At 68.7% G+C, this 54,568-nt stretch carries 48 protein-coding genes and 1 pseudogene; 20 read left to right on the forward strand and 29 right to left on the reverse strand.

Annotation, left to right across the window (positions count from 1 at the left end; genetic code table 11):
* Positions 1–169 precede the first annotated feature (169 nt).
* On the reverse strand, positions 170–607 hold the full coding sequence (locus ON43_RS33430; RefSeq protein WP_040814037.1) for a DUF3151 domain-containing protein: 438 nt from the start codon (positions 605–607) through the stop codon (positions 170–172).
* Between the two features lie 84 nt (positions 608–691).
* Between ON43_RS33430 and ON43_RS42920 the strand changes: the two genes are divergently transcribed.
* Both ON43_RS42920 and ON43_RS33440 read left to right on the forward strand, forming a co-directional pair.
* Complete coding sequence (locus ON43_RS42920; RefSeq protein WP_051179576.1) at positions 692–2,566, forward strand: Rv0361 family membrane protein; 1,875 nt, start codon at positions 692–694, stop codon at positions 2,564–2,566.
* Positions 2,567–2,804: 238 nt separating this feature from the next.
* The gene (locus ON43_RS33440) at positions 2,805–3,857 is read left to right on the forward strand and encodes a fused (3R)-hydroxyacyl-ACP dehydratase subunits HadA/HadB (protein ID WP_040813991.1); all 1,053 of its coding nucleotides are present in this window, start codon (positions 2,805–2,807) and stop codon (positions 3,855–3,857) included.
* Between the two features lie 95 nt (positions 3,858–3,952).
* Here the strand turns inward: ON43_RS33440 and ON43_RS33445 are convergent, their stop codons facing one another.
* From ON43_RS33445 to fbaA, 3 genes are all read right to left on the reverse strand, one after another.
* Positions 3,953–5,419: a glycoside hydrolase family 183 protein gene (locus ON43_RS33445; protein WP_040813993.1), complete on the reverse strand. Its 1,467-nt coding sequence runs from the start codon at positions 5,417–5,419 to the stop codon at positions 3,953–3,955.
* A gap of 117 nt (positions 5,420–5,536) precedes the next feature.
* Entirely contained in the window at positions 5,537–6,655 is a 1,119-nt protein-coding gene (locus tag ON43_RS33450) for a BTAD domain-containing putative transcriptional regulator (protein ID WP_040813995.1), read from the reverse strand.
* 89 nt (positions 6,656–6,744) lie between these two features.
* Positions 6,745–7,782 (reverse strand): class II fructose-bisphosphate aldolase, encoded by a 1,038-nt coding sequence (fbaA, locus tag ON43_RS33455; protein WP_040813996.1) that lies wholly within the window; start codon positions 7,780–7,782, stop codon positions 6,745–6,747.
* Positions 7,783–8,008: 226 nt separating this feature from the next.
* Here fbaA and ON43_RS33460 point away from each other — a divergent pair, with 226 nt between their 5' ends.
* Positions 8,009–8,662 carry a DedA family protein gene (locus ON43_RS33460; RefSeq protein ID WP_051179587.1) on the forward strand — a complete coding sequence of 218 codons (654 nt, stop codon included), beginning with the start codon at positions 8,009–8,011 and terminating at the stop codon, positions 8,660–8,662.
* Positions 8,663–8,669: 7 nt separating this feature from the next.
* Positions 8,670–9,383, forward strand: a complete 714-nt coding sequence (locus tag ON43_RS33465) for a DedA family protein (RefSeq protein ID WP_040813998.1) — start codon at positions 8,670–8,672, stop codon at positions 9,381–9,383.
* 12 nt (positions 9,384–9,395) lie between these two features.
* On the opposite strand, the gene ON43_RS33470 is transcribed toward ON43_RS33465, so the two are convergent.
* The 3 genes from ON43_RS33470 to ON43_RS45805 form a co-directional block, all read right to left on the reverse strand.
* Positions 9,396–10,538 carry a glycoside hydrolase family 76 protein gene (locus ON43_RS33470; RefSeq protein WP_051179577.1) on the reverse strand — a complete coding sequence of 381 codons (1,143 nt, stop codon included), beginning with the start codon at positions 10,536–10,538 and terminating at the stop codon, positions 9,396–9,398.
* A 62-nt stretch (positions 10,539–10,600) separates the two neighbouring features.
* Positions 10,601–11,284 carry a TrmH family RNA methyltransferase gene (locus ON43_RS33475; RefSeq protein WP_218003436.1) on the reverse strand — a complete coding sequence of 228 codons (684 nt, stop codon included), beginning with the start codon at positions 11,282–11,284 and terminating at the stop codon, positions 10,601–10,603.
* 44 nt (positions 11,285–11,328) lie between these two features.
* Positions 11,329–11,829, reverse strand: coding sequence for a DUF4190 domain-containing protein (locus ON43_RS45805; protein WP_174416515.1), 501 nt, complete (start codon positions 11,827–11,829; stop codon positions 11,329–11,331).
* Positions 11,830–11,942: 113 nt separating this feature from the next.
* Here ON43_RS45805 and ON43_RS33485 point away from each other — a divergent pair, with 113 nt between their 5' ends.
* The 7 genes from ON43_RS33485 (at position 11,943) to ON43_RS33515 (ending at position 18,469) form a co-directional block, all read left to right on the forward strand.
* The gene (locus tag ON43_RS33485) at positions 11,943–13,352 is read left to right on the forward strand and encodes a sensor histidine kinase (protein ID WP_040814000.1); all 1,410 of its coding nucleotides are present in this window, start codon (positions 11,943–11,945) and stop codon (positions 13,350–13,352) included.
* Between the two features lie 8 nt (positions 13,353–13,360).
* Positions 13,361–14,023 carry a response regulator transcription factor gene (locus ON43_RS33490; RefSeq protein WP_051179588.1) on the forward strand — a complete coding sequence of 221 codons (663 nt, stop codon included), beginning with the start codon at positions 13,361–13,363 and terminating at the stop codon, positions 14,021–14,023.
* 40 nt (positions 14,024–14,063) lie between these two features.
* Positions 14,064–14,675, forward strand: a complete 612-nt coding sequence (locus ON43_RS33495; protein WP_051179578.1) for a Uma2 family endonuclease — start codon at positions 14,064–14,066, stop codon at positions 14,673–14,675.
* Positions 14,676–14,863: 188 nt separating this feature from the next.
* Complete coding sequence (locus ON43_RS33500) at positions 14,864–15,283, forward strand: hypothetical protein (RefSeq protein WP_373283517.1); 420 nt, start codon at positions 14,864–14,866, stop codon at positions 15,281–15,283.
* Positions 15,284–15,370: 87 nt separating this feature from the next.
* A complete protein-coding gene (locus ON43_RS33505) occupies positions 15,371–16,693 on the forward strand; it encodes a purine-cytosine permease family protein (protein ID WP_040814002.1) in 1,323 nt (440 codons plus the stop codon).
* Positions 16,690–17,790 (forward strand): phosphotransferase enzyme family protein, encoded by a 1,101-nt coding sequence (locus tag ON43_RS33510; RefSeq protein WP_040814004.1) that lies wholly within the window; start codon positions 16,690–16,692, stop codon positions 17,788–17,790. Before ON43_RS33505 ends, ON43_RS33510 begins: the two co-directional genes overlap by 4 nt.
* A gap of 175 nt (positions 17,791–17,965) precedes the next feature.
* The gene (locus tag ON43_RS33515; RefSeq protein WP_040814006.1) at positions 17,966–18,469 is read left to right on the forward strand and encodes a hypothetical protein; all 504 of its coding nucleotides are present in this window, start codon (positions 17,966–17,968) and stop codon (positions 18,467–18,469) included.
* Positions 18,470–18,601: 132 nt separating this feature from the next.
* Here ON43_RS33515 and ON43_RS33520 read toward each other — a convergent pair whose 3' ends face one another.
* The 7 genes from ON43_RS33520 to clpB all read right to left on the reverse strand — a co-directional run bounded on the left by ON43_RS33520 (position 18,602) and on the right by clpB (position 26,791).
* On the reverse strand, positions 18,602–19,288 hold the full coding sequence (locus ON43_RS33520) for a lysoplasmalogenase (protein ID WP_040814008.1): 687 nt from the start codon (positions 19,286–19,288) through the stop codon (positions 18,602–18,604).
* Positions 19,288–20,346: a beta-ketoacyl-ACP synthase 3 gene (locus ON43_RS33525; RefSeq protein ID WP_040814010.1), complete on the reverse strand. Its 1,059-nt coding sequence runs from the start codon at positions 20,344–20,346 to the stop codon at positions 19,288–19,290. Before ON43_RS33525 ends, ON43_RS33520 begins: the two co-directional genes overlap by 1 nt.
* A 122-nt stretch (positions 20,347–20,468) precedes the next feature.
* Positions 20,469–21,014, reverse strand: a complete 546-nt coding sequence (gene pyrE, locus ON43_RS33530; RefSeq protein WP_040814012.1) for an orotate phosphoribosyltransferase — start codon at positions 21,012–21,014, stop codon at positions 20,469–20,471.
* Positions 21,015–21,022: 8 nt separating this feature from the next.
* A complete protein-coding gene (locus ON43_RS33535; RefSeq protein ID WP_051179579.1) occupies positions 21,023–21,835 on the reverse strand; it encodes an SDR family NAD(P)-dependent oxidoreductase in 813 nt (270 codons plus the stop codon).
* A gap of 133 nt (positions 21,836–21,968) precedes the next feature.
* Positions 21,969–23,063 (reverse strand): TtfA family protein, encoded by a 1,095-nt coding sequence (locus tag ON43_RS47085; RefSeq protein WP_051179580.1) that lies wholly within the window; start codon positions 23,061–23,063, stop codon positions 21,969–21,971.
* A 111-nt stretch (positions 23,064–23,174) separates the two neighbouring features.
* Entirely contained in the window at positions 23,175–24,059 is an 885-nt protein-coding gene (locus tag ON43_RS33545; protein ID WP_040814014.1) for a DUF5666 domain-containing protein, read from the reverse strand.
* A 176-nt stretch (positions 24,060–24,235) separates the two neighbouring features.
* The gene (clpB, locus tag ON43_RS33550) at positions 24,236–26,791 is read right to left on the reverse strand and encodes an ATP-dependent chaperone ClpB (RefSeq protein WP_040814015.1); all 2,556 of its coding nucleotides are present in this window, start codon (positions 26,789–26,791) and stop codon (positions 24,236–24,238) included.
* A 190-nt stretch (positions 26,792–26,981) separates the two neighbouring features.
* On the opposite strand from clpB, the gene ON43_RS33555 reads away from it, so the two are divergent.
* The 3 genes from ON43_RS33555 to ON43_RS33565 all read left to right on the forward strand — a co-directional run bounded on the left by ON43_RS33555 (position 26,982) and on the right by ON43_RS33565 (position 30,169).
* Positions 26,982–27,959 (forward strand): NADP-dependent oxidoreductase, encoded by a 978-nt coding sequence (locus tag ON43_RS33555; protein ID WP_051179581.1) that lies wholly within the window; start codon positions 26,982–26,984, stop codon positions 27,957–27,959.
* Positions 27,960–28,116: 157 nt separating this feature from the next.
* Positions 28,117–29,277, forward strand: coding sequence for an FAD-binding oxidoreductase (locus ON43_RS33560; protein WP_040814018.1), 1,161 nt, complete (start codon positions 28,117–28,119; stop codon positions 29,275–29,277).
* Positions 29,278–29,359: 82 nt separating this feature from the next.
* Positions 29,360–30,169 (forward strand): FAD-binding oxidoreductase, encoded by an 810-nt coding sequence (locus tag ON43_RS33565; protein WP_083913902.1) that lies wholly within the window; start codon positions 29,360–29,362, stop codon positions 30,167–30,169.
* A gap of 109 nt (positions 30,170–30,278) precedes the next feature.
* Here ON43_RS33565 and ON43_RS33570 read toward each other — a convergent pair whose 3' ends face one another.
* From ON43_RS33570 to ON43_RS33605, 8 genes are all read right to left on the reverse strand, one after another.
* Positions 30,279–31,448 (reverse strand): globin domain-containing protein, encoded by a 1,170-nt coding sequence (locus tag ON43_RS33570; protein WP_040814019.1) that lies wholly within the window; start codon positions 31,446–31,448, stop codon positions 30,279–30,281.
* A 509-nt stretch (positions 31,449–31,957) separates the two neighbouring features.
* Positions 31,958–32,350, reverse strand: a complete 393-nt coding sequence (locus tag ON43_RS33575; protein ID WP_040814021.1) for a heat shock protein transcriptional repressor HspR — start codon at positions 32,348–32,350, stop codon at positions 31,958–31,960.
* Positions 32,350–33,531: a molecular chaperone DnaJ gene (dnaJ, locus tag ON43_RS33580; protein ID WP_040814023.1), complete on the reverse strand. Its 1,182-nt coding sequence runs from the start codon at positions 33,529–33,531 to the stop codon at positions 32,350–32,352. The genes ON43_RS33575 and dnaJ overlap by 1 nt, the downstream gene beginning before the upstream one ends.
* A gap of 54 nt (positions 33,532–33,585) precedes the next feature.
* Positions 33,586–34,218 carry a nucleotide exchange factor GrpE gene (gene grpE / locus ON43_RS33585; protein ID WP_040814025.1) on the reverse strand — a complete coding sequence of 211 codons (633 nt, stop codon included), beginning with the start codon at positions 34,216–34,218 and terminating at the stop codon, positions 33,586–33,588.
* Entirely contained in the window at positions 34,215–36,053 is a 1,839-nt protein-coding gene (gene dnaK, locus ON43_RS33590; RefSeq protein ID WP_040814026.1) for a molecular chaperone DnaK, read from the reverse strand. Before dnaK ends, grpE begins: the two co-directional genes overlap by 4 nt.
* Positions 36,054–36,265: 212 nt before the next feature.
* Positions 36,266–37,036: a DUF1707 SHOCT-like domain-containing protein gene (locus ON43_RS33595; protein WP_040814027.1), complete on the reverse strand. Its 771-nt coding sequence runs from the start codon at positions 37,034–37,036 to the stop codon at positions 36,266–36,268.
* 5 nt (positions 37,037–37,041) lie between these two features.
* Positions 37,042–38,112 (reverse strand): DUF1707 SHOCT-like domain-containing protein, encoded by a 1,071-nt coding sequence (locus tag ON43_RS33600; RefSeq protein WP_051179582.1) that lies wholly within the window; start codon positions 38,110–38,112, stop codon positions 37,042–37,044.
* A 76-nt stretch (positions 38,113–38,188) separates the two neighbouring features.
* The gene (locus ON43_RS33605) at positions 38,189–38,845 is read right to left on the reverse strand and encodes a hypothetical protein (RefSeq protein WP_040814028.1); all 657 of its coding nucleotides are present in this window, start codon (positions 38,843–38,845) and stop codon (positions 38,189–38,191) included.
* A 183-nt stretch (positions 38,846–39,028) separates the two neighbouring features.
* Here ON43_RS33605 and ON43_RS33610 point away from each other — a divergent pair, with 183 nt between their 5' ends.
* Positions 39,029–39,922, forward strand: coding sequence for an LLM class flavin-dependent oxidoreductase (locus ON43_RS33610; RefSeq protein WP_040814029.1), 894 nt, complete (start codon positions 39,029–39,031; stop codon positions 39,920–39,922).
* A 62-nt stretch (positions 39,923–39,984) separates the two neighbouring features.
* Here ON43_RS33610 and ON43_RS33615 read toward each other — a convergent pair whose 3' ends face one another.
* The gene (locus ON43_RS33615) at positions 39,985–40,464 is read right to left on the reverse strand and encodes an SRPBCC family protein (RefSeq protein WP_040814030.1); all 480 of its coding nucleotides are present in this window, start codon (positions 40,462–40,464) and stop codon (positions 39,985–39,987) included.
* A gap of 122 nt (positions 40,465–40,586) precedes the next feature.
* Between ON43_RS33615 and ON43_RS33620 the strand changes: the two genes are divergently transcribed.
* A complete protein-coding gene (locus ON43_RS33620; protein WP_051179583.1) occupies positions 40,587–41,060 on the forward strand; it encodes a winged helix-turn-helix transcriptional regulator in 474 nt (157 codons plus the stop codon).
* Between the two features lie 5 nt (positions 41,061–41,065).
* Here ON43_RS33620 and ON43_RS33625 read toward each other — a convergent pair whose 3' ends face one another.
* The 3 genes from ON43_RS33625 to ON43_RS33635 form a co-directional block, all read right to left on the reverse strand.
* Positions 41,066–41,911, reverse strand: a complete 846-nt coding sequence (locus ON43_RS33625; protein WP_040814031.1) for an RNA polymerase sigma factor — start codon at positions 41,909–41,911, stop codon at positions 41,066–41,068.
* Between the two features lie 117 nt (positions 41,912–42,028).
* Positions 42,029–42,886, reverse strand: a complete 858-nt coding sequence (locus tag ON43_RS33630) for a haloalkane dehalogenase (RefSeq protein ID WP_040814032.1) — start codon at positions 42,884–42,886, stop codon at positions 42,029–42,031.
* A 69-nt stretch (positions 42,887–42,955) separates the two neighbouring features.
* The gene (locus tag ON43_RS33635) at positions 42,956–43,471 is read right to left on the reverse strand and encodes a MarR family winged helix-turn-helix transcriptional regulator (protein WP_245568852.1); all 516 of its coding nucleotides are present in this window, start codon (positions 43,469–43,471) and stop codon (positions 42,956–42,958) included.
* A 120-nt stretch (positions 43,472–43,591) separates the two neighbouring features.
* On the opposite strand from ON43_RS33635, the gene ON43_RS33640 reads away from it, so the two are divergent.
* Together ON43_RS33640 and ON43_RS33645 are read left to right on the forward strand one after the other, a co-directional pair.
* On the forward strand, positions 43,592–45,277 hold the full coding sequence (locus tag ON43_RS33640; RefSeq protein ID WP_040814033.1) for an MFS transporter: 1,686 nt from the start codon (positions 43,592–43,594) through the stop codon (positions 45,275–45,277).
* 105 nt (positions 45,278–45,382) lie between these two features.
* Positions 45,383–46,543, forward strand: a complete 1,161-nt coding sequence (locus tag ON43_RS33645) for a zinc-binding dehydrogenase (RefSeq protein WP_040814034.1) — start codon at positions 45,383–45,385, stop codon at positions 46,541–46,543.
* Between the two features lies 1 nt (position 46,544).
* Here the strand turns inward: ON43_RS33645 and ON43_RS33650 are convergent, their stop codons facing one another.
* From ON43_RS33650 to ON43_RS46925, 3 genes are all read right to left on the reverse strand, one after another.
* Entirely contained in the window at positions 46,545–48,131 is a 1,587-nt protein-coding gene (locus ON43_RS33650) for a dynamin family protein (protein WP_245568853.1), read from the reverse strand.
* Positions 48,132–48,370: 239 nt separating this feature from the next.
* Positions 48,371–50,206 carry a dynamin family protein gene (locus ON43_RS33655; RefSeq protein ID WP_040814057.1) on the reverse strand — a complete coding sequence of 612 codons (1,836 nt, stop codon included), beginning with the start codon at positions 50,204–50,206 and terminating at the stop codon, positions 48,371–48,373.
* Between the two features lie 91 nt (positions 50,207–50,297).
* Positions 50,298–51,497 carry an IniB N-terminal domain-containing protein gene (locus ON43_RS46925; RefSeq protein WP_051179586.1) on the reverse strand — a complete coding sequence of 400 codons (1,200 nt, stop codon included), beginning with the start codon at positions 51,495–51,497 and terminating at the stop codon, positions 50,298–50,300.
* A gap of 317 nt (positions 51,498–51,814) precedes the next feature.
* Between ON43_RS46925 and ON43_RS46930 the strand changes: the two genes are divergently transcribed.
* Together ON43_RS46930 and ON43_RS33670 are read left to right on the forward strand one after the other, a co-directional pair.
* Positions 51,815–53,605 carry an Hsp70 family protein gene (locus tag ON43_RS46930; RefSeq protein WP_083913900.1) on the forward strand — a complete coding sequence of 597 codons (1,791 nt, stop codon included), beginning with the start codon at positions 51,815–51,817 and terminating at the stop codon, positions 53,603–53,605.
* Positions 53,606–53,627: 22 nt separating this feature from the next.
* Positions 53,628–54,568, forward strand: a pseudogene (locus ON43_RS33670) (LuxR C-terminal-related transcriptional regulator); the annotation flags it as partial.

The raw sequence follows: 54,568 nt of genomic DNA on the forward strand, positions 1-54,568 counted from the left end.
TGTTCCGTGGCCGATCACATTGTGGGCGATCAGCCAGGCGATGCCCGCGCCGATCGCGCACTGCACGATCGGCAGCAGTGAGGACCGGACCCGCGTCGCGGCCCGGCGCATGCGAGTGACGCTGCCCTCCCGGGCAGCGTCGAGGGTTTCGCCTAGGCCGGAGGTCAAGTCAGTCGAGGCCGAGCTCGGCGGCGGCACGCGGATCGCAGTCCTCGAGCAGATCGAGGCAGCGCGCGTACTCGTCGGTCTCACCGATGGCGCGGGCGGCGCGGGCCAGCGCGCCGACACTGCGCAGGAATCCCTGGTTCGGTTCGTGGCTCCACGGCACCGGGCCGAAACCCTTCCAGCCGTTGCGGCGCAACAGGTCCAGGCCGCGGTGGTAGCCGGTGCGGGCGAAGGCGTAGGCGGAGATGATGTCGTGGTTGACCTCACCCTCGCCGCCGCGCGCCAGCGCGGCTTCGGCGAGATGGGCCCAGGCGATGGAGGCCGTCGGATGCGCCGCGGCGACCTGCACCGGGTCCTGGTTCTGCAGCAGCGCGTCCTCCGCCTCGATGTTTTCCGGAAGGAGGACCGGCTGCGGTCCGAGCAGATCACCGAAGGAGGTCATGCCGATCATTCTGCACCGCCGCCCGGTTTGCTCAGTAGGCTGACCGTCGAATCACAGTTCCAACAATGCGAGGGGTGTAGCCGCGTGTCCGACAAGAAAGACGACCAGCAGCCGCAGGGCCCTGCCGACCAGGCAGCCCAGCCCGCCGCAGGGGCCAAGGACACCAGCGCCACCGCCGACGCAAAAAGCTCTGCCGACCAGTCCGCCGCCAAGGGTGATGCACCCGAGAGCGGTAAGGACTCCGCGCCCGACAAGTCCGAGGCCGCGCCCGGCAAGCCCCCTGCCGACGCCGCCCCGCCGACCGCAGCCACCGAGGTGATCCCGTCGGCCAACTCCCGCACCGAGGAAATCCGCACCGGCGCACCCAAACCCGCCAAGTCCGGTCCGGCCGGTTTCGCGACCATCCGCTACGAGGAATCCAAGCCCGCCCGCCCGGCGGGCGCGAACCGCGTCCAGCCTCCGGCCGCGCCCCCGCAGGGCTCCCCCGCAGCCGAGTCCCCGGCCACCCCGCCCCAGGGCTCCGGCGCACCCGCTCAGCCGCAGGGCAAGAGCGGCGGGCCGGGGGCCTCGTCTCCGGCCGATGACGCGCCCACGCAGTTCATTCCGATTCAGCGTCCGGCGGACAAGAAGGCTCCCGAGGCTGCGGTCGCCGGGCCGGCCGGTGCCGATGCGGCGACGGACGCGACCACGCAGATGATCAAGATTCAGCGGCCCGGCCAGGACAAGGGCGCCGAAAAGGCCGAAGCACAGGGTGGTTCGGAGAAGCCCGCGCCGGAAGATGTTCCCACTCAGGGGATGCCGGAGGCACCGGGTGAGAAGGATGGAGCGGGCGAGAAGGCCGCTGCCGGTGAAAAGGCCGCGGGGACCGGCGATTCCGAGGCCGCCCCGGCGGCGAAGGATGGCGGTGCTCAGAACGGCGACGCCGGCGCCCCCAACGGCGACGCCGAAACCGTTGTGATCAAGAAGGTCCCGGCTCCGGCCGACGACGCCACCACCGCGCTGCCGATCGTGTCCGGGGAGGCCGGGACCGAGAAGATTCGGGTCTCGGGGCCGCAGGGCCGGGCGGTGAGCAAGCCGCCGCAGACACCCCGGGGGAATATCGGCCCGCGCAATGCCGGACCGCGCGGCAACGCGCCGGTGCAGGACGCGCCGGTGGAGGAGACTCGCCCCGCGCCGCCGCGTCCGCCGATGGGCCCGCGCCGTCCGGCGTCCGCGCCGTCGCCCGCGGATATGCAGCCGACCGCGCCCGCACAGCCGATCGGCGGGCCGCGCATCGCCTCGCCGCAGCGGGTCGGGCCGGGTGCGCCGCAGGGACCGGGTGGCCCGCAGGGTCCGCGCGGACCGCAGGCGCCGAATGCACAGGGCCCCAACGCACCTAAGGGCCCCAACGCACCTCAGGGCCCCGCGGCTCCGCAGCGCCCCGCCGCGCCACAGGGTCCGGCCGCACCGCAGGGTCCGGGTGGGCCGCAATTGGCTCAGCCGCAGCGGGTTCCGGCCGCCGAGGCGGAGGTCAAGGCCGCCGGTGGATCGAAGAAGAAGCTGTGGATCATCGCGGCGGTGGCCGTGGTCGTCGTGGCCGCGATCATCGGCATCATCGCCGGGGTGAGCAAGCACAACAGCGACAACTCGCCGGAAGCGTTGGTGCAGAAGACGATCACGTCGTACACCGACGCGCTGAACAGCGGGAACCTGGACACGCTGCGGGCGGTCACCTGCGGCAACCAGCACGAGTTCTATCAGAAGATCTCGGCGGACCAGTTCACCAGCGTCTACCGGACTTCCAAGGAGCAGAAGAGCATTCCGCTGGTGAAGAGCATCGACGCCATTCAGGTGACCGGTGATACCGCCATCGCGCAGGCGACGGTGTACACCGAGGCGGATCCGACGAAGACCTCCGCGCGCACCTTCGATCTGCGCAACGAGGGCGGTTCGTGGAAGGTGTGCGACCCGCAGCACTGACACTTCCCGTCGAGCACTGACGGATTCGCGGTCCCTGCCGCGATGAACATCACAAAGACCTGGTCATCGGTCCGGCACGTCGGTAGAGTGTGCCGGATTGTCTGGGCCAGCCTTTTCGGCATTCCGGCACTTCAGCGGTTGTACACCGTCTAGGGCATCGGGCCGCACAGCCCGCGGCGATGTCCGGCAGAAGTGGTGCGGGCCCACCGGTTTTCGATTTTGCAGGGAGCTGAACACCATGCCGGAAACGGCTGAGGCCACACAGGCCACCGCCGCCGATTTGGTCGGACGGCACTTTCGTGTCCGCGATCACTACGACGTAGGCCGCGAGAAGATCCGTGAGTTCGCGCGTGCCGTGCGCAACGATCACCCCGCCCACCATCGTGAGGACGCGGCCGCCGCGCTCGGCTACGGCGGCCTGCTCGCCTCGCCGACGTTCGCGTCGGTCATCGGCGCGGCAACCACCCGCTCCCTGATCGGCTCCGTGCTGACCGAGTACGACGTCTCGCAGTTCCTGCAGACCGATCAGATCTTCGAGTACTACCGGCCGATCCTGGCCGAGGACCGCCTCGGCGTGGACGTGACCGTGGAGAACATCCGCAGCTACGGCGACAACGACTTCATCACCGTCAAGGTGACGATGACCGACGCCGATCTGCTGCCGGTGCTGGTCGCGACCACCACCATCGTGGCCCGCAAGGGCGTCGAGGTCGATCCCGGCATGGTGGAGACGGTGTCCGGCGTCGTCATGCACGGGCACGTGGCCAAGCCCGGCGAGTCCGCCGCCGACCCCAATGCGCTGATCCTGCTGGCGCCCGAGGAGGTGGGCGAGCTGGCCGCGCCCGCCGCGCCGCTGCCGGTGCGCACCAACCACGCCGCCGCCGAGCTGGCCGCCGGGTTCGAACTGCCCGCCGGGCGGTCCGCCGTCACCCGCGGTGACCTGGTGAACTACGCGGGCGTCTCGGGCGACCCGAACCCGATCCACTTCAGCGACACCGCCGCCACCCTGGCCGGACTGCCCACCGTGGTGGCGCACGGCATGCTCACCATGGGCCTGACCGCCTCGTACCTGGTGGACTGGCTGGGCGACCCGTCGGCGCTGCGCAAGTTCAGTGTGCGGTTCTCCGGCTTCGTGCCGGTCGAGCCGACCGCGGCGACCCCGATCGACTTCACCGGCAAGGTGAAGTCGGTGGACGCCGAAACCGGTTCCGCGACCGTCGTTCTCGGCGCGACCTCCGAAGGCAAGAAGCTCTTCGGCCGCGCCGTCGCGGAGATCAAGCTGAGCAAGTAGACCGAACGCGGGCCCTCGTCATTCCGGCGCGCTTTTGGCCGGAATCCACTCTGTTGCTGTGGATCCCGGCCAAAAGCATGCCGGGATGACGGGGGTCAGTTCACGCTGGCGTGCATCAGATAGACGTTGTAGTCGCTCCAGGTCGACATGGTGAAGTACATGTCGTCGCCCGTGGACCACGGATGGATGAATCCGCCGTAGAGCTCCGGATATTGCAGCGCGCTCACCGTCACCGCGCTGTCGGACCATACGCCCTGCGGTGAATCCGATTCCCGCACAACCAGAGCCGCCTTGGCAGTGTCCAGGTAGCTCATCTGCCATACCTTGCGCGCCGCGTCGAAGCGCACCGACAGCTCGGCGGCGGGTGCGTCGACAATCGGTGTGGCGGTGACGATTCCGTTCAGGGCGGGCACCCAGGCGTCGGTCTGCCAGTACTGGTAGGCGGTCGGATTCAGCACCTGATCCTTCGGCACCCGGGCCAGCCCGACCCCGCCCAGGCGGGTATTGGGGATGCCGAACATGTACACCCAGTCGCCCTGCGGCACCATGGCCGCCACCTGGAAGTTGGAGACGCCGAAGATGTTCTCCCACTTGGCATAAGGGTCCTTGGTCCAGTGCTCGCCGTGGTCGTCGGAGTAGGCGATGCCGCCGTAGTTGGTGTACCAGGTGCCCGGAATGCTGTTCCAGGTGCGGATCGACATGTAGCTCATGTACTGCCGGTTGCCGAGCGCGAAGCCGGAGGTCGGGATGGTGGTGATCTCGATATTGTCCATCTTGCGGCTGCTCAGCAGTTCCGCCGCGTGGCAACGGTCGTCGGCGACCATGCGGTCGAACACCACCCCGTTGGCCAGATCCCGATTCTTGCTGAAGGCCAGCAGATTCGACCGCCAGTCCTCGCCCATGCCGCCCGGCGGATGGAAGTCGCGGCCCACGGTGTCACCGAAGGCGATGGCGATCTCGTCGGGCGCGCTCTCCCACATGATGCCCAGGTCGGTGCCCTGCACCTGCCAGCGCTTGTCGGTGCGGTTGACCGAGTTGGCGCCGGTCAGCTTGGCCACCTCGCGCACGTCGGAGACCTGCGGGGTGGGCCGGGGCGGTGTCTGCGCGGCCGCCTCGACCGGTGGATGCGCCGGATCCGGTCCGGGCGGCAGTGCGGGCGGATTCGGGTTGGGGAGTGCGAAATTGAACGGTTGCGGCCGCACGATCAGCCTGGGCAGCCCGAGTTGCTGGGCCAGATCGGGTGGTGCGGCGGGCTGATCGGTGAGGTCCGGGCACGGGTTCACGCACGGATCCGACGGCAGTTCCATCTTCACGCGCTTCAGGTTCTCCACCGGCGGCCCCGGATCGACGGTCACCACCGGATAGACCACCGGCACCTCGAGGGTCTTGGGGATCAGCGCCTCGTGCGACGGCTTGGCCTCGGTCGCGCAGGGCCCGATACCCGGAACGCCCGCTGCGGCACCGGGATCCGATTCCGCGGCCGCCATCGACCGGTCCACACCCACGAGGACGCCCGCACCGAAAATAACCGCTCCCGCAGCTGCCACCAGCCGCTTGGCCAATGCACTCAACCTCTCGCCAATCGGGTCTTCCGGACACGTCCGGGCGGAGACCCTACCCGGGGAACCGGACGAACCGCCGGTACTCCGCCGATCTCGATCGAATCGATACCGGCGAGATCAGCGCAGCGCCTGGAAGGTCAGCACCGTGGTCCCGATCCGGATGGCGTCCCCGTCGGCCAGCACGGCCGCGGATTCGATGGATTCCTCGTTGATGTAGATGCCGTTGGCCGAGTGCAGGTCCTTGATGAGCAGTCCGGCCCGGCTCGGGGTGATCTGCGCGTGGTACCGGCTGGCCTTGGGATCGTCGAGGACCAGATCGTTGTCGGTCATGCGGCCGATCTTCATGCCGTTCGGCCCGATCGGGATGGTCCGCCCGTCCTCCATGCGCAGCTGACCGGCGCGCACCGCGCGCGGCATCTCGGTGACGGTCTCGGTCATGGCCTTCGCCATGCGCTCGACCTCGTGAATCTGCCCGGTGCTCAACGGTTCCTGGCGCAGCACCTTCTGCTCCAGCGCGATCAGCGCGGGCCCCGGATCGATGCCCAGCTCGTCGGCGAGCACGGTGCGCACCCGGCGGCAGGCGTCGAGCGCGTCGGCCTGGCGGCCGGACAGGTAGAGGGCGGTGATGAGCTGCGCCCACAGCGGTTCCCGCAGCGGATGCGCACCGGTCATCGACACCAGTTCGCCGACCACGGAAGAGGCTCGCCCCAAGGCGATTTCGGAATCGATGCGGGCCGAGGCGACCAGCAGCCGCTCCTCGTCCATGGCGGTGGCGAAGCTCTCCGCGAAGCCGAGGCCGGACAGATCATCCAGGGCCCGGCCGCTCCACTCCGCCAGCGCCGCACCGAAGAGCCGGGACGCGGCGGTCGGATCGCCGATCGAGGCCGCCTCCGAACCCTCGCGGCGCAGCGTCTCGAAGCGACCCAGATCGCATTCGTCGTCCTCGATTTCCAGCCGGTAGCCGGAGGATTCGGTGCGCAGCAGCGCCACCGGGTCGACCCCGGCCGTGCGCAGCGTCTTGCGGATGTTCGAGACGAACACCTGGAGGCTGGCCTGATAGGAGTCCGGCGGATCGTCGTTCCAGACGATGTCGGCCAGCGCCTGTGAGGACACCGCCCGGCGCCGGTTCACGGTCAGCGCCGCGAGCAGCGCGCGCGGCTTGGGACCGCCGACCGGTACTGACCGGCCGGCGACCAACAGCTGCACGGGGCCCAGGACCCGTACATCGACAGTCATGCCACCTGCCTCGATAGAGACCGCGGCGCGCCCGCCGCTCGAAAATTGCCCGGATTCCGTCACTTTCGACGGAATCCCGACCGTTGAGCTTACTTGGCGCTGATCGAACGTCCCGCCGAGTTCAGATCGTTGCAGGCTTCGACGACGCGCGCGGCCATGGAGGTCTCAGCCTTCTTGAGGTAGCTGCGCGGGTCGTAGACCTTCTTGTTGCCGACCTCACCGTCGATCTTCAGCACGCCGTCGTAGTTGGCGAACATGTGGCCGGCGACCGGACGGGTGAAGGCGTACTGGGTGTCGGTGTCGACGTTCATCTTCACCACGCCGTAGCGCAGCGAGTCCTCGATCTCCGACTTCAGCGAGCCCGAACCGCCGTGGAAGACGAAGTCGAACGGCTGCGCGTCCGCGCCCAGACCCAGCTTGGCGGCGGCCACCCGCTGGCCCTCGGCCAGCACCTCGGGCTTGAGCACGACATTGCCCGGCTTGTAGACGCCGTGCACGTTGCCGAAGGTGGCGGCCAGCAGGTACTTGCCGTTCTCGCCCGCGCCCAGCGCGTCGATGGTCTTCTCGAAGTCCTCGGGCGAGGTGTAGAGCTTGTCGTTGATCTCGGCCTCGACGCCGTCCTCTTCACCGCCGACGACGCCGATCTCGACCTCGAGGATGATGTTCGCCGCGTGCGCCTGCTTCAGCAGCTCCTTGGCGATCTCCAGGTTCTCGTCGATCGGGATCGCCGAGCCGTCCCACATGTGCGACTGGAACAGCGGGTTCTGGCCGTTCTTCACGCGCTCGGCCGAAATGGCCAGCAGCGGGCGGACATAGGTGTCCAGCTTGTCCTTGGGGCAGTGGTCGGTGTGCAGCGCGATGGTCACGTCGTAGCGGGCGGCGACCACGTGCGCGAACTCGGCCAGCGCGACCGCGCCGGTCACCATGTCCTTCACACCCAGGCCGGAACCGAATTCCGCACCACCGGTGGAGAACTGGATGATGCCGTCGGAACCGGCGTCCGCGAAGCCCTTGATCGCCGCGTTGATCGTCTCCGAGGACGTGCAGTTGATGGCGGGGAACGCGAAGGAGTTCTGCTTGGCCCGAGCAATCATCTCGGCGTAGATCTCCGGAGTCGCGATGGGCACAGTGACCTCCGTGTTGTGTGTGGTGCGTACGACAAATTCTGTCAGCTGACACGATAGGACAGCCCTTTTTCTTCAGGGCAATGGCCTCACATACCTCACAAGTTTGTGAGGTTGCATCGACGTTCGGTGTGATGTCCGAGGTACCGGTACTGTGGTGGCCGTGACCTTGCTGGCCGTATCCGATGCCGTGACGACCAATGCCGCCTTGCCCGCGATCTTGGATCCAATGCACCTCCTGACGGAGACTTGGCTCTCGCACGCGGTGCTCCCGGCGATCTTGGCCATCGTCTTCATCGAGACCGGCCTGCTGTTCCCGATCCTCCCTGGCGATTCGCTGTTGTTCACTGGCGGTCTGCTGGCCGCCCAGGCGCACCCGCCGGCCGGAATGAACATCTGGTGGCTGGTGCCCGCGACCGCGTTCGTGGCCTGGCTCGGCGACCAGAGCGGCTACTGGATCGGCCGGAGCATCGGCCCGGCGCTGTTCAAGAAGGAAGACACGCGCTTCTTCAAGCAGCACTACATCACCGAGACGCACGCCTTTTTCGAGAAGCACGGCCCCAAGACCATCGTGCTGGCCCGCTTCGTGCCCATCGTGCGCACCTTCATGCCGGTGCTGGCCGGTGTCTCGAAGATGGACTACCGCAAGTTCGCCACCGTCGACATCATCGGCGCGGTGCTGTGGGGCGGCGGCGTCACGGTGCTCGGCTACTTCCTGGGCAATGTCGAATTCATTCGCAAGAACGTCGAGGCGATCTTCCTGCTGATCGTGTTCGTGTCCGTGCTCCCGGGCATCATCGCGGTGGCGAAGAACCTGCTGCACCGCGGCCAGCAGCCGGAGAAGGCCGAGCTGGCCACCTCGACGAACGAGCCGACCCGCTGAGCCATCGGTGTCGACCAGCCCGCTAACCACTCTCGCTTCCGGAGGCTTCGGCCCCCTGGAGACCGCCGGACCGGTGCTCGTCTGGACGATCGTGCTCACCTTCGTCTTTCTCGAATGCGCGCTCATCATCGGCCTGTTCCTGCCCGGTGACTCCATGCTCATCACCGCCGGCGTGGTGATGGCCTCGCAGGTCAACGGCGAGGGCCACATCTGGGCGCTCTCGATCGGCACCATGATCGCGGCCATCGCCGGCAACCAGGTCGGGTACGTGTTCGGCAGCCGCACGGGGCATCACCTGGTCGCGCGCAAGAACGGCAAATACATCAACACCCGCAATCTGGCGCGGGTCTCGGAGATGCTGCACAAGCACGGCTTCCTGGCGGTGCTGGTGGCCCGCTGGATTCCGTGGGTGCGCACGCTGTGCCCGCTGGTCGCGGGCGCGGCTGGGATGGACCACCGCAAGTACACGATCGCCTCGACCATCGGCGCGGTGATCTGGGCCCCGGTGATCCTGCTGGCCAGCTACTACGCGGGCAGCTTCCTCGAGGACATGTCCTGGCTGATGCCGGCGGTCATCGGCACGCTGATCGTCGGGCTGATCCTGGGCACGGTGGTCGGGGTCCGGCAGTACCGGGCCGAAATGGCGCGCCCCACCGAGGATTTCGATCTCGACGCGGCCGAGGCGGCGACCCAGCCGCTTCCGGTCATCCGGAAGCAGTAAATCCCCGCAGACCTACAGCCCGGCGGCCGTCACCGTGTGTGCGGCCTCCATCAGCTTCCAGCCCGAGAGCTGCACGGACAGATCGCGTTCCGGGTTGCGCGAGGCGCTCACCGACCCGCCTTCGAACCGGCCCGCACCCGCCAAGCCGGGCAGGCGCGCGGGCTGCCGCCAATCCGCGCCGAACAGCGGTTCGCCCTCCACATCGAGGCGGTGCTCCCAGGCCGCGGCCGCCGATGCGCGGACGATGGCCGCGGCCTTGCTGCGCGCGGTCACGTGGGTCGGCTCGTCGCCGGGCAGCATGAGCGCGGCCAGGGCCAGGTAGCGGACCAGGATGCCGTTGAACAGGCCGCCGTCCCCGCCGCCGTCGCCGACCACGATGCCGCCCGCGGTCATGTGCTCCTCGATGGCGTCCACCAGCCGGACCGCGCGCTCGGCGTGCCGCGGCTCGCCGGTGTGCACGGCCAGTTCGGTTTCCAGGCCCAGCGCCACGCCTTGGCAGTAGCTGTAGACCGGCTTCTCCACCTCACCGGACGGTAGATGGATGCCGTCGAAGATGAGTCCGGTGTCCTGGTCGCGCAGGTGGGTGTCGAGGAAGTCGGCCAGTTCCTGTGCGCGCGCGTAGCGGCCCAGCCGGGCCATGGCGATGCCGACCGGTCCGTTGGCCGGGGCATTGAAGAAGTCCGAGCCCCGGCGCCAGGGCACCGCGCCGAACTCCGGCTCGAATCCGTTGACCAGCGTCTTCTCCAGAATGAGCAGCCCGCCGCGGACCTCCTCCACCCCCGCGATGCGCTCGGCGCGCTCCAAAGCGATTGCCAGCCAGGCCATATCGTCGTAGTAGTTGTTGGTCCAGCCGGTGATATTGCGCAGCCGCATGGCATGCGCGATGGACCACAGGCGACGCTGCCGCGCGGGGGTCGGGGCGCGATTGGCGGCGTCGACCGTGCAGTCGATCAGGTGGGCTTGCCACCAGTAATTCCAGAAGGCGAAGCTGCGTTCGCGTTTCATGGCGGGCCAGCCGACCACCCCGAGCTGGGTGCCGGGAACGGCCCACAATCGACGTAGATGCCGGGACAGAACCGCGGATTCCGCCAGGTCAGCGCGCTCGGACCACAGAGCGGCGGTCGGCTCGATATTGCGCCCGGTCCGCGATGTCATGGGACTAATAATGCCAATCGGACACCACTGTTCGTGGCTATTTTGTTACCGAGAGTCGAGCGTCACCACGCATTGCCCAGGTCCGCGTGCTGACGCACCCACGCGTGCATGGCGATACCCGCCGCGACCCCGGCATTGATGCTGCGGGTCGACCCGAACTGCGCGATCGAAACCGTCAGCAGCGCGCCCGCTTTCGCGGCCTCGGTGACCCCCGGCCCTTCCTGACCGAAGAGCAGCAGGCAGTTTCGCGGCAGGGTCGCGGTTTCCAGCGGTACCGCGCCCGGGACGTTGTCCACCGCAACCACGGTCAGCCCCTCGGCTTCCGCGAAGCGCAGCAGCTCACCGGTATCGGCGTGATGGTGAATGTGCTGGTAGCGGTCGGTGACCATGGCGCCGCGCCGATTCCACCGCTTGCGGCCCACGATGTGTACGGCCGCCGCGGCGAAGGCATTGGCGGTGCGCACGACCGTGCCGATATTGGCGTCGTGCCCGAAGTTCTCGATGGCCACGTGGAACGGATGCCGGCGCGCGTCGATGTCGGCGACGATGGCCTCGCGCCGCCAATACCGGTAGGCGTCCACCACATTGCGGCGGTCGCCGTGTTCGAGCAGCTCCGGATCCAGGCGCGGATCGGCCGGCGGCTCGGTGCCGAACTCCTCGCGCCACGGCCCGACACCGTGCGGATGCTCACCCCATTCGGTCGGTCCGGGGGCGAGCGGGTCGTCGGCTGTCGGGGCGGGACTCACCCGGGCGATGGTAGTGGCGGCCGCGCCCGGGCCCGCCGCGAGGCTTACGTGGTGGTGCTGGCCGCGCCCACGACGAGCATCAGCACGATGAACAGAACCGCCAGGATGAGCAGCGCCGAGGAGACGATGCCGCAGATCCAGCCAGCCGTCACCATGCCGCTACCGCCGATGGCCCCGCCCGAATCCCGGATCTCCCGCCGCGCCTTGCTGCCCATGATCCAGGCCACCGGACCGAGCAACTGGCAGAAGGCCAGACTCATGATGCCCAGGATCAGGATGATGACGCCCTGCGGGTGGTCCGGCGGGGGCGCGCCGTAATAGCCCGGGTAATAGCCCGGCGCGGGCTGATATCCGGGGTTGTAGCCGTACGCCTGGGGCTGACCATAGGCCTGCGGCTGGCTGTAATCCTGCGGCTGGCCATAGCCCTGGGGCTGGCCGAACCCGTAGGGCTGGCCGGAATCCTGGGGCTTGTTCAGGTCCACGGGCTGCGGGTTGTGGCCCGGGGACTGCGGATCCCAGCCCGGCGGCGGCGGATCGTATGTCATGCGCAGAATGCTAGGTGGTGGTGCCCACAACCACGTGGTGGTGCTGGCTACACCGGATATTTTCGGGGCTGCTCCCTCGCCCGGGCACCCCGCCACCCGAGACGATTGGAAGCATGAGCGAAACGGCCGCCCTGCCCACCCTCGCGTTCGAACCGCCCGCCCCGCAACCTGATCCGGGCGGGCGCAGCCCGGCGTCACTGCTGCGCACCTTCCTGCTGACGCCCTTCCGCGCACGGGCCTGGAAGGAATTCGCCTATCTGATCACCGTTTTCATGCTGGGCTGCCTGGCCGCGGCCTATCTGTTCCTGCTGGTCTGGGGCGGCGCGATCCTGGTGCTGTTCGTGGTCGGCATTCCGGTGCTGGCGGCCCTGATTCTGGGCGGCCGAGTGTGGGGAAAGATCTATCGGGTGCTGGCCGCGGTGCTGCTGGACACGCCCCTGCCCGAGCCGCCGCCGTTCACCTTCAAGCCCGGCCCGATCGGCTGGCTGCGCGCCGCCTTCACCGACCGCACCTCCTGGCGCGCGCTGCTGTTCCTTGTGCTCGAGGGTGTGCTGGGCGTGGTGGTCGGCTACGTCGTGCTGGTGATCGTGGCCATGACCGCATTCGTGGCGATCTCGCCGATCCCGTGGGCCGTCGGGAACCCCACCAATGTGGATGAGAATGGGGTGACCCATCATTCGATGATCCAGTTCAACGAGTACTACCTCGACACCTGGCCGCGGGTGCTGGGCTTCGCGGCGATCGGCGTGCTCGGCTGCTTCCTGCTGCCGTGGCTGATCCGCGGCGTCTGCTTCCTGCACCGCCTGCTCGCCTTCCTGCTGCTCACCCCGACCTCCCGCGATCTGAAGCTGGTCGAACTCCAGGAGAGCCGCCGCGCCGCGGTCGACGATTCCGCCGCCACCCTGCGCCGGGTGGAACGCGATCTGCACGACGGCGCCCAGGCGCGGCTGGTGAGCATCGCCATGATGCTCGGGCGCGCCGAGGAGCGCCTCGCGACGGGCGGCGACGCGGGCGAGCTGATCGCCCAGGCCCGCACCAGCTCCAAGGAGGCGCTGACCGAATTGCGCGAATTGGTGCGCGGTATCCATCCGCCCGCCCTGGAACTCGGGCTCGGACCGGCCCTGGAGACCCTGGCCGCCCGCTGCGCGATCCCGGTGGAACTGCGGGTCCTGCTGCCGGTGCGGCCCAGCCCGGCCATCGAGGCCATCGCCTACTTCTCGGTTGCCGAACTGCTGACCAATGTGGTGAAACACGCTGCCGCGAGCCGCATCTGGGTGGCCGTCATGCCGGCGGGACCGGGCGCGCTGGCCTCGGGCATGGACGCGCTCTCGGTGAGCGTGCGCGACAACGGTCAGGGCGGGGCACTGCAACCGGCCGGGATCCCGGGCGAAGCCGTTGTGGTGGGCGGGCTTTCGGGCCTGGCGCAGCGGGCGCGGGCGGTGGACGGCTCGCTGTTCGTGGACAGCCCGGTCGGCGGGCCCACCGTGGTCACGCTGGTGCTGCCGATCGCGGGACCGCGATGATCGAGGGCATGGATACCGCAGGCGCGCCGCTGCGCGTGGTGATCGCCGAGGACAATGCCATCCTGCGGGACGGCCTGACCGCGCTGCTGTCGGAGCGCGGCTTCGAGGTGGTGGCCACCGTGGGCGACGCGACCGGTCTGCACGATGTGGTCGCCGGTCAGATGCCGGACGTGGCCGTCATCGATGTCCGCATGCCGCCCAGCTTCACCGACGAGGGCCTGCTGGCAGCGCTCGCGCTGCGTCGCAGCCACCCGGATACCGGCGTGCTGGTCTTCTCGCAGTGGATCGAAACCCGTTACGCCACCGAACTACTGGCCTCCGGCGCGGGCGGCGTCGGCTACCTGCTCAAGGACCGCGTCGCCGATGTGTCCGATTTCGTCGACGCCCTGCGCCGCGTCGCCACCGGCGGCACCGCGCTGGATCCGGAGGTGGTGAGCCAGCTCATGGGCGCTGCCCGGCAACAGGATTCGCTGGCGCGGCTCACCCCGCGCGAGCGCGAGGTGCTGGAATCCATGGCGCAGGGATTGTCGAATTCGGCCATCGCACAGGCCCTCACGGTGACCGAACGCGCGGTCGAAAAACACATCGGCAACATCTTCACCAAACTGGAACTGCCGCCCTCGGATCTGCACCACCGCCGAGTTCTCGCGGTTTTGCGTTTGAAAGGCTAAACGTCGCTGCACGGTTGCGGAGCCGTGGAAGACTGGGGGCATGACTCGGTCGAGTTCCGCGGAATTGCTGAAATCGGTTGAATACTGGCCGAATCACCTGCTGACCATTGCCGAGTGGTCGCTGCTGCCCGAGAACAACCGGCACTGCCGGGAACTGGTGGACGGCGTGCTCGTGGTGGCGCCGCAGCCGCCGCGGCATCAGCTGGCGGTGTGGCGGCTGGCCGCGCAGTTGGAGCGCGCGCTACCGCGGCGGGTGGCGGCCATGGCCCGCATCGAACTGCTCGTCGACGAGGGTTCGCCGCCGACCGTGCGGGTGCCGGACGTCCTGATCGTAGGCGGCGCGGCCGGGGCCGAGCACGCCACCCGGGTGCGGCCGGCGGATGTGCTGGCGGCCATCGAGATCGTGTCGCCGGGCTCGCGCCGGGTGGATCGGGTGATGAAGTACGCCGAGTACGCGGCGGTGGGGATCGAGCACTACTGGCTGCTGGAAACCGAGGATTCGCTGCGATTGCGGACGCATCGGCTGCGAGACGGTCGGTACGTACCGACCGGTGAGTACAGCGGGCAGACGACCCTCGAACTCGACAGCCTCGCACTGCCCCTCGATCTCGACGCCCTCACCACCCTCCGTTCCTCCGGCGCGTCGGTCTGACACCCACGGGTGCATCGTTCCAGCGACAAAGCCTCTGACCTCGCCCGAGCCCACCCGTCGCCCCACCGCCACCCCCAACCGAGGCACTTCGTGCCACTCCGCCTTCTGCTACGAAATTCGGGACTATCCTGGAATTCCGTAAGCCGTGGTTGGAGGGTGTCATGGACCACGCGCGCATTATCCGAACAGTGCTCGGAGTGACAGCCGCCTATCTGATCGCTCTCGGCGCCTGGATGGGCTGGATCGTTCCGCTCACCCCGCCCGGTACCGTGCCGCTCCAAGTGATCACACTGGTCGGTCTCTTCGGAACCTTCCTGGGCCTGGGCATGCTGCTGGCCCAACGCCCCACCCGCGCCGATCGCAAGCTGCGCCGCCACGGGCTCGAGGGCTGGGCGAATATCGAAGCAGTGCATCCGCTGCAGCGCACCGACCATTGCACCGAGATCACCGAACTGGATCTCGAACTGGTCGTGCCGGGCTCGGAGACCTACTACGGGAGCATCGTCTTCGACGTGGAACCGGTCGTGAAGCCGAGAATCACTGTGGGCGGCACGCTTTCGATCCGAGTCGACCCGACCAACCGCGACCGCATCATGTTGTGCCTGTAAGCGCAATCACCGCGTCCGGAAACATATATCCAGGTCAGGGCCACCTGACTGCCCGTTTTGCCTGCTCTTGGCCGTAGCATCCAACCCATGACGATCGCCGAGAAGCAGGACCACAGAGAAGCGCCGCTGGTGCTCGACACCCAGCCGCCGCGCACGCTCGGGTTCACCGATCAGGCGGCGTTCTGGCTCAATATCGGCGTCAGCCTGATCGGGTTCAGCGGCGCGGCCGTCGTGCTCGCCCCGACCGAGGGCACCAGGCTGCCGCTCATCGGCGCGTTGCTCGCCACCGTGGTCGGCACGGTGATCGGCGCGGCCATGGTGGCCGGGCCCGCGGCCATCGGATCGCGCACCGGCGCACCCGCCATGGCGGTGCTGCGCGGACTGTTCGGCACGCGGCTGTCCTATGTGCCGACGGTCGCCAATATCGTGCAGTGCGTCGGCTGGGGCGTGTACGAGCTCACGGTGATCACCCTCGGCGTCTCGGCGCTAACCCACGACCGGGTGCCGCACTGGATCGTGATCGTCGCGGCGGGCGTGCTGTCCACGGTCATGGCCATCTGGCCGCTGGCCGCGGTGCGCGCACTGCGCAAGTACGTGTCGGTGGCGGTGGGCATCGCGCTCGTCTACTTCACGATTCAGCTGCTGCGCCAACCGATTCCGCTGCCCACCGACACCAGCTGGAGCGGTTTCTGGCCCGCGGTGGACTCCACCCTCGCGGTGTCCATCTCCTTCGTCCCGCTGGCCGCCGACTACACCCGGCACTCGCGTTCGGCGAAGACCGCCGCGAGCGCCACCGTGATCGGCTACTCCGTCGCCCAGATCTGGTGCTACGGACTCGGTATCCTCGCGATCCTGCACGCGGGCAACGCCGACAACATCTTCGACACCTTCCTCGGCGTGGCGGCGGGCTGGGTGTTCTTCGCGGTGCTGGTGCTGCGCGAATCGGATCAGTCCTTCGCCAATATCTATTCGACGGCCATGTCCATCCAGAACCTGCTGCCGCGGGTGGATCGCCGCATCCTGGCCGGGCTTGTCGGCCTGATCGTGACGCTGCTGGCGCTGCCCGTCCGCGACTTCAGCAACTACGCCAACTTCCTGGTGCTGATCGGCTCGGTCTTCGTGCCGCTGTGCGCGGTGCTGATCGTCGACTACTTCTTCGGGCAGGGACGGCACGGCTGGAACCTGACCGAGAGCGCGCCCACCCGGCCACTCATGTTGCTGCCGTGGGCCATCGGCTTCGTCACCTACCAGCTGTTCAATCCCGGTTCGATCACCTGGTGGAGCGACTTCTGGACCAAGGCGCAGGACGCGCTGCACATTCACCCGGGCTGGTGGTCCTCCGCTTCGCTGTACTCCTTCCTGGCGGCGGCGGCCGTGACGGCGCTCCTGGTGCGTTTCCGGCGGGCATGACCGGCGACGACCGCGTCTACGGGATGGGGCTCGACCCGCTGGTCGAACCCGATTGGCCCGCACTGACTTCCGACGAGGTGCGGGCCGTACTGGACGCGGACGCGGTCATCGAATGGCGCAGTCCGCGTCCGCTCTCGGCGACCGCGCGGGTGCGGCTGCCGGACGGGCGCGAGGTCATCCTCAAGCGGCTGCCGCGCATTCTGCGCGACGCCGCCGCCCTCGGCGAGGAGCACCGGTTCATGGATCACCTTCGCGGACACGGAATTCCGGTGCCAGGGGTGCCGATCACCGTCGATCACGGCGAATTCACCTACGAGGTACAGGAACTCGGCCCCGGCCGCGACGAGTACGCGGGCGTGTTCTCCTGGTCGCCCTACCGCTCCCTCGATGACGCGGCCGCCGCCGGGCGCATGCTGGCCCGCCTGCATCTGGCCGCCGCCGGATACGACGCACCGCCGCGTCCGCCCCGACCGCTGCTCGCGAGCTTCACCATCTTCTCCTCCGCCGATCCGCTTGCCGCCGTGGCGGATCGGGCCGTCGAGCGGCCCGCGCTCGGCGCGTTCCTGGCCGAGCGCGACTGGCGCGCCGATATGACCCGCGTCCAGCTCCCGGCCTACGAGCGCCTGCATCCGCTGCTCGCCGACCTGGAACCGCTGTGGACACACAATGATTGGCACGGCACCAACCTGCTCTGGCGCGATCACGAGGTGTCCGCCGTCATCGACTTCGGCCTGTGCGACCGCACCACCGCCGTCCACGACATCGCCACCGCCATCGAACGCTGTGCCGTGGACTGGATCTCGATCCGCGATGGCGGTCCCGCGCATGTGCGGTTCGATCAGGTGCGCGCCCTACTCGAGGCATACCAATCGGTACGAAATTTGACCGCCGCCGAATGCCGCGCCCTCCCCGCACTGCTCCCCCTCGTGCATTGCGAGTACGAACTCTCCGAGATCGACTACTTCCTCGGCGTCATCCCCGGCGGCAATGCGAAGAACGCCGAGATCGCCTATGCCGAGTACTTTCTCGGGCATACCGCCTGGTGGACCGAATCCGCGGCGGGCGCCGAACTACTGGCGGCAATCCCCGAAATGTAGTGGTCACGACGAATAGTGGCGGCGAACACAATTGCGCGACTCCCGAATAGCAAGTGCGGGACTTGATTCCGTGACCGCGATCGGATATTACTTGTTTCGTTGCTCATAGCAACGCGAATCGTTCTGCACGCCATCTGAGTTCGTGCAGCCGGGGGTCGGGAGAACCAGGACAATCATGCGTAGCACCATTCGTAATTTCGGTCGTACGGCACTCGTCGCGGCGCTGCCGCTGGCCATCGCCTCGATGTTCGCCAGCGCCGGAACGGCTTCCGCCACCGCGCCCGAGGCCCCCGCCGCCATCGTGCAGACCGTCGCCGCGCCGATCGCGCAGGAAGTCCTCGCGCCGCAGGTCGCGCCGGTCGCCGAGGTCGCCGTCGCGCCGGTTGCCCCGGCCGCGCCGCAGGCCGACGCCGCCGAGATCGCCCCGGCCGCGGCCGAGATCTCGCAGCCGCAGGACATCGCCACCGACCCGAATGCCAAGAACCACGACCCGATCGCCAATGCCGTCGCCGCGGGTGCGGCCGCCGGCGCGATCATCGAAAGCGTGATGTGCGCGGTCACCCTGGTCGGCATTCTCGCCATTCCGGCCTGCGCCGTCGGCGGCGCCCTGCAGGGCGCGCTCATCGGCCTGATCGTCGGCGCGGTCGCCCCGGACGCGGTGCCGCAGATCCTGCCCTGATCCCTCAGGGACAAAACGTGAGAACCCCATCCCGAATCAGGATGGGGTTCTTGTGCATTCGAATTCGATGACCTCTTCGACAACGACCGATTCGATGACCGATACGGTTACCTATTCGATGACCTATTCGGATTACCGATGCGCGCGGGGATCGGCCAACAGGTATTGCGCGGCGGCGTAAGTCCCGAGAATGACGCCCTCGGTGATCCGCCGCGACTTCTCGCCGCGCGCGAAAATCTTTCGCAGCACGATCAATCCGTCGGACAGCGTGAACAGCAGCGCGCCCACACCCAATCGGCTACGCGGATCGGCATTCGGAATGTTCACGCCCGCCACGTTCTTCGCGTCCCGAGCCAGGTCCGGATCCGATGCCAGCGTGGCCGCCGTGCCGAGGGTCGCGCCGTAGGCGGTGAGCGGCACCGCCACCGCGGGAGCCTTGAACCGCATCAGTGTCGCCGCCCCCAGCCAGGCCGCCACCCGCGGCACCGCGATCTGCGCGCGCGGGCGTCCGCCGCGGCGGAACCACAGCCACGAGTATCCGGTCTGCATGACCGCGAATGACGAAGCGCCCGCGATCAATCGGCGATCGTCATCGGGCTCGATGAGCAGCACATCGCCCACCGTGGCCGCGGCCAGCGAGCCGAGCAGCACGGTGCGATCGGTGCGATCCAGATAGGCGCCGTTGACCGCCACATCGGCGGCCAGCAGCGGCATCAGCAAAGGCTTTGCGGCCCATTGCAGTTTCTCCCGGCCGGTGACCGCGCCGAACACGGTCACCGCCGCCGCGCCGACGAACGCGGCGCGGAACGGGCGAGCCATCAGAAGCTGGGTTCGGCCGGAGCCGGCGGCAGCACCGCGACCTGTCCCGCGTAGGACAGGCCCGCGCCGAAGCCGAGCAGCAATGCCAGCTGACCGCCCTTGGCCTTGCCGGTCACCAGCATCTCCTCCATGGCCAGCGGGATCGAGGCCGCGGAGGTGTTGCCGGTGTTCTCGATGTCATTGGCCATCGGGATGTCGTCGGCGAGGCCGAGGTTCTTCTTCATGAGCTCATTGATGCGGGCATTGGCCTGGTGCGGGATGAACACCTCGATGTCCTCCTTGGCCACGCCGGACACCTCGATGGCGCTGGACAGCGCGCGCGGCAGGGTGACCGCGGCCCAGCGGAAGACCTTGGGGCCCTCCATGTGCAGCGACATCCGGCCGATCGGCTCGACCGCGGGATCGGTGCCCTGCATGGCCTGCGCCTTGTTCATGTACTCCAGGAAGTCGACGTCCTGCGCGATGGCCTCGGCGTTCTCGCCGTCCGAGCCCCACACGGTCGGCGAGATGCCGTTCTCCTCGCTGGGCCCGACCACGACCGCGCCGGCGCCGTCGCCGAAGATCATGGCGGTGCCGCGGTCCTTCGGATCCAGGCCGACGGTCATCGTTTCCGCGCCGATGACCAGGATGTACTCGGCCGAGCCGGAGCGGATCATGTCGGTGGCGACACCCAGGCCGTAACCGAAACCGCCGCAGCCCGACGTCAGGTCGAAGGCCGGGATGCCGTTGATGCCGAGGTCGGAGGCGACGCTGGGCGCGCCGTGCGGGGTCAGCTTGAGCCAGCTGGAGGTGCAGAAGATGAGCGCGCCGATCTTGGAACGATCGATGCCGGTGTTGTTCAGCGCCCGGTTGGCAGCCGCCACCGCCATGGTGCGCAGGGTCTCGTCGCCGGAGATCCAGCGCCGGTTGTGGATGCCGGTGCGCTCGAAGATCCACTCGGGGGTGGAGTCCAGGACCTCGCACACCTCGGCATTGCTGACCAGGCGCTGGGGCCGGTAAGCGCCGATGCCGAGCATCGCAACATTTTGATGACCCTTGTTGATTGCAATGCTCACCACAGGTGACTCACACGACCCTTCACAACACCTTTGTCGGACAAAAGACCAGCACCAGGCTAACCCAGAGCAAGGATTCAGCCCAGAGCAAAGTCACGTTAACCAGTAGGTAAGGACTTTTGTCCTCAGCTCAGTGCGAGGTCCTTCAAGCCCAGGATCGAGCGGTATTCGAGGCCCTCGGCCGCGATGATGCCGTCGGCCCCGGTCTCCCGGTCCACCACCGTGGCCACGCCGACCACGATCGCGCCCGCGTCCCGCAGCGCGCGCACCGCGGTGAGCGGGGAGTTGCCGGTCGTGGTGGTGTCCTCGACAACCAGCACTCGCTTGCCCACGATGTCGGGGCCCTCGATCTGCCGCTGCATGCCGTGGGTCTTGGCCGCCTTGCGGACCACGAAGGCATTGATCGGACGGCCCGGCGCGTGCATGACCGCCGCCGCCACCGGGTCGGCGCCCATGGTGAGCCCGCCCACCGAGTCGAAGTCCCAGTCCGCCACCAGTTCCCGCAGCAGCTTGCCGATCAGCGGCGCGGCCTCGTGGTGCAGGGTGGCCCGGCGCAGATCCACGTAGTAGTCGGCTTCCTTGCCCGAGGACAGGGTGACCCGGCCGTGTACGACGGCGAGGTCGCGCACCAGAGCCGCGAGTCTGTCCCGGTCGGTCGTCGTTACCTGCATTGCTGTGTTCATGTCCTTCCGCGTGCGTTGAACAGGCCCCGGTTGAGGCGGGCCGCCAGGGATCGTGGGATCAGTTCGGCGACCGCGACGATCGCCTTGTACTGCAGTCCGGGCACGCTGACCACCCGGTCTTTCTCCAGATCTCGCAGCGAACCGGCCACCACCTCGTCCACGCTCAACCACAGTGGTCGCGGCAGCGCAGCCATATCTATTCCGGCTCGCTCATGGAATTCGGTGCGGACGAATCCCGGGCACAAGGCCTGCACCCGGACTCCGGTCCCGACCAGCGCGCCCGCCAGCCCTTCCGAGAAGGATACGACGTACGCCTTGGAGGCCGAATAGGTCGAGCCCCTTCCCGGGATCAGGCCCGCGGTACTGGCCACATTCACCACCGTGCCCTTGGCGGCGTGCACCATGGCGGGCAGCGCCGCCCGGGTCAGCTGCACGACGGCGGTGACATTCACATCCAGTTGCTGCTGCAGGGCGTCCGGATCCACGGTCCAGAATTCGCCCGTCATGCCGAATCCCGCGTTGTTGACCAGGAATTCGACGCCTTCCGCCACCCGGGCGGCCACCCGATCGCGATCCGCGGAGCGGGTCAGATCGGCGGGCAGCACCTGGGCTCGCGCACCGAACCGCACCCGCACATCGTTTGCGAGGGCGGCCAATCGGTCCTCATCCCGCGCCACCAGCACCAGGTCGTAACCGAGCGAGGCGAGCCGGAGGGCGTACGCCTTGCCGATGCCGGAGGTGGGCCCGGTGACCAAGGCCACCGGACGATGCGCGCCGGGCAGGCGCGCTGCAGGGGAACTCTCGGTCATCGACGGCCTATCACTCGCACGACGGGGGCGCGGTCGGCGATGACCGGAACTGCGGCCCCCATTGTGGTCCCTGACCGTCCCACACGCTGCGAATTCCCGCAGATGCGACGTGGTTGCGGCGCGCCGCGGCGAGTCACCTCGGGGCTGGTCCCTGATAGGGCCGGAAGCCGGGGTGGAAGGGTCCACCGGGCGGGGCGCTGCGACCCTGATCCTTGCGCCAGCCCTCCTCGGGCTCGCGGTCCGGATCGTCGCGATCGTCGGGTTCGGGCTCGTCCCAGCGGTCTTCGTCGTCGGGGCGACGCGGGCCGTCGGCCTCCTCGTCCCACTCCGGCTCGCCCTCCGGGGCGGGCGGCCAGTTGCGGCGCACCCGATTGCGCGGGTCCGGCACGACTTTCAGTGCGGGACGCCAGTTTTCGGGCTCGCCGTCGGCTTCGCTCGCACCCGCGATATCGCTGACCAGCGGGGAGTCGTAGTCGTCGGCCTCCTCGCGGTTGCGCGGGCGGGCCGGTTCCTCGTCGCCGTAGTCGCCGTACTCGTCGTGGCCGTCGTAGTCGTCGTCCTCGGGGACCGGGCGGGAGCGGCCGGGTTCGGGCAGTTCGTCGCGGCCGCGCTCGGCATTGATGACCGGCGGCAGCACGTGCAGCAGGCCCGAGAGCCGCAGCACCGCGTCGATGGCCATCTCCCAGTCCTTGGAGACCGAGCCGACCGGCAGCATGCCCAGGGTCCAGTTGCCCTCGGACCACAGCTGCTGCACCGTGTCGGGCAGCGATTCGATGAACGCCACCATGCGCTGATCCACCGCATGCCGCGCGATATCCGGATTGGTGGCGAAGACCACCCGGTCACCGATGGCGCCGAGCAGCTCCAGATCGTGATCCTTCGGCGGCGCCGCGGTTTTCAGCCGCAGGTCGATATCGATGTCCGAGCCGATCTGGCGGCGCACCGCGACCAGCGTCGCGGAGTCCTCGAGATCGAAGAGCACGAACTTCTCGCCCTTGCGATTGCCCGACACCACATCCACCGCGGACAGGTAGCCGAGCTTGGCCAGCGCGCCGCGCCGCCAGGTGGAGGCGAGCGCGGGCTCCACCGAAACATAGGTGTAGCCCTGGGATTTCGCCCAGACCTGTCGCACGTGTCCCGTGCGCTGCCGCTGCAGCCGATCGAAATAGAGCAGCACGATCGCACCCACGAGCGCGATCGCCGCCAGCCCGAACCATATTGCCGTCATCGCCGCCTACCCTATCCACCTGGACCACGTAATGCCCGGCACGCCTGCACCTTGCCCGCCCGTCGCCCCACCGCCACCCCGTATCGGAATCACTTCGTGATGCTCCAATGTCTATCGGGTTCCGCTCGGCAGCGAAGTGCTGAAGATCAGCTTCGCCTGAATGGATCCGTCGGCATTCTTATCGCCTTGCACCATAACGACTTCCCCGACGGCCAGATCAGCCACCTTGGTGCTGCCCAGCGAGATGACCTGGGTCTTGTCGTCGGTCTTCACCGTCACCTTGTCGCCGGTGAGCGAGGTGAGCGTGAGGGTCGAGCCGTCATTGTTGGCGATGGTGCCCATATTGGCGCCGAGCTCATCCAGGTCGCCGAGACCCGGAATGGTCGGCACCCCGCTGGGTAGTGGCACGGCGGAGGTGTTGCCCGGCAGCGGGTAGGCGGAGGTCTTGACGTTGCTCGGCGCGGAGGCGGAGTCCGACGAATCCTTGTTCCCCAGCAGGGTTCCCACCAGTACACCGACAATGGCGACCACGATCACGGCCGCGATGCCCAGCGCCACCCACAGGGTCGTATTGCGCTTGGGCGGAGGCGGCGGCGGGTTCTGCGGGAATCCCGCGGGCTGATATCCGCCCGGTGTCCCGGGACCGCCGGGGCCGCCCGCGCCCGGATAGGCCGGAGCGCCATAGCTACTCGTCGGCTGATATCCCGGTTGATCCGGATAGGAGACGGTCGGTTCGTAGCCCCCGCCGGTCTCGTAGCTGCCCCAGTGCGTGTCGGCGGGCGGCAGGATCCGGGTGGCGTCCTGCCCGACGGGCTGCCCGAAGTAATCGGGCTGACCGGCGGGTACGGCTTCGGTGGGCCCGTAGGCAGAGCCCTCGGTGGGCCGGTAGGCGGAGCCGCTGTCCGAGCCGTGACCACCCGGCCCGGACTGCTCGGTCGGCCCACTCCCCTGGCCCGGTTCCGGCCGCCGCGACCACGGATCGCTCGGATTAGTCATGGCCTCCAGGGTAGGCGGAGTACCCCGCCCGAGCCGCGAACTCGACCGGACGGTTCCCAACCGGTCACGTCATTCCGGCGTGCTTTTGGCCGGAATCCACGCTGGATCCCGGCCAAAAGCATGCCGGGATGACGAACGCCCCGCCCGAAGGTCGGGCGGGGCGCTGTCGCATCGAATCAGCGTCCGACGATCAGGGTGTCACCATCCGGCGTGACGTTGACCTTCACGGTGTCGCCGTCCTGGACCTCCCCGGCCAGCAGCTCCTTGGCGAGCGAGTCGCCGATGGCCTGCTGGATGAGGCGGCGCAGCGGGCGCGCACCGTAGGCCGGGTCGTATCCGCGCACGGCCAGCCAGAAGCGGGCCGAGTCGGACACGTCCAGGGTGAGCCGCCGCTGGGCGAGCCGCTTCTGCAGCTGCTGCAGCTGGATGTCCACGATGTGCTCGAGCTGTTCCTCGTCGAGGGAGTGGAACATCACCACGTCGTCGAGCCGGTTCAGGAACTCCGGCTTGAAGGCGCGGCGCACCGCGTTCATGACCGTCTCCTTGTCACCGCCCGCACCCAGATTCGAGGTCAGGATGAGGATGGTGTTGCGGAAATCGACCGTGCGGCCCTGGCTGTCGGTCAGGCGGCCCTCGTCGAGCACCTGCAGCAGGATGTCGAAGACGTCCGGGTGGGCCTTCTCGATCTCGTCGAAGAGCACCACCGTGTACGGGCGTCGCCGCACCGCCTCGGTGAGCTGGCCGCCCTGGTCGTAGCCGACGTAGCCCGGAGGAGCGCCGACGAGGCGGGCCACCGAGTGCTTCTCGCTGTACTCGCTCATATCGATGCGGATCATGGCGCGCTCGTCGTCGAACAGGAAGTCCGCCAACGCCTTCGCGAGCTCGGTCTTACCGACACCGGTCGGTCCGACGAACATGAAGGAACCGGTCGGCCGATTCGGGTCGGCGACCCCGGCCCGCGCGCGGCGCACGGCATCCGAAACCGCTTGCACGGCTTCCTTCTGCCCGACGACCCGGTGCCCCAGCTCGTCCTCCATGCGCAGCAGCTTCTGGGTCTCGCCCTCCATCATCTTGCCCACGGGGACACCGGTCCACGACGACACCACCTCGGCGATATCGTCCGGCCCGACCTCCTCCTTGAGCATGACGTCGCCGTCGGCGGCGGTCTTCGCCTTGGCCTCGGCCTCGGCGAGTTCCTTCTCCAGCTTGGGGATTCGCCCGTAGCGCAGTTCGGCGGCCTTGTTGTAGTCGCCGTCGCGTTCGGCCCGCTCGGATTCGCCCTTCAGCGTCTCCAGCTGTTCCTTGAGCTCGCTCACCGCGTCGATGGCCTGCTTCTCGTTCTGCCAGCGAGTCATCAACTGGTTGAGCTTCTCGCGGTCGTCGGCGAGTTCGGAGCGCAGCTTCTCCAGCCGCGTCTTGGAGGCCTCGTCGGTCTCCTTGGCGAGTGCCACCTCCTCGATCTCGAGGCGGCGCACGACACGCTCGATCTCGTCGATTTCCACCGGGCGGGAATCGATTTCCATGCGCAGCCGGGACGCGGCCTCGTCGACCAGGTCGATGGCCTTGTCCGGCAGGAACCGGGAGGTGATGTAGCGGTCGGACAGGGCCGCGGCGGCCACCAGCGCCGAGTCGGTGATGCGCACGTGATGGTGGTTCTCGTAGCGCTCCTTGAGCCCGCGCAGGATGCCGACGGTGTCCTCCACCGACGGCTCGCCGACCAGCACCTGCTGGAAGCGGCGCTCCAGGGCCGCGTCCTTCTCGATGTGCTGGCGGTACTCGTCGAGGGTGGTCGCGCCGACCAGCCGCAGCTCGCCGCGGGCCAGCATCGGCTTGATCATGTTGCCCGCGTCCATGGCGGATTCGCCGGTCGCGCCCGCGCCCACGATGGTGTGCAGCTCGTCGATGAACGTGATGATCTGCCCCGCAGAGGATTTGATCTCCTCCAGCACGGCCTTCAACCGCTCCTCGAACTCACCGCGGTACTTGGCGCCGGCCACCATCGCGCCCAGATCGAGCGAGATGAGCTTCTTGCCGCGCAGCGATTCCGGGACGTCGCCCGCGATGATGCGCTGGGCCAGGCCCTCCACGATCGCGGTCTTGCCGACGCCGGGCTCGCCGATGAGCACCGGGTTGTTCTTGGTGCGACGGCTCAAAACCTGTACAACACGGCGGATCTCGTGATCGCGGCCGATGACCGGGTCCAGCTTGCCCTCGCGGGCGGCGGCGGTCAGATCGGTGGAGTACTTCTCCAGCGCCTGGTACTGCCCCTCCGGATCCGCGCTGGTGACACGGGTATTGCCGCGCACGGCGGTGAACGCCTCGCGCAGGGTGTCGGCGGTCGCGCCGTACTTCCGCAGCAGCTGCTGAACATCCGAATCACCCTCGGCCAGACCGACCATCAGGTGTTCGGTGGAGACGTACTCGTCGCCCATCTCGGTGGCCAGCTTCTGCGCGGCGGTGACCGCGGCGAGGGCCTCGCGCCCGAGATTGGGGGTGGTGGTCGCGCCGGAGGCGCGGGGCAACCGGTCGACGATGTCCTGGGCCTCGCGTCGAACCGTCGCCGGGTCGACTGCGACGGCCTTGAGCAAGGGGGCGGCGATGCCGTCGGTCTGATCCAGCAACGCCACCAGCAAGTGCGCCGGACGGATCTCCGGGTTCCCCGCGGCGGAGGCCGCCTGGAGTGCGGCGGTCAGGGCCGCCTGGGTCTTGGTGGTGGGATTGAACGAGTCCACTGTCACCTTCCTACTAGTCGTTGCTCGGTACAACGCGCTAGAAGTTGAGTCTGTTCCGCTCAAGTCTGACGTTTTTTCGTCGCCGGGTCCAGGGTCCAAGGGCCTTTCCTACGCTACGCGTACGATGGCCCCATTCGTTGACGCATAACCCCAGCTCATCCATGCCGGTTTCCGAATGAATGGAGCAGCAATGCGCGCGATCGTCGTCCGAGAATTCGGCGGAAAGCCCGAGGCCGCCGATATGCCGGTCCCCGAGGTCGGCCCGGGCCAGGTGCAGATCCAGCTGGAGGCGGCGGGGGTCAACCCGTTCGACAAGCGGATCATCGACGGCTTCCTGGATGGCAAACTGCCCCATGACTTTCCGCTGATTCCCGGCACGGACGGCGCGGGGTCGATCAGCGCGGTGGGCGCGGGCGTGAACGACTTCGAGATCGGCGACCGGGTGGTGGGGAAGTTCCTGATTCCGCCGGTCGGGCACGGCACCTTCGCCGAGTACATCGTGGTGCCGCGCGAGAGCGCCATCGCCAAGCTGCCGGACGAGGTCACCGCCATTCGCGCGGCCGCGCTGCCGACGGCGGGCATCACGGCGCTGGATCTCATGCACGCGGCCGGGGTCAAGGGCGGGCAGAAGGTATTGATCGTCGGCGCGTCGGGCGGGGTCGGCTCGTATCTGGTCCAGCTGGGCGCGCTGGCCGGGGCGCATGTCCTGGCCACCGCGCGGCCCGACGACACCGATCGGATGATCCGGCTGGGCGCGACCGAGGTGGTGAACTACGGCCGCGTCACCGTCACCGATTCGCCCACACACGCCGAGGACTCGGAGCTGTCGGTGGCCGATTCGGTGCGGATGACCGATCCGGGCGGCATCGATGTGCTCTTCGATCTGGTCTCCCCGCCACCGGTGTTCGCCGACAACGCGAGCCTGGTCAAGCCGGGCGGCTGGGCCTTCTCCACCATCTGGTCCGCCGACGAGGCCGATCTGAAGGCCCGCGGCGTGCAGGGCGGCAACCTCGAATCCTCCGGCGGCGCAGCCGAATTGCGGGAGCTGCTGCGCATGGTCGGGAACGGCGATCTGATGGTGCCGATCAGCAATATGCCGCCGCTGGCCGAGGCCGCGGAGGTGGTCGGCGCGCCCGGGGCGCGCGGCAAGACGGTGCTCGTGATCTGAGCCTCCGGCCCACGTCATTTGAACCTCGAGTTACACAAATCGATCGGCCGTCGGCTATATCCGTGCGACCACCGGGTTTTCAGGGATACTTGACCCGGAGGCTCGCCTGGCAGCAGGCGTTCCGGGGTTTGTTGCACAGGAAGGAAAGCTCGACGTCGTGGATGCGCGTTCGGCAGCGCTGGTCCGCGCAAACTTTCGGACAGTCGTCGAGGCCCCGAACGGGCCCGAACGGCTGATCAGCGCGTTCTACGGTCATCTTTTCGCGGAGATCCCCGCCCTGCGGGAACTGTTCCCCTCCGCCATGGACATGCAGCCCAAGCGGTTGGTCACGGCCATCCAATTCGTGCTCGACAACTTGGAGGACTGGGATCGCGCGCAACGATTCCTGGAGCAACTCGCGCGCGACCACCGCAAGTACGGGGTGGAGGCGGCGCACTACGACATCGCCGGCCGCGCCCTGCTCTCGGCCTTCCGCAGCTGGAACGGCGCGGCCAACTGGTCGCGGCCGCTGGAGGCGGGCTGGCGCGACATCACCATCCTGATCTCGGCGTCCATGGCCATCGGGGCCAATTCCGATAAGTCGCAACCCTATTGGGAGGCGACCGTGGTCGGGCACCGGCGGGTGGTGGACGATCTGGCCATCGTCCGGCTGCAGACCGACACCCCGATCCCGTACCAGGCCGGGCAGTACGTGCCCATCGCCATCCCGCAGCGGCCCAAGATGTGGCGCTACCTGTCCCCGGCGATTCCCACGAATCCCTACGGCGAGATCGAATTCCACGTGCGCAAGGTGCGCACCGGCTGGGTGAGCCCGGCCATCGTGAACGAGACCCAGGTCGGTGACCGGTGGATGATCGCGGCCCCGCTGGGCGGACTGCACGTAGACCTGAGCCGCCGCAAGGATGTGCTCATGATCGGCTCGGGCACCGGCATCGCGCCGCTGCGGGCACAGCTGATCGAGATGGGGCGGCGCGGCATCAATCCGCGCGTGCACCTGTTCATGGGCGGGCGCTACCCGTGCGATCTCTACGACGTGGAGAACATGTGGCAGCTCTCGCAATCCAATCCGTGGCTCACCGTGGTCCCGGTCTGTGAGAACGAGACCAACCCGTGGTGGCATCCCTATCCGCCCGCGGAGACGCCGTTCGGCATGCACCGCCGGCTGATCGGCAATCTGGGCGCGGTGGTGGCCAGCTTCGGCGCGTGGGAAGACCGGCAGATCCAGATCGCCGGGTCGGCCCGGATGATCGCCGATACCAAGCGCGCGCTGCTCGCGGTGGGCACGCCGATGTCGGCGATAAGCTCGGATCCGGTGTAAGGATCGCAGACCCCGTCATTCCGGCGTGCTTTTGGCCGGAATCCACCACGCCGGAGTGGATCCCGGCCAAAAACATGCCGGGATGACAAGAGAGCAGGAGTTGGCGTTGAGTATCGGCCCCGAGGAAACCGGCGCATTGCCACTGGGCGAGCAGACGGAGTGGACGGCGACCGTGGTCGGCGCGCACCGGCTGCGCGAGGACACCACCGTGGTCCGGTTGATCGGCGAGTTCGTGCCGTTCGCGGCGGGCCAGTCGGTGGAGGTGCGCACGCCGCAGCATCCGAATCTGGTGCGGCGCATGTACTGCGCGCTGCCGCCGTCGCTGGACGGCAAGCTGGAATTCCATGTGCGCACGGTGCCCGGCGGCTGGTGCAGCGGGGCGATCGTGTCCGATTCGCATCCGGGTGACGAATGGCGGATCAGCGCGCCCGCGGGCTGGCTGGCGGTGGAGCCCGAGGCCACCGATGTGGTCATGCTCGCCGACGGCGTCGGCCTCGCGCCGCTGCGCGCACTGCTGCTGGATCTCTCCCGCCGGGAAGAGCCCCCGCGCACCCACCTGTTCGTGGGCGGCCGCTTCCCCCGCGACCTCTACGCCACGGACATGCTGTTCCTGCTGGCCAATGAATTGCCCTGGCTCACGGTGATTCCCGTGGTGCAGGACGAGCACGATCCGGACCGCGTCGACGACTGGTACGAGCAGTGCCGCGTCGATATCGGCTTCCGCCCGGAGGAGATGATGCCGGGCACCATCGCCGACATTCCCGAACGCTTCGGGCCGCTGGACCACCACCAGATCCTGGTCTGCGGCGGAGCCGCCATGGTCCGCAACACCATCGACCAACTGGTCGCCATCGGCGCACCGGCGGAAGCCATTCGCTACGAAGGGTTTTAGCTCTGTCGTCCCGGCGTGCCCATCGTCATCCCGGCGTGCTTTTGGCCGGGATCCATAGCGGCCGGGGTGGATTCCGGCCAAAAGCATGCCGGAATGACGGGGCGGGGGCTCAGAACAAGGGGTCGTGGCGGATGTTCTGGGTGGGTGTGCCAGCGGCCATGAGGCGGAACTTGGTGGTCTGCACCATGGAGGGCGCGCCGACGATCTGGACGTCCCGGTCGTCCCAGGAGCCGTAGCCCGCCACGATCTTGCCGATCTGGCCGACCACGCGCGGCTGCAGGCCCGGAAGTTCCTGGGGCTCATCGGAATTGTCGAAATGCCACCACGGGTTCTCGGTGGATTCGGTGACCGGGTGCACGGTGAGCCACTTGTTGGCGCAGGCCAGCTGGCTCAGCACCTCGAGATCGTAGAGGTCGCACGGGTAGTGCCCGCCGACGAAGAGGTCCACCTTGGGATTGGAGCGGCGGGTGGTCATGGCCATCAGCTGCGCGCGCAGCGGGGCGATGCCGGTGCCGCAGCCGACCATGAGCAGCTTGCGGCGGGTATTGCGGGGCACGCCGAGACCGCCCAGCGGCGAACCGATCAGCCACTGCTCGCCGACGCGGGTGTGGCCCACCATGGCGGGGCTGACCCAGCCGCCGGTGACGCCGCGGATGTGGAATTCCAACTCGCCGTTGCCATTCGCCGGGATTGCGGGCGAGAGGTACCGCCACATGCGCGGGCGCGACGGGATCTGCACGCTCATGTACTGCCCGGCCGCGTACTGCATGGGCTGGTCCAGCCGCAGCCGCACCACGGCCAGATTGCGCAGCACTTCCCGGTGTTCGATGACGGTGCCGGTCCATACCGGCGGGGTGGTCTCCTGATCGGCCGCGCCGATCATGGTGCCCGCGATGACGCCGATGCCCTCGTCCCAGGCGCGGGCGATCTCGTCGGTCCAGATCTCGGTGCCGGCGTAGGCCTCGAGCGCGCACTTGAGCGATTTCCCCACGGCCTCATAGTGTTCGGCGACCACGCCGTACTTACGGTGATCGCGCCCGAGCTGGGCCAGGAAGGGCAGCAGCCGGTCGGGTTCCTCGAGCCGGTCCACCACGTAGGCGATGGCCTTCACCAGTCGGTCGCGCTGGGCATCGAGGGCGGCGGGGAAGAAATCACGAACCTGGGGGTACTCGGTGAAGAGGATGGCGTAGAACGACCGGGCGAGCTTCTCGGGGCCACCATCCTCCGCAGCAACCGCCTTGAACGTTGTTCTTATCAATGCGACGGTCCGCGAATCCATTTGTGTCACAACCCCATTTCGCAATCGAACACAGGCGTGACCGGCGAGTGAAGTGCAGCGGGACACTCGACAGCAGCCGTTGCTCAGCAAGTGTAAGCGAGGTTAGCCAGCAACGGAACGGGACGTTTCAATAACACGCCCTTTTATCCTCGAAAACGTGAACGTTGCGGGGTATCTGAGCCGAAAACAGACTGCTCAACTGGAAAACGCCGAGCGACACGGGGTTTCATCCACCGATCTTGGCTGATCCGTTTTGCAAGACTCAGGAAAGTAGCGATCCCGCCGCAACCGCGCATGCATCGAATTCCCCTGCAGCATACGGACAAAACTCATGATCGGCATTAATTGATAACCTACCGGTCTGTTTGTCATTAACCAGCACAAAGAACTTCGCTAAAAACACAGTCCCCTACAGCAACTCAGCACATTGCCCGCAACAATCGCAACATGGCGAATAGCAGAAGGCGGTGCCCCGATCGGGGCACCGCCTTCCGTACTCGCTTGCCCTGCTACGACTTACGCCGGTTTCGGGGCTGCCAGACCACGAGCGCGGTGCTGGGCTGGGGTGTCAGATGGGCGGGCCGGTACCCGGCCCGCAGCCTTTCCACCTCGGCGGTCAGCTCCGAAACCCGCTGCTGCAGATCCTCCACCTGGTTGGTGAGTTCGATGATCCGTTTGATGCCCGCCAGGTTCACGCCCTCGTCCTGGGACAGGCGCTGCACCTCGCGGAGCAGCTCCACATCCCGATCGGAGTAGCGCCGGCCGCCGCCCGAAGTGCGTTGCGGCGAAACCAGACCCAGCCGGTCATAGGTACGCAGCGTCTGGGCGTGCATGCCCGCCAGCTGCGCGGCCACCGAGATCAGGAAGTACTGCGCCTCGGTCTTCTTCGGATCGGAACTCATCACGCACCTGCCCATCCCGCACGTGGATCGAACCCACTGGTCTTCTCTGCCTCCGCGTAGCGCCGCAGCGCCTCGGTGGCATTGTCATCCAGCTTCTGCGGTACCGCGACCTTCACCGTGACCAGCAGGTCACCGGCGCCGCCGTCACGCTTGGGCACACCGCGCCCGCGCACCCGCAGGGTCCGGCCGTCGGCGGTGCCCGGCGGCACCTTGACGCCCACGCGACCGTCCAGGGTTGGCACGGAAACCGTTGTGCCCAAAACCAGTTCGGCATAGGAGACCGGCAGTACCAGGGTCAGGTCGTCGCCGTTGCGGCCGAAGACCTTGTCCTGGCTGACATGCACGGTGACGTACAGGTCGCCCGGAGGCGCACCGCGCAGGCCCGCCTCGCCCTGCCCGGCCAGCCGGATCCGCTGCCCGTCGCGCACGCCCGGGGGAATGCGCACGGTGATGGTGCGGGTCCGGTTCTGGATGCCCGAGCCGCGGCAGTCGACGCACGGGTCGTCGATGATCGACCCGGTGCCCCGGCAGTCCTCGCACGGCTCCGAGAAGCCGAACGCGCCCTGGTTCCGGCTGACCACGCCGGTTCCGTTGCAGTGCGGGCAGACTCGCGGGCTGGTGCCCGGCTTGGCACCGCTGCCGTGGCAGGTAGTGCAGGCGGCCGGACTGGTCATGCGCAGCGGGACGGTCACGCCCTGGGCGGCCTCGCGGAAGCCGAGGGTGGTCTCGGTCTCCACATCCGAACCGCGGCGGGGACGCGAAGAGGTCCGCGCGCCACCGCGATTGAACAGGCCGCCGAGCAGATCGCCCAGGCCACCGTCGGCGCCGCCCGCTCCCGCGCCGGCACCGAAGATGTCACCCAGGTTGAACTCGCCGGAGAATCCGCCGCCGGGTTGTCCGTAGCCACCGCCGGGCGAGAATCCGCCGCGGCCGAAACCGCCGCCGCCGGCGAACAGCTTGCGTGCTTCGTCGTACTCCTTGCGCTTCTCCGGATCCGACAGCACGGCATTCGCCTCGCTGACGGCCTTGAACCGCTCCTCGGCCTTGCTGTCCCCGGGGTTCTTGTCCGGGTGCAGGTCTCGGGCCAGCTTGCGGTAGGCCTTCTTGATCTCGTCCTGGGTGGCGCCGGAGGAAACACCCAGATCCTTGTAGAAGTCCTTCTCGAGCCACTCTCGATTCACCGGGCATCTCCTCCTTTCTGTGTCGTCGATGACGCCGAAGGCGTCTGTAGGTTGTTAATCAGTGCCAGCGGCATCGGTGCCAGCGTTCGTCTGATCCGGCTGTCCTGCAGCCAGATCCGCGACACCGTCGGTGACGCCGACCAGCGCGTGCCGCAGCACGCGATCGCCGAAGCGGTAGCCCTTGCGCATCACCATGCCCAGCACCGGGTCGGCGCCGCTGCCCTCGTGCTGCACGGCCTCGTGCAGGGTCGGATCGAAAGGCTCACCCTCCGAACCGAATTCCTCGAGACCCTGCTTCTGCAGGGCGGTGACCAGCTTGTCCGCGACCGATTTGAGCGGCCCGTTGTCGAGGTCACCGTGGGCGCGGGCCCGGTCGAGATCGTCGAGTACCGGGAGCAATTCGCTCACGATCTGCGCCTTGGCATTGTCGATGGTGGCCTTGCGGTCACGCTCGACCCGGCGGCGGTAGTTGGCGTACTCCGCCGTCAGGCGCTGCAGATCGGCTGTGCGCTCGGCCAATTCGGCCGTGATCGCGTCGGCGAGGGCGTCCTCGCTCGCCTCGGGCGCACCCTCGGCCCCCGAGGCCGCGGCGTCATCCGCCGCGGCCTCGAAGACCTCACCCGTAGCCGCGAAGCGTCCCTCGAACTCAGCCGGATCGATGGTTGGTTCCGGGTTCTGGTTCGTCACTTCTTCTCAGGCTCCTCGACGACCTCGGCGTCCACGACGGTGTCATCGGACTCCGGCGCGGCCGCGCCGTTGCCCTGGGCGGCCTGATCGGCGGCGGCGGACTCGTAGATGGCCTGGCCCAGCGCCTGCGACTCGGTGGCGAGCTTCTCCACCGCGGTCTTGATGACCGCGATATCGGTGCCCTTCAGCGCCTCGTTCGCCTCCGCGATGGCCGCCTCGACCTTGGTCTTGACGTCGGCCGGGACCTTGTCCTCGTTGTCCTTGATGAACTTCTCGGTCTGGTGCACCAGCGACTCGGCCTGGTTGCGGGTCTCCGCCTCCTCGCGACGCGCCTTGTCCTCGGCCGCGTGCGCCTCGGCGTCCTTCACCATGCGGTCGATCTCCTCCTTGGACAGGCCGGAGCCGTCCTGGATCTTGATCGTGTTCTCCTTGCCGGTGCCCTTGTCCTTGGCCGTCACGTGGACGATGCCGTTGGCGTCGATGTCGAAGGTGACCTCGATCTGCGGCACGCCGCGCGGGGCCGGCGGGATGCCGGTCAGCTCGAACGATCCGAGCAGCTTGTTGTGCGAGGCGATCTCGCGCTCACCCTGGAAGACCTGGATCTGCACGGACGGCTGGTTGTCGTCGGCCGTGGTGAAGGTCTCCGAGCGCTTGGTCGGAATCGTGGTGTTGCGCTCGATGAGCTTGGTCATCACGCCGCCCTTGGTCTCGATGCCCAGCGACAGCGGGGTGACATCGAGCAGCAGGACGTCCTTGACCTCACCCTTGAGCACACCGGCCTGCAGGGCGGCGCCGATGGCGACGACCTCGTCCGGGTTCACGCCCTTGTTGGGCTCCTTGCCGCCGGTCAGTTCCTTGACCAGGTCGGACACGGCGGGCATACGGGTCGAACCACCAACGAGCACAACGTGATCGATGTCGCCGACGGAGATGCCGGCGTCCTTGATGACCGACTGGAACGGCTTGCGGGTGCGGTCCAGCAGATCGGAGGTGATCTTCTGGAACTCGGCACGGGTCAGCTGCTCGTCGAGGAACAGCGGGTTCTTGTCCGCGTCGACGGTGATGTAGGGCAGGTTGATCGAGGTCGACTGCGAGGACGACAGCTCGATCTTGGCCTTCTCGGCGGCCTCGCGCAGCCGCTGCATGGCCATCTTGTCCTTGGTCAGGTCGATGCCCGAGGTGCCCTTGAACTTGTCGACCAGCCACTGCACGATGCGCTCGTCCCAGTCGTCACCACCGAGGTGGTTGTCACCGGAGGTGGCGCGGACCTCGACGACGCCCTCGCCGATCTCCAGCAGCGAGACGTCGAAGGTGCCGCCACCGAGGTCGAAGACCAGGATGGTCTGTTCCTTGTCGCCCTTGTCGAGGCCGTACGCCAGCGCGGCCGCGGTGGGCTCGTTGACGATGCGGAGCACGTTCAGGCCCGCGATCTGCCCGGCCTCCTTGGTGGCCTGGCGCTGCGCGTCCTCGAAGTAGGCGGGGACGGTGATGACCGCGTCGGTGATCTCCTCACCGAGGTACGCCTCGGCGTCGCGCTTCAGCTTCATCAGCGTGCGCGCGGAAATCTCCTGCGGGGTGTACTTCTTGCCGTCGATCTCGACCGTCCAGTCCTCGCCCATGTGGCGCTTGACGGACCGAATGGTGCGGTCGACGTTGGTGACAGCCTGGTTCTTGGCGGGCTGACCGACGAGCACCTCGCCGTTCTTCGCGAACGCGACGATCGACGGAGTGGTGCGCGATCCTTCCGAGTTGGCCACGACGACCGGTTCGCCGCCTTCGAGAACGGCGATGACAGAGTTCGTGGTCCCGAGGTCGATACCGACCGCACGAGCCATGGTGTTCCTCCTTGTAGACGTATCACGAGTGCAGTGAGCACTTCATCTCAGTGACAACTGAGCGTGGTCGGCTCAATCCTGCACCCGTATCCGACGGCGCGCAACCTGAACTTGAGTCCAACTCGCTCAACCTTGCTGACCCACTCAACTGGAGGCGCACGTCATCTATTCCCCGCCTCACAAAAAAATTCTCGAGCGCGGTTCGCGCGGGCTCAGCTGGGCGGGTAGATCGCCGTCGGCTCGCCCTTGGCGGTGACGGTCAGATAGCCGCTGCGGCCCTCGTCCGCGACGTAGACGCTGACCACCGGATTGCCGTCGGGCCCGTGGGCGATCTCGACATGGCTGATCCGGCCGTTCTGCAGGCCCAGCGTCTGCGGCGCACCGGCCAGCAAGGCGGCCAGTTTCGGAACGTCCAGGCTCGTCAGATCGACGGTGTCCTGACCCTGGGAGCGAGCGATGTCGCCACTCGAATGGAAGGTTCCGTCGTAGCGGATGTAGTCGTCCCGGCTCGCGGAACTGTCCTTGCGCCGCTGCACCAGCACGTACTCGGGATAGAGCAGCACCTGATCGGCCTTGCTGTCGCCGAAGTGGTCCTGGTACGCCTCGACGAAACCGGCCAGCCCCTGACCCGTGGTCGGGTCGGGGAGCGCGGGTTTCGGTGCGGCCGTGCGGGCGACACAGCCCGCGAACGCGCCCAGCACGGCCGCGGCCAGCACGATGACGGCGGCCACCCGCAGCCGGGTCGACGGGCCGCGCCGATTCGCCCGCACCACGGGCGAATTCACCAGGTTGGCCGGGATCTGCAGATCGTCGAGCACGGCGTCGAGTTCCCCGAAGGTCTTGGCCGCCATGGCCTTCGCGGTCCGCTGCGTGTGTTCGGCCGCGGTGAGCTCGCCCGCCGCGTGGGCGGCATCGAGCAGGGTGCAGGCGTCCACGCGATCGGTGTCGCGGGCCCGAATCCCCTGGGAGCGTGCGTCAGCCATCTCGCCTATCCCCCGAACGCCACGGTGCGCAGGATCCGGCCGTCGAGGCTCGCCTCGATATAGCCGTTCTCATTGGCCTTGTTGCCCACATAGATTCGGACGATCGCGCCGCTGCTCGAGCCCTCGATGTCGAGGTAGCTGACCGTGCCCTGGTCCACCTTGGTGAGGGCGGGAGCCTGGGCCGCCAGGGCCGCGATGGCCTGCGCGTTCAGTGCGGACAGGTCGGCGGTCGGGGTCTGCGGCGAGCGCGTCTGGGGTTGGTCGCCCTGATCGAAGCCGCCGCGATAGGTGTAGCGGACCTTGCGATTGGCCTGCGCGCCGCGGGTCACCACCGCGTAGTCGGGGAACAGATCGGCCTCGTCGACGACGGTGTCGCCGAACTTGGCGCGATAGGCCGAGATGAAGTACGCGATGCCTTCCGCCCCGGTCAGTTTCGGCCGCGGCAGCACCATCGGCTTGATCAGCCCCAGGTCCACCCTGGGCGGTCCGGCCGGGGCCGAGGCGGGCCGGTCGACGGCGACGAAGGTGCCGACGGCCACCGCGATGCTCAGCGCGGCGACACCGGCGGCGAACCAGTTCTCGCGGCGGGATTTCGGCGGGACGGGATCGGGATGCGCGTCGGCGGGGCGCTGCAGATCCTCGGTGAGCTGGGTCAGATCGCCCAGTGTCCTTGCCTCACCGGCCAATTCGGTGAGGGTGCGATGGTCGGCGGCGCTCAGCTGCCCGTCCGCGAGCCCGGCGTCGAGCAGGACGCAGGTCGCCTGCCGGTCGCTGTCCCGGGCCCGGGTGCGCGGCGGATAACCGCCGGAGGCCGGGCGGCGCGACCACTTGTGGGCGGGCGTGAGGTCGGCGGTCTTGGTGCTCGGCTGCAGGTCCGCGATCAGCCGCTGCAGCTCCCCCAGCGTCCGCGCGCTCTGCGCGCGCTCCGACCGCTGGTGGTACTCGTCGGTCCCGAGCTCGCCCTCCTCGTACGCGGCGTCCAGCAGCGCGCGGGCATTGACGCGGTCGATATCCCGCGCCCGCATGCGCCCGGACGCGGCCGAATCCCCGGCCGATCCGGACGATTGGGAGCTCACGCCCCGGATCGTAAACCGAATTCGGACCCGCCGCGCGACTTCTCGAGGACCGACCGTTCGGCTTCTAAAGGCCCGGTCAGCGAGCCGCCGCGCGGATCTCGTCGCGCAGATCGTGATCGAGGGTGACGCGCACCAGGGCGGCGGCGAGATCGGCGTCGCGGCCGGTGGGGCTGAGCCTGTCGAGGGCGGCCGGATCGGTGGGCAGGTCGAGTTCGGCCGCGCCGCGGCGGGCACGGTCGTCGAAGTACGGCCGCAGCCAGGTCCAGATGTCCTGCACCTCGCGGAGGTAGATGTCCGCGGCGACGGGCCCGATGCCTTCGAAGCGCTGCAGCAGGGCGGCCAGGCGGGCGGGATCGTGCCCGGATTCGGCTGCGAGCCCGCGCATATCGCCGGACCGGTGCTCAGTCAGCTCGGTGGCGTTGGCGATCAGGCGGGTCGCGGTGGATTCGTCGTAGCGGACGTAGTGGGCACGCCCGAGGGTGCGGACCAGATCCGACCATTCGGCCTCGGCCATCCACCGCGGCGTGGTGTATCCGGCGTCGAACAATTCCCGGGCCGCGGCCGTCGCGATATCCGCGGAGATGCGGTGACCCAGCAACTGGGACAGCACGAGCAGCTGGAACAGGGGTGCGGGTTTGTCGGACAGGCGGATTCCGGCCTGCGCGGCGTAGCTGGTCCCGGCCCGCTCCAGCAGGGCGCGCACCGTCTCGCGGTCCTCGGCGTGATCGTTCATGCGGCACCTGCCTTCCCTGGTCGGGGCATATCCGAGTGTGCCGGACGCAAACATCGGGCCATCGCCCTCGCCGGGCAGCTCTGCCAGACACGCCCGAATGCGGGGCGGACGTCCGAAATGCCGGGTATCCCAGGGCTCGACCGTGAAGATCGAAATCGTCGATTCCGCTGGTGAGGAGGCTCGATGAAGGCAAGGTTCGGTATTTCGATCCCGCCCGTCGCGTCCGCGCTGCCGGACGTCATCGATATGGCCGTGGCCGCCGACATCGAGGGCCTGGACCTGGTGGCCATTCAGGACCACCCCTACAACGCGCAGTTCGGGGACGCCCTCGCGGTGATCGGCGCATGCCTGGCGGCGACCCGGCGGGTCAGCGTGTATCCCGGCGTGGCGAATCTGCCGCTGCGCACCCCCTCGATGATCGCCAAGCAGGCCGCCACCTTCGACCTGCTCAGCGGCGGGCGGTTCGAATTGGGTTTGGGGGCGGGTGCTTTCGAGAGCGGCGTGATCGCCATGGGTGGTCCGGCGCGCAAGGGCCGCGCGGCGCTCATGGCGCTCGCCGAGGGGATCGCGATCATTCGCGCGGAATGGCGTCCGGGACAGATGGTTTCGGTGGTCGGCACCGAATACACCGTGCAGGGCATCGAGGGCGGGCCCGCTCCGGTCCACCCCATCGGCATCTGGCTGGGCGCGATGGGCCCGCACGCGCTGGATCTGATCGGGTCGGCGGCCGACGGATGGGTTGCGCCCCTGCCGAATTGGATGCCGTGGGAGCAGTGGCCCGACGCCAATGCCCGGATCGACGCGGTGGCGCGGTCGGTGGGCCGGGACCCGCGCACCATCACCCGCCTGGCCGCCCTGCCGGGAGTGGTGAGCGACCGGCCGCTGCACCCGAATCCCCGTGGCTCCGACCCGATTCACGGCTCACCGGACGAGTGGGCGGAGATCATCTTCGGGCTGGCCCGCAATGCCGGGTTCGACACCTTCATCTACTGGCCACCGGGATTCGACGTCGACCAGGTGCAGCGGTTCGCGCGACAGGTGGTCCCCCTCGCGCGAAACCTGCTGGGCGAGGATTGAGAAGAGACAACTCTCGTAGCTCTCAGGGGCAAGCCCCTGAAACCCCGAACCCCACAGCGCCGCTATGCCTTCGCGGCTTCGATGGCCTCTTTCTGGGCCGGGAGCTCGTTGGGCTGGCCCTTGCCGGTGGTGACCAGGTCGCGCAGGCTCTCGGTGATGTAGAAGGTCCACGCCGGGGAGCACTTGTCGTAGCACTCGTAGGTGGGGACGAGCCCTACCTGGGTGAAGCGGAGTTCGGTGCCGCTCTCGGTTTCGGTGATGTCGAAACGGATTTCGTTGTTCACCCATTCGGTCTTGTCCTCGACGAAGGACATCCAGTTGTCCTTGACCAGCCAGACCACGCGGCTGTTCGGGATCACCTCGGTGAGTTCGATATCGCTGCGGTGCACGCCCGGCACCTCGTAGACGAACCGGTCGCCCTTGCGCTCGGTGCCGCCGACGATGTCCATGCCCCACCAGCCGCGGGCGTTCAGGACGGCGGCGAAGACCTCGGCGGGGGTGTTGTCGACGGTGATGCTGACGGTGAAATTCTGATCGGTCATGGCAAATCCCGTTCTCACGGTCGGAGTGTGGACTATAAGGCAGGCAATCACCTGCCTTTCCTACTTGCATGACGATAGCGGTCTTACTTGCTTCACACAAGCGATTGAGCCAATCTGGAGTCATGTTGGGACGCATGTACGAGGGCGAGGTCTGCTCGGCCGCACGCACGCTCGAGCTCGTGGGCGAGCGCTGGAGCCTGCTCATCGTGCGCAATGCCATGTTCGCGGGGATGACCCGGTTCACCGAGTTCCAGCGGGCGCTGGGCATCGCGCCGAACATCCTCACCAAACGGCTGGCCGAATTCGTCGAGGCCGGCATCTTCGAACAGCGCACCGGCACCGGCCACACCGAATACCTGCTCACCGCCAAGGGACTCGACCTGAAGCCGGTCATTCTCGCGCTCACCGCATGGGGCGACCGCTGGGCCGCGCCGGATGGGCCGCCGGTCACCTACCGGCACACCGGATGCGGCGGGGAAGTCGGTGTGCGACTTGATTGTTCGAACGGCCACACCCCCGACGTGACCGAGGTGAGCGCCGAAATCGCGCCCTGGGCCTACGAGAAGAAATACGGCGCGGCGGCGTCACTCCGGTAACCGGGTCACTCCAGGAGCGGGAACCGTCCCGAGCGCAGCAGGCCCGCGATGGCCTCCATCTTCGCCCGCGGCGCGGCGTAATCCGGGTGCGCGCCGAGCACGGCGGCGGCATCGTGCAGCCGCACCATCTGCCGTTCGGCCTCCTCGACCCCGCGCCCGCCCGGCGTGATCGGATGCCTGGCGAAGACCGGTCGGCGCGGATCCACCCGCCCCAGTTGGAGCGCCTTGTCCACGCGCCGCGAACACCGGCAGAACGCCTCGGGATCGGCCAGCCCGCAGGCCGCGGTGAGGAAGTTCCCGAGCCGTTTCTTGGCCCGCTCCAACCGTTTCCGGTACGCGGCGGGGGTGGTGTCGACAATCCAGGCGGCCTCGTCGGAGCTCACCCCGAACACTTCGGAGAGCACGTAGGCGACCCGTTCGTCGCGGCTCAGGCATTGCAGCATGGCCTGACTGCAGTTCAGCCGCACCTCGTGGACCAGCAGGGTGGATTCCGGTCCGCGGTAATCCTCTTCGGCCAGACCGTCTTTCAGCCCTTCGCCGTACTGGTCGAGGCTGAGCTGCGCCGCCTCCTGGGGCGTCTGCCGCTTGAGATTCAGCAGATAGTTGACGCCGATCCGGTAGGCCCAGGTGGTGAGTTTCGCCTCGCCCCTGAAGCTTTCGAGATGGCCGAGCACCCGCAGCAGGATCTCCTGGGCGGCGTCCTCGGCGTCGGCGGGCCGCCACACCATGCGCAGGGCCAGCCGGTAGATCGGATCCTGCAGCAGCCGAACGATATCCGAGACGGCGGTGCGATCGCCCGCGATCGCCCGTGCGATCAACTCGCGTTCATCAGTGTCCGGCCCGGCGTCCATATCGCCAGCATAGGGATCGCGGGATGACCCTGACAGGTATCGCCGGAACCTCCCTCGCAGGGATCGAGGGGCGCAGCATCCGCGCCCCTCGATCAGCCCTGCCACGGCGAATCCAGCCTAATCGGTCAGAGCGTGACGACCGATCCACTTCGCCACGGCCTGTCCGATGGCGTCGGGCTGCTCCTCCGGGCAGTGGTGCCCGGCCGGGCCGATGTTGACGGTCTCGGCCGACGCGAAGGTCCGCGCGGCCCAGTCCACCACCTCCGGCGACCCCAGGCCCACGCCCTGATCGACGTGCATTATCAGCTTGGGCACCTCCGGGCTCTCGGCCATCCAGCGGTCGTAGTTCTCGACGATGGCCACGGTGTCGCCGGGCTCGTCGAGGATCGGGAAGGCCCGCGGCCACGCCAGCATGGGCTTGCGCGACTCCGGGGTCGGGTAGGGCGCGCGGTACGCGTCGTGCGCCTCCGGGGTCAGGCTGGGAATCGCGGTGGGCAGGTTGAATTCGATGAACAGATTGTCCTCGAGCACCATCTTCTCGCCCTCCGGCGACCAGAAGCGGCGGAACAGCTGCTCGCCCTGCGGCGGCAGGTCCGACCAGTGCAGCGGGCGCAGGAACGTCTCCACCAGGGCGATGCCGCGCACCCGGCCCGGGTGCCGGGCGGCGAAGTCCATGCCGAGCGCGCCACCCCAGTCGTGGCCGACGATCACCACCTCGTCGAGGCCCAGGGCGTCGAACCAGGCATCCAGATAGCGGGCGTGGTCGACGAAGCGGTAGTCGCTGTCCGGCTTGCCGGACGCGCCCATGCCGATGAGATCCGGTGCCAGCACCCGGTTCTCACCGCTCACATGCGGAATCACATTGCGCCACAGGTAGGACGAGGTGGGGTTGCCGTGCAGGAAGACGACCGGGATGCTCCCGCTACCGGTGTCGGAGTAGTTGATGAACGAGTCCAGAACGTCGATGGTGGCCATCGGAGTGTCCTTCCAGCTGAAGTTGCCTACACCTGGTTGGACACACGCCCCGGCGGCTTGTGACCGGACCTAGCTGTGATGTGGGTCATACATCGGCATGGTGCCCGGCTCGACCGTGAGCGCCGGATGCACGCCCGGCGTCAGCTCATTGCCGATCGACATGCGCTGCAGCCAGGCCAGCATGCGCGGCCGATCCGCGGGCGCCAGCGGGGCCAATAGTTCGGCGTTCAGTTCCTCGGCGAGTTCGGCTGCGCGGACGATCATTTCGCGCCCGGCGGGCAGCAGGTGCACGGCGTGGGCACGCCGGTCGACGGGGTGCTTGCGCCGCTCGACCAGACCGCGTTTCTCCAGGTCGTCGATGAGACTGACCATGACATTGCGATGGATTCCGAGCGCGTCGCACAGCTGCTGCTGGGTCCGGCCGTCATTGGCCTCGAGCATGCGCAGCGTGCCGTACTGCGGCGGTTTGATGCCCAGCGGCGCGAGCAGCTGGTCGAAGCGATACGCGGCATGCGAGCCCAACTGCGCCAGCAGGAACGCGGCGCTGTCGACCAGGGTCCGATAACCGGGTTCGGCGTCATTCACCCGCATAGCCTATCGCCCCTCAAAGGCCTATCGAGTGATTGCCCTCTTGATTGATAATCACTTCAGGTGCATAGTTTGAACCGGGCCCTCCACTACTGACCGAATCGAAGAGAGTTCGCCGTGGAAACCGACATCTCACCCACCCTCGATCCACGCCGGTGGATCGCCTTCGCCGTCGTGCTGGCCGCCGGATTCATGGACCTGCTCGACGTCACCATCGTCAATGTGGCCGTGCCCAGCATTCAGAAAGACCTGGGCGCGGCCTACTCCGAAATCGAATGGATCATCGCCGCCTACGTGCTGTCCTTCGCGGCCGTGCTGATCACCGGCGGCCGGCTCGGCGACATCTACGGCCGCAAGCGGCTGTTCCTGGTCGGCGTCGCCGGATTCACCCTGGCCTCGCTCGCCTGCGGTCTGGCCACCTCGCCGGCGCTGCTCATCGGCTCCCGGTTCCTGCAGGGCGCCATGGCCGGGCTCATGGTGCCGCAGATCCTGGCCATCATTCGCGTCACCTTCCCGAAGGAGGAGCGCGCCAAGGCGATCGCGGTCTACAGCGGCGTCGGCGGGTCGGCCTCCGCGGTGGGCCTGTCGCTGGGCGGGCTGCTCGTGCAATGGAATCTGTTCGATCTGGACTGGCGGCCCATCTTCCTGGTGAACGTGCCGGTCGGCATCGCGGCGCTGGCCGCGGCGGCCGTGGTCATGCGGGATTCGCGCTCCGCGCACGCGCCGCGGCTGGACATCGTCGGCATGGTGCTGGCCGTGTCCGCGGTGCTGCTGCTGGTGTACCCGCTCAATGAGGGACGCCGATTGGATTGGCCCGCTTGGACCTTCGTCATGATCGGCGCGTCCGCCGTCGTGTTCGCGGTGTTCGGCGTCTACGAGCGGTGGCGGGCCCGGACCGTCGGGTCGCCGCTGATCGATCTGGAGCTGTTCCGGTCCAAGCCGTTCACCGTCGGCCTGGCCAGCTGGCTGCTGTTCTGGATCGGCTTCGGCGGCTTCTTCCTGATCTGGACCCTGTTCATGCAGGCCGGACTGGGCTGGTCTCCCATGCGGGCCGGGCTCACCTCGGTGTTCTTCGCGGTCGGCGCGGGCATCGGCGCGGGCGTGTCGGTGAGCCTGCTGGCGCCGAAGTTCGGCAAGTGGGTGCTGCTCGCGGGCGGGCTGATCACCGCGGGCGGATTCGGGCTCTACGGCGCCATGGCCGCGCACTACGAATCCGATTTCGCCTCTTGGCAAATGGTGCTGCCGCTGATCGTGACGGGCATCGGATTCGGCATCGTGGTGGCGCCGACCATCGACATGCTGCTCGGCCAGATTCCCGACCGCGAGGCCGGGGCGGCGTCCGGGCTGCTCAATACCGGGCAGCAGCTGGGCATGGCACTCGGTGTGGCGCTGGTCGGCATCCTGTTCTTCGCGCAGCTGGACCATGATTCGGCACGGGGCGTGGATTCGGTTGCGGCGCAGACGCGTACCGAATTGTCGGCGGCCGGGGTGCCCGGTCCGGCGCAGGACCAGATCCTGGCGGGGTTCAAGGCGTGTGTGCAGGATCGGTCCGCCGAGGTCGATCCGACGGTGGTTCCGGCCAGCTGCCAATCCGGACCGGCCATGAACGCCGGTGTCGGACAGACCCTCATGAGCGCGGGCGAGAAGGCGAATGCCGTCAACTTCGCGCACACCTTCGACTACACGATGCTGTGGGGCATCGGGCTGATGGCGCTGGTCTGCGTCGGATTCCTGGCGCTGCCGGGCGATACGAAGCTCGAGCAGCACGAGGCGGCGGACGACGAGGAGCTCGTCGCCGTCTGACCCCTCACCTCCGGCGAATGGCCGCGGGTTCGGTGAAATCACCGGACCCGCGGTCCGCATCGGTGAAGAATTCGGACCGACAGCGACTTTCGACGGGAGACAGTCATGCGTGCGGCCGTGGTCAGCAAGGGCGAATTCCGGGTCGAGGACCTGCCGACCCCCGTGCCGGGGCCGGGACAAGTGCTGATCAGCGTGACCCGCTGCGGCATCTGCGGATCCGACCTGCACGCGCGCGTGCACTGCGACGAAATGGCCGAGCTGGCCGCCGCCACCGGCTACGACCGCTTCATGCGCTCGGATCAGCGGGTGGTGATGGGGCACGAATTCACCGGGGAGATCACCGAATACGGTCCCGGCACCCGGCGGCGCTGGCAGCCCGGCACACCCGTGGTGGCGCTGCCCGTCCTGCGCACCGGCCGCCAACCCGAACTGACGGGCCTGTCCGTGCACGCGCCCGGCGGCTACGCCGAACAGGTCCTGGTGCAGGAGCCGATGACCTTCGAGGTCCCCAACGGCCTCTCCCCCGATCGCGCCGCGCTCACCGAACCCATGGCGGTGGCCTGGCACGCGGTCCGCAAGAGCCGGATCACCAAGGGGCAGACCGCTTTCGTCATCGGCTGCGGGCCGATCGGGCTCGCGGTGATCGCCATGCTGAAGGCGGCGGGCGTGCGCACGGTGGTCGCCAGCGACTTCTCACCGCGCCGCCGCGAGCTGGCGGGGCAGTGCGGGGCGGATGTCGTGGTCGATCCGGGGACCGAATCACCTTGGGAAGCAACGCCGAAGAAGCCGCGGATCAATGGCGCGGCCGACTTCCTCAATCTGGGTTTCGACGCGATGGAACGCCTGCGCCGGATCCCCAACATCCCGTGGTGGTACCTCTTCCGCGCGGCCCACACCCTCAACCGCGGCCCCGCCGGCCCGGTCGTCTTCGAATGTGTCGGCGTCCCCGGCATCATCGACCAGATCCTCACCGCCGCACCCCCGATGACCCGGGTGATCGTGGTCGGGGTGTGCATGCAGCAAGACGCGTTCCACCCCGCCACCGCCATCAACAAGGAAATCGAGATCCGCTTCGTCCTCGGCTACGACCCGGGCGAATTCCGCGACACACTGCACATGATCGCCGACGGCAAGGTGGATCCGTCGCCGTTGATCACCGGCACCGTCGGACTCGACGGCATCGACACCGCCTTCACCACCCTCGCCTCACCCGACCACCACGCGAAGATCCTCGTCGATCCGCGCAGTGACCGGGTGACGCCGTGAGCTAGGCATTCGGGCGCAGCGCGGGAAACGGTGTGGTCGGCGGCTCGTGGAGGGTATCCAGGAGACCCTCCGCGCTGCGCGCCGCCGTAAGGCAGGCATTGGCGAAGAACTGATCGGCCAGCGGGTGCCGCGCCCGGGCCCGCCACTTCTGGACGGCGGCCAGCGACACCTCGCGCTGGGTGGCGATATCCGTGTGCGCGGCCAGTCCCAACCGCAACGTGGGTGCGACGCCCGTGCCGCCGATCAGGCGATGGAGTTCGGCGAGATCGTCTGCGGGGAGGGGTAATTCGTCGGTGCGGAGGTGGGCCAGCAGGCGGAGTTCGGCGAAGCCGTGGACGTCCGCGAGCAGGGTGCGCACGCGGGGGAGCAGTGCGTCGGCGGTGGAACCGGGGTTGGCGGTGAGGATTCGGGCCAGGGCGGTGAGCGCCGAATGCGCCTTCAATTCGTCTGCACGCTGGGCGAATTGGACGTCGAGAACGGTGCGCAGTTCCTCGAGGCCGCTGCGTTCGGAGAGCTCGGCGGCCAGCGCCTGGGCGCCGCGCACCCCCAGGCGGATCAGGGTGACGGCCAGGCGGATGCCGAACAGGCCGAAGCGGGCCGCCAGGTGGGCGCGCAGTTCGGCGGGCACCGGGAGCGGCAGGTCCGGCTGGGCGAAGCGGTCGGCGGAGAGCAGGGCGGCGGTCAACTCGTCCACCGGGATGGCGGCCAGCGCCTCGAAGGCGTCGTATTCGCGCTGCCGCAGGGTGGCGGCCGCGAAGGCGAGCAGGCCCGCCACCGGAATCACGGACTGGCACAGGCCGGTTCGCTCCAGTTCGGTCGCGAAGCGGGCGGCCACATCGCGCGCCGAGTGCAGGGCGTCGATGCGCCCGGCCCCGATCTCGTCGGCCCGCGATACCACCCCGATCACCCCGAGCGGACCCGAGAAGTTCTGCGGCACAACGGCACTCCCGCCGGAACCGGCGCCGATGCGCTCGAGGAAGTCGACATCGGCGGCGTCGAGGCGGCGCAACAGATAGAGGACGGCGTCGGCGGGCGGCAGTACCGGTCCCGGACCGCCGGGGGTGAGCAGCCGCGACGTGCGCGCCGACACCTCCTTCGACAGCGACGAGATGCCGGGCGTATCGATGATCGTGGTCTGGGTCAGCTCCGCCGACGGCCACTCCACCGCCAGCCGATCCACCTCGCGCGGCGTCGGCGAATCCCAGCGCAGCGCCGACAGATCGAAGGTGAGCCCGTGCGCGCCCGGCAGCCCGTCGGCCCCGCGCCCGCGGCGCACCACCACATCGGCGCGCGCCCCGTCCGCGCTGTACGCGGTCACCCGCGGCGCGCTCCCGTTGCGATACCAGGTGACCAGTCGCGTGCACTCGGTCGCGTCGGTGGGCGCGATGTCCTGGCCCACCAGCGCGTTCAGCAGCGTCGACTTACCCGCCTTGAGCTGCCCCGCCAAGGCCACCCGCAACGGCTCGTCCAGCCGCCGCGCACATTCCTCCAACTGCTCGCGCACCCGCGGCCGTTCCCCCAGCGCCCGCCGCGCCGCCGCCACCAGCCCGCGCGTCTCCGGCACCACGCCGTAGCCGATACCGCTCACTCCGCACCTCCACGCATCGCCTGGCATTCGCCGCGACGCGCCGAATCGTTATCAGCTCCGCGCGACCCTCACAGCCGACTCCCAGTTCCGAGCTGCGGGCCACGCCCCCGCGAATCCGGCCGCCACCCGCTGATCTTGCCCGGACCGAGCCGAATTCACGGGCACCGGCCCGGCGCGCCGAAACGCCGGCGGATCGACGAGCGCGGGTGGGGCGAGGACGACGGGCGGGCCGACCTCGATCAGCCGACGGCGGGCGGGAGCTGGGGCGGACCCGGGGCCGGAGACTCGGGGCCGAGGAGGGCATTGGCGTGGTGACGGAGTTCGGCCACCACGCGGAGGCGACGGTCCAGTTCGGTGGCGCGTTCGGTGCGGCGGGCCGATTCGAGGTTGGCGGCCTCCTGGGCGGCGCGCAGGGATTCGTCGATGGAGCGGAGGGTGCGGTCGGCGATGGCGGTGAAGTGGTCGCGCAGCAGGCGGTGGATGCGGTGCAGGCGGTCCTTGGTCTCCTTGCCGGCGTGGAAGGCGATGTCGTCGAGATAGCGGCGCACCGCCAGCTTGGCGTCGGCGCGGCGCTTGGCCAGGCGGGCCTTCTTGTCGTCGCTGAAGGCCTTGCCGCCCAGCAGGACTCCCGCGCCTAGGGACAGCGGGTTGATCAGGGCCATTCCGGCCATCGTGCCCGCCATGCCCGCCATGATCACGCCGCCGTAGGAGCCGCGCACGCCCACCAGCAGCTTGTGGCTCAGGCCCAGATCGGGTTCCAGGTCGGCGAGGGTGCAGGAGGCGGTGCGGGAACGGCCGTCGAGGGTGTCGCGGACCTCGGGGAGATCCACCGCGCCCAGCTCGGTGAAATGGGTGGCGACCCGTTCGGCCAGGCGCACCGCGCGGGTGCCGGTCCACACCAGATTGTCGCCGACCGCGGAACCCACGGTGGCCGTGAGCCATTCGTCCATGCTGTCCCAGTGGCGGCCGGGATCGTGCTCATCGATCCAGTCCTCGGCGGTGCGGGCGATATCGCGCAGGCGGTCGCGCAGATCGTGGTCGATGTCCCCGGCCAGGTCGGTGATGCCGTCGCCCAGGGTCTGCTGCCAGGTCGCGGTGTGGCGATGCAGCTTCTCGGCCTCGGCGCGGGCGACATGCAGCTCCCGGATGGCGGCCGCACCCCGCGCCGGATCGCGCAGCGTCACCAGTTCGCTCCCCAGCGCCAGGGCCAGATGTTCGGCGGCGGAGGCGACGTCGAGGGCGACCGCGCGCTGCAGGGCGGCCTGATCGCGGGCCACCACCTGTTCGCGCAGGAACTGGAACACCAGCCCGAAACCGGATTCCCGGCCCAGGCCCTCGTCCCGCAGCCGCATGGCGTGGGCGCGCAGGACCGCCGAGACCGGCAGCATCGGCAGCTCCAGTTCGTTGGCGCGCAGATGCTTCCGGTTGGCCTCGAACACCTGCCGCCAGTGCGGATACAGGTCGATCTTGGTGACCAGCACCGCGACCGCCGGGCACAGGGCCCGCACCTGACGCAGGAAATCCACCTCGGTCTCGGTGAGTTCGGTCGAGGCGTCGGTGAGCACGAGCACCGCGTCCGCGGCCGGAGCCTGGCCGAGAATGGTTGTCGCACCGGTGTTTCCGTGCGCACCCAGCCCGGGTGTGTCGACCACGATGATGCCGTCGGCGAGCAGCCGGCTCGGGGCCTCGAGCTCCAGCCGCAGTACGGGCCGACCCTGCGGGCTACGACCGGTGACCCGGGGAATCGCCTCGAAAGGCAGTGGTTCCCGGGTGTTCTCACCGCCGTCGGCGCCGGCCGCGACCAGGGTGGCGCGCGGTTCGGCCCCGTAGGACAGCACGGTGGTCACCGCGGTGGCGGCATCATCGGCGACCGGGCACACATCCAGATTGACGAGGGCGTTGACGAATCGGCTCTTGCCCTGATTCCCCAACCCGGCCACCATGATCCGCCGCCGCGGATCCCGCACCTTGCCCGCCACCGTCTCCAGCCGGGCGACCAGATCCCCGCGCTGCGCGGCCCGCGCCACCGCGATGGTCTCCGACACCATCGTCAACAGCGGATTCGCCGCCACCATGCTCGTCACGCCAACTCACCTGTTCCAGCCGTGCCTATTTCCGGAGAGATCGCGCTCACCGCGGCGATACCGCGGTGAGCGACCCCTCGACCTACGAGTGCAGGATGTCGCCGACGATGTCCCCGCCCACATGCGTCCCGAGCTGCGCCCCGGTGTGCGCCCCGCCGTCCGCGAACAGCGACGCATCCGGCCCCGCCGCATGCACCCCGCCCCCGAACGCCTGCGAAACATCCACTCCCGCCCAGGGATTGGCCCCGGCCCCGTGCAACCCGGCATCCACCGCGGTTCCCCCGTGCAGCCCGGTATCGAGGCCGCTTCCGACCTGCACGCCACCGGCTCCCTGGCCCGCCCCGGAAACCCCGGCATCCAGCCCGGTTCCGACACCGGCAACGGCATTGCCGACCCCCGTGAGCCCGGCGTCCACACCGCTGTGCAGGCCGGTGTCCAGCCCCGCCCCCACCTGCGTGCCGACATTCGCCACACTCGAAAGCCCGGTCTCCAAACCACTTCCGACCTGGGCACCGAGGTCGGCGCCGGTGTGCAGGCCGGTATCGAGCCCGGTCCCTACCCCGGCACCCAGCTGAGTGCCGACGTTCCCGATGCCGGAAAGGCCTGTCTCCAAACCACTTCCGAGCTGAGCACCGAGATCGGTGCCGAGCTGAGCGCCGAGATCGGTGCCGAGGTGCGCTCCGATATCCGCGCCGGTGTTCAGTCCACCGTTGATTCCGGTCTGCAGGTCCGCGCCCACCGCGTTCGCGGCATCGACCGCGGCGGAAAGGTTTGTGCCGATACCGGTTTCGAGGCCCGCGCCGGCGTCGATCCCGCCGGTGAGGGCGGAGGTCAGGTCGGCGGCGGCCTGCGCGCCGAGTCCGGTGGACAGGCCCAGGTCCAGGCCGGTGCCGCCGTTCAGGACCACGCCGGTGGCGGCGGTGGTGCCGAGGTTGACGCCCACCGTGTCGCCGAGGGCGACCGATCCGTTGGCGCCGACCCCGCCGTTCACCCCGGCGCCGACCCCGAGGCCGGTGTCGGCTGCCAGCCCGGCGGAGCCGCCCAGCCCGGTGTCGGCGCCGAGGCCCGCCCCGCCCGCCGCGATGATCGCGGAAAGCTGCGAACCTCCCGCAACCAGCGCGGACTCGGCCACCATGGGCGCGACGGCCGCGATGTCCTCGGGGGTGACATTGTCCAAACCGGCCGCGACCAGGGCCGCGCCGGGATTGGTGCAATAGCTGACGGCGGCCTCGTGGTCGCGCAGCAGGTTGAGGATGAACTCGAGAATTGCGTTGGGGCTCATGGCGAATCAACTCCCTGGATGGGCGGGCCCCGCTGACCCGCGCTGCTCGATGTGCCTTTCACGTTAGGAAGCCCACGCGTTACGCATAACGGGGTGAACTCCCCCAACTCGGGCAACTCTCAGTTACGGGGGAAGGTGGACATTAGGGGAATTTCCCCATACCTGTCGGGGAATCGGTAACGACGACCCCCCAGCTACCGACAGGCTCGGTGGGCAGGCAGGCCCGAACCGAGGTTTTCGTACATATCGGATACAAGAGCTTTCGAGCAGCACGCGCTTCACCCACCGCGTGTTCTGGTTATGACAGGGGAACTCGAATGAGTCAGGGGCTGGCGCTCGGCATCACCGTCGGGTCGTCGAATACCGTTGCCGTGACGACTTCGGGGGGACAGCACAGAGCGCATACGGGGCCGAGCGCGCCGGGCGCGGAGCCGGAGGTTCCCGAAGGTTTCCTGTCCCGGGTCGGGGATCCCGTGGACATTCGCATCGCTGACGGAACCGCTGTTCGCGCAGCGGATCTGGTGGCCGCGGCCATCGGCCGGGCGGTGGATCAGGCGGGCCCGGCGCAGGCCGTGGTCGCCTGCTATCCGGCATGGTGGTCACAGCACACCGTCGAGACGCAGCGCACGGCGCTGACCGAGGCCGGGCTGGAGACCGTGGCCCTCGTTCCGGAGCCCACGGCCGCCATGCGCTGGCTGCAGGAGGTGCACGAGTCGAGCCACGACGGCGCGATGGTGGTGTACGACCTGGGCGCGACCGGTTTGACCGTTTCGGTGGCGCGCACGGGAGCCATGTCGGGACTGCTCGGCGAACCGGTACGTACCACTGGCGTGGCGGGCTCCGAATTCGATCTGCTGACAATGCGTTACGTGCTCGCCCATGCGGTCGGCGATAAGGATTTCGATCCTTTCGACCCATTGGTGGAACAAGAATTGGCGGCGCTCCGCCAGCGCTGCAAAATTGCGAAGGAAACGCTCTCCACAAATACCGCCACCGTGGTTCCGGTGCGTTTGCCCGGATTCGGGCAAATGGACGTTCGACTTGTTCGCGACGATATCGAGGATGTGCTGCTCGGCCCACTGCTCGGCTCCACCGACCTGATTCGCGAGGCCCTGCGCCGCGCGGGCGTGGCCGCGGTCGATCTGGACGGCTTCCTGCTCACCGGCGGCGGCGCCGGCATCCCGCTGGTAACCGAGTTGCTGTCCACCGAATTCGGCATCCCGGTCGCGGCCGCCGCCGATCCGGCCCACCTGAGCGCGCACGGCGCGGCCCTGCTGGCCGCCGACCTGCTCGCCGACACCCTCGACACCGAGGCGCATCCGGCCATCGCGATCGGCGGCGCCGGCCACGCCGAGGCCGACGGCGGTCTCGCGCTGCCACCGCCGCGCACGGCCGCCGGTCTCCCGCAACGGATTCCGGCCGATGCCCCCGCCGCCTCGCTCGGCGCCGCAGCGGCGACGCCGCCCGGCACGCCCGGCGCGACAGCGGAACCCATTGCGCCCCCGCGTATCCCATCCCTGCCGGAGCTACCGGTCGAGGAATCCGGCGGCGGCTTCCGGCACTGGAAGCGCGTCGCGGTGATCGGCGCTGCCGCCCTCGCCGTGGCCGCCATCGCCACCGGCACCCTCGCCATGGGCACCGGCGACCAGTCGACGCCCGCGAATCCGGCCGGGCCGCAGTCCCCCTCGACCTCCGCGGCGGCCCTTCAGGCGCCCGCCCCGAACGGTGACGGCACGACCGCGGGCCAGCCCTCACCCGTGGCGGGCAGCCCGGTCATCGCCACCAAGGCCGCACAGCAGCCGGGCGCGGGCCAGCCCGGCAATCCGGCCGCCACCGTCGCCGCCCCCGGCCCGGCGGCCGCGGATCAGTCCGGCTCCCAGGCCGATACCCCTGCACCACAACAGAATCCGGCGCCACCGCAGTCGCCGCAGACCCAGCCGCCCGCCCAGGCTCCCCAGCCGCAGCCCCCGGCTCCCCAGCCCCAGACGCCGACGCCGGTTCCGGCGCCGGCGGCCCCCTCGCTCCCCGGAGCCCTGAACAACACCGTCGACGGCCTCGGCAACGCCATTCCCGCGGTGCCGCAAATCGTTCCGCATACCGGCGGCTGAGAGTTGGTTCTTCGTGACAGGCATGACCCCAGTCGCGCTCGATTCGCTCCCGGGCGCGCGCGAGATATTCCGGGAACTCGATTCCGAGGATGCGGCCGCCGCGCTGTATCTGATCCGGGGCCGCTCCGGCACCGGTAAGTCCACCCTGCTGGGCGCCGTCCGGGCCCGGCTGCGGGCCCGCGGCGGCGCGCACACCGACAGTCCGGTGCACGCGCTGCGACCGCCCGGCACGCCCCGCATCGAGGCTCAACCGGCGCGCGGCCGCATCGCCCTGGTCGTGGACGACGCCCACACGCTCGGCCCGGCCGAGTTCGACCTGCTGTGCGCGGCGGTCGAGTCCGGGGAATTCCCGGTGGTGATCGCGCTGCGCCCGCGCCCGCACGACATGCGGCTGCGGGGCCTCACCGATCTGGTGGCGCGCCGCGGCCGCGTCATCGATCTGCGCGCCCTGGGCGCGACCGAGATCGCCCCGTTCGCACGGGAATTGGGCATGATGGTGCCGCGCGGCCTGGCCCAGCACATCCACCGCCAGACCGGCGGCATCCACGGCGGCGTGGTGGCGGCCCTGACCGCCGCCTGCGCGACCCGCCTGGACGCGGGCGTGTCCGCGGTCGATCAGGCGGTCACGGCGTGGGCGCGCACCCGCCTCGACGACGCCGACCCGGATCTGCTGGACGCCCTGGTGGTCGCGGCCATCGGCGCGGGCCTGGACACCGGTGAGCTCACCGAGGTCCTGGACCTGGCCCCCGCGGCCGCCCAGGATCTGGTGGACCGGGCCCGCGGCAGCGCCCTGGTCACCGACGCCGATCTGCTGCTCGCCCCGGCCGTTCCACCGCTGCGCACGCTGGTCGGGGACCGCCGCTTCCTGGCCGTGGCCCGCCGCCTGCTGCACGCGCGCCTGGACGCCGGACTGCTGCGCGCCCACACCGCGCTGCTGCTCGCCGAATCCGGGCTCCGCGACGA

Source organism: Nocardia concava NBRC 100430, assembly GCF_000308815.1.
Classification (GTDB): domain Bacteria; phylum Actinomycetota; class Actinomycetes; order Mycobacteriales; family Mycobacteriaceae; genus Nocardia; species Nocardia concava.

Coding starts and splice junctions, on each gene's coding strand:
- ON43_RS33510 (WP_040814004.1), top strand. CDS start 16,690: ATGACCGGCGACGACCGCGTCTACGGGATGGGGCTCGACCCGCTGGTC.
- ON43_RS33570 (WP_040814019.1), bottom strand. CDS start 31,448: ATGGATTCGCGGACCGTCGCATTGATAAGAACAACGTTCAAGGCGGTT.
- ON43_RS33460 (WP_051179587.1), top strand. CDS start 8,009: ATGCACCTCCTGACGGAGACTTGGCTCTCGCACGCGGTGCTCCCGGCG.
- ON43_RS33490 (WP_051179588.1), top strand. CDS start 13,361: ATGGATACCGCAGGCGCGCCGCTGCGCGTGGTGATCGCCGAGGACAAT.
- ON43_RS33645 (WP_040814034.1), top strand. CDS start 45,383: ATGCGTGCGGCCGTGGTCAGCAAGGGCGAATTCCGGGTCGAGGACCTG.
- ON43_RS33535 (WP_051179579.1), bottom strand. CDS start 21,835: ATGACCGAGAGTTCCCCTGCAGCGCGCCTGCCCGGCGCGCATCGTCCG.
- ON43_RS46925 (WP_051179586.1), bottom strand. CDS start 51,497: ATGAGCCCCAACGCAATTCTCGAGTTCATCCTCAACCTGCTGCGCGAC.
- ON43_RS33610 (WP_040814029.1), top strand. CDS start 39,029: ATGAAGGCAAGGTTCGGTATTTCGATCCCGCCCGTCGCGTCCGCGCTG.
- ON43_RS33520 (WP_040814008.1), bottom strand. CDS start 19,288: ATGGCTCGCCCGTTCCGCGCCGCGTTCGTCGGCGCGGCGGCGGTGACC.
- ON43_RS33440 (WP_040813991.1), top strand. CDS start 2,805: ATGCCGGAAACGGCTGAGGCCACACAGGCCACCGCCGCCGATTTGGTC.
- ON43_RS33575 (WP_040814021.1), bottom strand. CDS start 32,350: ATGAGTTCCGATCCGAAGAAGACCGAGGCGCAGTACTTCCTGATCTCG.
- ON43_RS33595 (WP_040814027.1), bottom strand. CDS start 37,036: ATGGCTGACGCACGCTCCCAGGGGATTCGGGCCCGCGACACCGATCGC.
- ON43_RS33495 (WP_051179578.1), top strand. CDS start 14,064: ATGACTCGGTCGAGTTCCGCGGAATTGCTGAAATCGGTTGAATACTGG.
- ON43_RS33505 (WP_040814002.1), top strand. CDS start 15,371: ATGACGATCGCCGAGAAGCAGGACCACAGAGAAGCGCCGCTGGTGCTC.
- ON43_RS33615 (WP_040814030.1), bottom strand. CDS start 40,464: ATGACCGATCAGAATTTCACCGTCAGCATCACCGTCGACAACACCCCC.
- ON43_RS33470 (WP_051179577.1), bottom strand. CDS start 10,538: ATGACATCGCGGACCGGGCGCAATATCGAGCCGACCGCCGCTCTGTGG.
- pyrE (WP_040814012.1), bottom strand. CDS start 21,014: ATGCAGGTAACGACGACCGACCGGGACAGACTCGCGGCTCTGGTGCGC.
- dnaK (WP_040814026.1), bottom strand. CDS start 36,053: ATGGCTCGTGCGGTCGGTATCGACCTCGGGACCACGAACTCTGTCATC.
- ON43_RS45805 (WP_174416515.1), bottom strand. CDS start 11,829: ATGACATACGATCCGCCGCCGCCGGGCTGGGATCCGCAGTCCCCGGGC.
- ON43_RS33625 (WP_040814031.1), bottom strand. CDS start 41,911: ATGGACGCCGGGCCGGACACTGATGAACGCGAGTTGATCGCACGGGCG.
- ON43_RS33450 (WP_040813995.1), bottom strand. CDS start 6,655: ATGACTGTCGATGTACGGGTCCTGGGCCCCGTGCAGCTGTTGGTCGCC.
- ON43_RS33655 (WP_040814057.1), bottom strand. CDS start 50,206: ATGGTGGCGGCGAATCCGCTGTTGACGATGGTGTCGGAGACCATCGCG.
- ON43_RS33605 (WP_040814028.1), bottom strand. CDS start 38,845: ATGAACGATCACGCCGAGGACCGCGAGACGGTGCGCGCCCTGCTGGAG.
- ON43_RS33630 (WP_040814032.1), bottom strand. CDS start 42,886: ATGGCCACCATCGACGTTCTGGACTCGTTCATCAACTACTCCGACACC.
- ON43_RS33555 (WP_051179581.1), top strand. CDS start 26,982: ATGCGCGCGATCGTCGTCCGAGAATTCGGCGGAAAGCCCGAGGCCGCC.
- ON43_RS33565 (WP_083913902.1), top strand. CDS start 29,360: ATGACAAGAGAGCAGGAGTTGGCGTTGAGTATCGGCCCCGAGGAAACC.
- ON43_RS33430 (WP_040814037.1), bottom strand. CDS start 607: ATGACCTCCTTCGGTGATCTGCTCGGACCGCAGCCGGTCCTCCTTCCG.
- ON43_RS46930 (WP_083913900.1), top strand. CDS start 51,815: ATGAGTCAGGGGCTGGCGCTCGGCATCACCGTCGGGTCGTCGAATACC.
- ON43_RS33515 (WP_040814006.1), top strand. CDS start 17,966: ATGCGTAGCACCATTCGTAATTTCGGTCGTACGGCACTCGTCGCGGCG.
- ON43_RS33545 (WP_040814014.1), bottom strand. CDS start 24,059: ATGACTAATCCGAGCGATCCGTGGTCGCGGCGGCCGGAACCGGGCCAG.
- ON43_RS33485 (WP_040814000.1), top strand. CDS start 11,943: ATGAGCGAAACGGCCGCCCTGCCCACCCTCGCGTTCGAACCGCCCGCC.
- ON43_RS33620 (WP_051179583.1), top strand. CDS start 40,587: ATGTTGGGACGCATGTACGAGGGCGAGGTCTGCTCGGCCGCACGCACG.
- ON43_RS47085 (WP_051179580.1), bottom strand. CDS start 23,063: ATGACGGCAATATGGTTCGGGCTGGCGGCGATCGCGCTCGTGGGTGCG.